The following is a 52,279-nucleotide window of genomic DNA, read 5'->3' as shown; positions in this document are numbered from 1 at the left end:
GCAACGCCGCCAGCGGTCAGAATAACATTGTCCGCATTTTGAATGGTAGAGATATCCAAATCACCACCGGAAGTGATTGTAGTTCCGTCGAGCGAACCAACCGTTCCAGTGAGTGCGACATTGCCTGCAGCATTGAGAATAACAAAGTCATTGCCATTATCACTGCCATCCAATCCACCGCGGACCGAACCGCCGGTGATGTTGTTCGCATCAATTGTGATATCACCAGCGCGCGTATTGGCTTCAATAAAGCTAACATCGCCGGCAATATCAATATCGAAACCGGTACCTGCGGTGATAGCTCCAAAAGCGATATCCCCGGTGGCATCAAAATTGGCAAAGCCGCCTAAACTAATAACGCCATTGCCAGCAACATCACCCGCTGTCGCGTTGAGCGTTAGATTGGTCGCGATATCGCCGTTGTTCAATTTCACAGACGTCCCGTTGACGATTGCCCCAGCGGCTGTGCTGTTAAGCGTATCGACAACAGCAACGCCGCCAGCGGTCAGAATAACATTGTCGGTATTTTGAATGGTAGAGATATCCAAATCACCACCGGAAGTGATTGTTGTCCCATCGAGTGATCCAACCGTTCCAGTGAGCGCGACATTTCCCGCAGCATTCAGTATGATAAAATCATTACCACCGTCACTACCATCTAATCCGCCACGGACCGAACCGCCGGTGATGTTATTCGCATCAATGTTGATATTGCCAGACTGAGTATTCGCTTCAACAAAAGTCACATCGCCGATTGTATCAATATCTATGCCCGTTCCAGCGTTGAACGACTCAATATTGATATTACCGGTTGCATTAAAGTCTGCGAACCCACCTATAGTGACCGTGTCATTGCCAACGCCGTCTATGGCTGTGGCATTGAGGGTCAAGCCCGCGGCAATATCTCCGCTATTTAAAATAACAGAAGGACCGGAGATGGTCACCGATCCAAAGGCAGTGTTGAGCGTATCAACAACAACGGCTCCGCTTGCATTCAAGAAAACAGAATCGGTATTTTGAACGGTTGCGATATCCAAATTGCGGCCAGCAGTGATTGTCGTGTTATCGAGTGAACCAACAGTGTCTGTAAGAGTAATATCTCTTGAAGCATTGAGCAAAATGAAATCATTGCCGCCGTCACTACCGTCTAAGCCGCCTCGGATGATTGCCCCAGTGATATCACCGTCGAGTGTATCAATGGTGATGTTGCCAGACCGCGTGTTGACTGTGGTGAAGTTTACATCTCCAGTTGTGCTGTCAATATCAAACCCGGTGCCAGCGGTGAATGTTTCAAAGGTGATATCACCGGTAGCATTAAAGTCTGCTAGCCCGCCTATTGTGACCGTGTCATTGCCAACGCCGTCTATGGTTGTGGCATTGAGGGTAAGGTTGGCAGCAATATCTCCGTTGTTCAAAATAACGGAAGCACCGTTGATGATTGCACCTTCGGTTGCTGTGTTGAGCGTATCAACAATAGCATTGCCCGTCGCGGTTAGCGTAACACTTTGGGTGTTTTGAATGGTTGCGATATTCAAATCACCGCCAGCAGTAATGGTTGTCCGGTCCAATGATCCGACAGTACCGGTGAGCGCCACGTTGCCAGCGGCACCCACCAAAATAAAATCGTTCCCGTTATCACTACCATCCAGACCACCACGGATAGATCCACCGGCGATGTTGTCAGCAAAAATGCTTATATTACCGGATTGCGTATTCGCTTCAGCAAAAGTGAGATCGGTAGCGGCGTTAATGGTAAAGCCCGTTTGGGCCAATCCGACCCCGAAATTTATATCGGTTTGGGAATCAAGATCAATAAATCCGCCCGCCGTCAAATCGCCTACATCGATTCTGACTGCGTTGATGACGATATTGCCAGGACTGACAATATCCATCCCGTCAACTATTTGCGGTGGATTTAATATACCAAGACTATCCACATCCCGGCTGATAGAAAATTCGCCATCAGTTCTGATGCTCGTGTTTCCACCCACAGAAAATTGATCCAAACCATCGAACGTTATAGCAAAATCGGCGATGCTGGTTAGGGAAAGATCATCAGAAAAATCTAGTGTTCCTGCGCTATTGGTAGCCAGGTCGCCACTTAAAGCTGCTGTGACGGCGGAAGTGAAGCCACCTGCACGGAATTCAATATTGCCGGAATGCGCTTGAACAGGATTGTCGGCGATATCGGGTATCGGTTCTTGCCTGTTATCAACAGTAACATTATACCCGGAACTAAGGACGACATTGCCGTTTTCGATGTTCGCCGAAACCGCTGGTTGGTAACCGATATTACCGCCCACCAACATTGTGAGAGCTGAATTTTTGGGAACAGCAACCATATAGATTGCCTGTGCATCTGTTCTCTCATTGGTACTGGCGGAGCCGGTGGTTGTTCCGCTGTGAACAATTCCATTGGCGTCGGCCGTGCCGCTACCCACGGGGATCGTTATATCGAACAAGCCCTTATCTATGGTTAGATCGGCTTGCTCGCTAGCGACATAGGCGACCGAACCGTTGACATCCACACTTCCGGCTTGTTCCACCCGCGACGCGACCACGGCCAGATAGCTCCCATTATTGACAGCATTTATTTGCGCCCCATTTTGGATCACGACAGCGGGGATGGCATATCCAGGCCCAATATCAGCACCGCGAAACCGAATTTCCCCTCTGTCCCCAAATAAGCCGTCTGTCGTGTCAATATCATTGGTAGTCAGCACAAGACTGCCAACGTCAAAAATACTGGTGGTACCGGCAATAATCCCGCCTGGGCTGTAGAACCAAATATTGCCGCCACGGGCACCATTAATATCACTTGTTACCGTGCCGTCGATCCGCACCGCACTGTCAAAGCCGGGTGTAAAGACGCGATTGAGCACGGTATAATCGGAACCATCTCCGGAGAACCGCAACCGACCACCGGCAGGAAGAAAATCGACTTGTGTACCCGCAGCTCCAGACACATTGGTTGTCCAGTTAATAATCGATTCCGGCGCAAAAACTGTTACCAGATCCTCATTTGCACCTGCCGTAAAATTAATTTTCCTATCATCATAAACAGCGGTTGCGCGGACATTGTTTCCGGCATTGCTGATAAAGGCTTGCGGCCGATCTACAGCCGGTACCGGCGTGCTGACCGAGATGCTATTCTGAATTGGAATTGTCGGCGCTGACATGTGAATATCGTGCGAGGCCAAATCCAAAGCCTGCAATTGCGATTGATTTTTAGCAACCATGGGGCCGCGGGCACTGCCAGGCATATCAATTGGGGAATGGCGAATATTCACACTGGGAGCGCCGACTTGCGCGTAAGCCCAATGCGGCACGCCGGCCAAAATTAGAGCGCATATCGCAGCCGAACCGCTGGCCAAAAGCTTGATCTTGTTGATACTGAAACCAGATTGGCGGATTTCTGGCGCATACGAATGATTTCGAGATCCAACGGTTAATTTTGACGCAGGTGACCGCAACATGGATTCTCCAAACAATGGTGCGGCCCAAAGATTACTATTTCGGAATTGCAATTCCTAAACAACAGAAAAATGGAGTAGCCGGATGAGGTTCCGACTACTCCTGACACCCGCTTGGCGTCACTTTTGACGAAATTAGCACGGGTCGCAGATTGCTAAATTCATCAAAAACCTTGTTCACCGTCAATTGCTTGGCAATCGACTTCTCCTCTCGAATAATCTTCGTTAATCCCCGTCAGATCACTCTAATGTGACCACCGGGCAAACTGTTGATCCTTTAAACATAGCTCACTTTTACACTAGTTTTGCGGCGACGCAGGGCGCTACCAACCAGGCCGAAACCACAGATCATCATTGCCCAACTGATGGGTTCTGGAACGGCGCTAACCTGCAGCGGGCTGAAACTAATGCCCGCTTCTTGTTCAGGTGCTCCAAAAATTGGCAGCAGGGTCGCGACCCGCGTATCGATCTCAATATTGGGATCCATTTCATCGAGGGAGCTTAACAAGGTGAGATCAAAGGTGACCTCGTTAAACTGCAATCCCGCCGTTAATGGCGTCGTGTTTGGTCCCAAATGGACAAAACTATTATCAAGGTTAGTATCGCTTTGGAAGAAAACCGAACTGCCGTTCAAGTTCAAGTTCAGATCGACGTCAACGGTCCGAATTGCAGATTGATCAAGTGCCAAGGCAAAAGTGAAATTCGGCGCAAAGTCATTTAATACAGTCCAGCCATTGCTGCCGGTTGCCGAAAGCGTGTACGTGATCATGTCACCGGCCACGAGATCAATTAATTGCAAATCATCGCTACCGGGCGCCAGCGTTGCCACGCCGCTGTCATCGTAATTTACATTATAGATAAAAGTCGCAGCTTGTGCTGGTGTCACCACAGCTGCGATCGCAACAGCCGAGCATATGGTCGCTAAGCTCTTCTGTATATTCATAGAAAATTCCCCTAAACTTATCATTCGAAAGATACGACCTCAGACGATAAGGCGTGAAAACGCTCAAAAACGGCTCAAAAAATTTAGAATTTTTTAACTATTGAAGATTTCTTCGAATTTCTTTGACCTGTTTTGCCCTAAATTCGCGCCAAGAGAGATGGGCAAAAAAGCCAAAGGCCGGAAAGATTCCAATGAACGAACATCGGACTGAAAATCATGTAAACCGTCCGGAGATGCTTCTCTTGCAGGCTTATTTTGCATCCTATGGTGCGCGGCTAAAATTTTGGTTTAACTTTCTCATTCTCTCGCTCTTGACGACCTCCCAACGACAAGTGTCTAGAAAAACATCGCAATCTGCAATAACGTGGCCAAAATTTGCGGGGTGTAGAATGTCGGGGGCATTAGACCATAAGGCGTTGATGAATGAATGGCAGAGCGGTGATCACCGTGCTGGAAACAAGCTATTTTCCGATCTGCAACAAGAACTCGAGTTAATCGCAGCTGCCAAATTGGCCGGTGAAAATAACTCATCATTGTCGACTGGCGATCTGATCAATGAAGCCGTTATCCGGCTTTCCAAGTTGAAAGAAATCGACCTGCAGAGCAAAGCCCATATCTTGGCTTTGGCATCGCGGATTATGCGCCAAGTGCTGGTCGATCAAGCGCGCAAACGCAATAGCGGAAAACGGGATCATGCCAAAGTTACGTTGGTCACTAATATTGGTGTTTGGGATCGTCCGATTGAACTTCTCACTCTAGATTGGTTGCTTGATGAATTGAAGACGATGGATCAAGAGCGCGCTGAAATTGTGGAAATGCGCTTTTTTGGCGGGATGTCGATCGCCGACATCGCTTTGGTGCTGGAAATGTCTGAGGCAACGGTAAAAAGACGCTGGGTATCTACACGGGCTTGGTTACATGATCGGTTGAAAGATTGAAATATGACAGGCTCTAAACCCTCAGTGGAACTGGCTGCAATGGAGCTGTTCGAACTAGCGATGGAACAAGCGCCCGAAGATCGTAAATCTTTCCTATCCAATTCCACTTCTGACGAGTTGACAAAAAAACGCGCGCTTCAGCTCCTAGAAGCAGATAAAAACTCTCTGATGTCCCTTCGCACCGGCGGCGCCAGCTCTCTGGATGAAGAAGTCGAAAATGCCCCAGAACAAATCGGAGCTTACCGCATATTAAGGCTATTGGGGCGAGGCGGAATGGGCTCTGTCTATATGGGAGAGCGGGTATCAGATGATTTCGATCATATTGTCGCTATTAAACTTATCAAGCCAGGATTACTATCTGATGCACTGGTCGAACGCTTTCGGCGCGAGCGACAAATTTTGGCGCAGCTCAACCATCAGCATATTGCCCATTTGCATGACGGCGGAGAACAGGAAGATGGTTCTCCTTACATTGTGATGGAATATGTCGATGGCATTTCTTTATCTCACTGGATCGAGGCACAAAAGCCTGATCTTGATCGGCGACTAAATCTATTTGCTCAAATTTGTGATGCCGTCGAATTTGCGCACCAAAATCTGGTAATCCATCGTGATCTTACTCCGAGCAATGTGCTGATAACCGAAGGAGATCAAGTCAAGCTGATCGATTTTGGCATTGCCCGACCGAAAGAAGAGGGAGATGATAGTCCAGAGGCCTCCACCTTTAGCGGCCTCAGTCTCACGCCCGGGTTTGGTGCACCGGAACGATCGCAAGGCGCGGAAGCAAATACCTTATCTGACATCTATTCACTCGGTCGTATCTTGCAGGTTCTAATCCGGGAGTTTGGCGAACAGGAACTAAACGCCATAGCGGCCAAAGCGGCCAGCAGCGCGCCGGAGGATCGCTATGCCACGGTTCGGAGTTTGAGTGATGATATCGCCAATTTTCGCAATGGTTTTCCGGTCGGAGCTCTTTCGGGTAGCTCAAAATATCGTTTTCGGAAATTTGTCATGCGCCAAAAATTTGCAGTCGGTGCAACCGCAGCAGTTATTCTGCTGCTTATCGCCGGTATCGGGGGAACGAGTTGGGCATATAGCCAAGCTGAATTTGCCCGGGCCGAAGCGGAAAGAAGATTTACGGAAACCCGATCCATCGCCAAAGTCATGTTATTTGAGGTTTACGATGCGGTCGACGCAGTGCCAGGCTCCACTTCAGCGAGGCGCCTACTGGCCAATACGTCACAACATTATCTGGATGCTTTGACCGCGGATCCCAATTCACCGGACACGGTTAAGCTTGAAGCGGCTACAGGCTATAAGCGACTAGCCGATGTCGTAGGAGGGGTAGGGCCCGGCACGCTTGGATTGCGCGAGCAAGCCTTGGCCAATTACGAACGCGCCGATCACATTCTCACCGCTCTATACGACGCAGACCCGGCCAATGAGGACGTTGCAATAGCGCTTGCTGAGTTGCGCGCTGAGCGCTCCAATACGATGGTTCACTTAACCTCAAAATTTGATCAGGGCCTTGTCTTTGCGCGATCCATTGAACCCATTCTGGATCGTGATTGTTCTGATCGCGACCGCTGTATTACAGCTCGTATAAAAGGTCTCGTAAACGAGGGGCAAAATTTGATGTGGTCGGAACGACAGCCGCCTTCCTTAGTCGCTTATGATCGCGCTCTGGTTGAAATAGACAAGTTAAGCGCTGCGGTTCGCAAGAAGGAAGAAACCGTCTTGATCGAAGCCAATATTTATCGATTAAAATCCAAAAATTATCACTTCCAGGACAAAAAACTCGAAACCGTCAAACAAGCGGATATTGCGCGGAGATTGCTTTCGAAAGCCATGGATGAGGGCAATAGTTCTCTGGCGATAGACCGCGCTTTGGCGGGGGTGGAGTTTATTCGAGGCGGAACGCTGGATGAGATTGGTCAAACGAAGAAAGCGCTGCCAGCGCTCAACACCTCTTACTCGATAATGAAGCGGCTAGTTGAAGCAGACAAGGATGATTTGGGAAGTTTACGTTTGCTAGCCATCGCGGGTGGACAGCGCGCTGTGACGCTTGCTTCGGCAGGAAAATATGAACAAGCGATAGAGGGCGGTAAGGCTGCATTGGCAATTCGCCAGCGCCTTTCGGACGATCATCCCGATCAATCTGGCTATTACCGAGACGTCGCAATTCAACTTAAAGATCTCGGAGAAATCTACAGACGGGCTGGCAGGCGAGGGGAGGCCTGTCATTATTTTCAGGCTTCGGTCACCCAATTTGACACGTTGGATCAGCGCTGGACAATGCGTGAGTTCGATCGAAACAGGCCTTATGCATTTGCAAAAAAATCATCAGAAGGCTGTTGAAAACTGGTTGAGTTAAGACGCGGCTAGTTCTTGAAATACGCGATGCTCTAACCAGGAGCGCAATATATATTGTGACCATCACGCTGCCTCTCCAATGGTCTGAACGGGTGAAACTATCGAAATCACCCATGTGGGTGACTTCCAATCCTACAAAAATCGTGGTTAGCATCTCTTCACCACATTAGAAATAGATACCCTGAAATCGGAAAGGAACATCCTATGCAACTTGGAAATTTCTCAATCAGCCTATCTGTCAAAGATCTGAACGCTTCGGAAGATTTTTATAAAAAACTGGGTTTTACAGTTTTTGGCGGAGACAAAGAGCAAAACTGGCTGATCCTGAAAAATGGCGACACTGTTATCGGATTGTTCCAAGATATGTTTCCCAACAATATGCTGACCTTCAATCCTGGTTGGAACAACGAGGCACAATCGCTGGAGGATTTCACCGATATTCGAGAATTGCAACGCAATCTAAAATCGCAAGGAATCGAATTCCTCAGCGAAGCAGAACCCGAGGGGCAAGGCCCTGCCAGTTTCATGCTCGCTGATCCCGATGGAAATCCAATATTATTTGATCAACATGTGAGTTGAATCATAGGGTTTTGGATCGAAAGAAAAGAGGTTTTTGGGCGCAAATACGGACATTGCGATACCCACCGAATAACTGAACATAAGGATCAGATGAACGACACGTTGCAGCCCTCTGTAGCCGCGCGTTTGAAAGACGTCGCAGATGCGCTCTACAAAGAATTTGTTGCTCCAATACCACCTGTGATCGAAGGCCACCCTTGTTGCAATGACACGCGGTATCGCACGGTCTGATATGCCAATAACGCGATGCTGGCATGCCGATGGTCATCGCGATTTTGGGAAGATGCATCAGCCGGATTAACCGAGCTGGTGCCAATCTTTTCCAACGACCATTAGATTGATCCTCGACGACATTCAATTTGGGAGGAAAGCCGTCGAGGATCCGACGAAATATATTGAGTGCTTTCTTTCGCCTGCCTCCAATAAGCACATTGAAAATTAACCCCGCCAGAAGGGACTAGTAAAATCGTGTTACTAAGATTCACATGAGTAACCATTTTTTCTGCAGGACAGTTTATTGGAATTTCTCTTACGAATGTCCGCTGTCGGGATTAAGCCGCCACATCGCTAATATCCGCTTTGAGCGCACGACCGGATGTGAAAGTGTGATAAACCTATCTGGCCTATATGGCTGGATATTAAGGATTGACTACAGCTATTCCTACCATCACACCCTAATCATGACAAAAATCTCAAGCATTTTCGCTGGCGCAATTTTTCTCTTTTCGGTTCAAAATTTCCAGGCATCAGATGCGAAAGCTCAGGCTGCAATCGAGGCACAACCGATAATATTCGGCCAACAATATCTCATACCATCCAAAATATATGGCGAGCCGAGAGAAGTGAATATTTATGTTCCGGATATCCCGGAGTGGGGCGAAGGTTATTTCGCTCGTCCACTGCCGGTCCTTTATCTCATCGACGGTGGAACAGACCAAGATTTTTATCATATAGCAGGACTGGCGCAATTGCCTTTGGTGAATGCCGAGCGTCAACCGACGATTGTCGTCGGAATCAAGACCCATAACCGTCGTCCTGAAATTAGCTATCCAGCAACCGATCCGCGATATCAGACTGAATTTGCGGAATGGCAAACTGCAAATGGAGATGATTTTCGTCGGCATATCGAAACGGAAGTTATGCCATTCGTTCAAGGAAAATTTGAAACCGGCAGAAAAGTGGTGATGGGAGAATCTCTCGCCGGGCTTTTCGTTATGGAAGTGTTCTTACGTAATCCTGATATGTTTGATGATTATGTCAGTATATCTCCCAGCCTCTGGTGGGATGATCGCTATCTGGCGAAAAATGCCAAAACATTCTTGGAAAAACACGATAGCGCTGACCGCCGTCTTTATGTGACGATGGCTAATGAAGGTGGCACAATGCAAAAGGGTTTGGACGAACTTTTGCTGGCGCTTACGGAAAGCCCGTCAAAGGGTTTGGAAGTGAATTACGTCGATCGCCGGAAAGAGGACAGGCACAGTACAATTTATCATCATAGCGCCAGAGAGGCGCTGAACTGGTTATTTGGTATCGAACCTGCCCCCTATGGTGAAACACCCTGGTATCTAATCGAAGGTGCAAATCCCGCATCTAAGGCAAATTAGCCGCCAATCGTGCAATCTCGAGGGTAGGGGAAGAAAAGTCGGCTTCGTGAATTTGCGCACCTTACTTTTTTTGATCCCAATGCCGTTCGCGGAAGAAGACAGACAATAATTCTTCAAACTGTCAGCCTCCATATTGCCGTCTCCATGAGTAGTCCAACTGCATGCCATTGTGCGTCAGAACAGAGCTCCTATAAGAACATATCAGCACGGGAGAATGATAATATGTCCAAACTCGCAGCGACTTTGATCGGGTTAATCGCGCTTCTGCATCTATATATTGCGTGGTTCGAAATATTTGCCTGGACGTCTCGTGGACCGGAGGTTTTTTCAAACTTTCCTAGGGATTTGTTCGAGCCCACCATCGCTATGGCAGCCAATCAAGGCCTCTATAATGCATTTCTAGCGGCGGGTCTCTTATGGTCTTTATTGATTAAGGACAGGCTCTGGCAACGCAAGGTCGCGACTTGCTTTTTGCTATTTGTGGCGGCGGCCGGCCTGTTTGGTGGGGTAACCGTGACGATGCGCATTGCGATAGTCCAAACTTTGCCGGCGGTCCTTGCATTATTATTCTTATATCTTCAGCCAAAAAAGACAGATTGACCGGAAGAAGGTTGAGCATAGGCTCCCCAAAATATGGGAAGATAAGCCTACAAATCTGAGAATATTGTAAGATTGCAGAAAGCATAGGTGTACCGGTTGCGCCGCAATTTCGGAAAAGCGCTACAAGCGTAATTTAGAAAATGGCTGGCGGACAGGGTGGGATTCGAACCCACGGAGAGCTTGCACCCTCGCCGGTTTTCAAGACCGGTGCATTCGACCACTCTGCCACCTGTCCGCGCGAGCCGAACGCCTCCTAGCGCCCTCAAATTAAAAGCGCAAAGAATTTATCGAATTATCGCAAAGCTGTAAAAAGATTTAAAATTTGGAATATCCGCCGATATGTTGTCTAGCTGCGATATTTAGGGATTCCCCTGCGGCTCGGTTTGTGCGACAACATGCTGAAGAAGGGAAGTTTTTCATGCGTTTCACTACGGTCATTGCTTGCGGCGTTCTCGCGTTTTTCAGTTTGCCATCCACTCCAAATAACAATGCAGCGGTAGCGCAATCGTCCAGCGGTTTTAGCAACTATATGGAGCAGGTTGGACAGAAGGCTCTGCGGCAGGGCGTCAGCCAACGCACATTGGATCGCGTTTTGCCTAGCCTCACCTATAATCCGCGCGTTATTCAACTGGATCAGTCACAACCCGGCGGCAAGCCGAACAGTGCTATACCGCCTTTTGCGCCTTATAAACGACGCCATGTCGATGCTGCGCGGATTAACGGCGGCAAAGCGAAATATCGGCAACTCATCGGCAAACTGGCACAAGTGGAGCGCGATTTTGGCGTGCCTGGCCCCATGATCATGGCCATTTACGGGCATGAAACCAATTACGGTCGGATCACGGGTAATTTTGATATTCCTCGCGCTTTGGCAACCTTGGCTTATGAGGGCAGGCGGCGTTCGCTTTTTGAAGCTGAATTTTTGGCCGTGTTGAAAATGATCGATAACGGCGTGCCGCAATCTGCCATGAAAGGCAGTTGGGCAGGGGCCATGGGCAAACCACAATTTTTGCCTTCGGTCTACCTGCGCCTTGCCAAAGATGGCAATGGCGATGGCTATGCGGACATTTGGAACAGCGAAGCCGATGCGGTAACATCTATTGCCAATTATTTTGTCAATTCCGGTTGGCGGCGCGGAGAACCTTGGGGCGTGGCAGTGCGCGTGCCCAATGGGCTCAATCGCCAAGCGATTAAAAACAAAACAAAAGCAGTGCGCTGCCCACGGGTCCATGAACGCCATAGTCAATGGAAATCTATGGCAGAATGGCGTAGCTTGGGCGTCGCGCCGATCAGCGGACGGCGGCTGAGTAATGACACATTGGCGACATTGCTGGAGCCCGATGGGCCGGGCAAGACCGCATATTTACTAACCGGCAATTATCGTGTGATATTAGACTATAATTGTTCAAATTTTTATGCGTTATCAGTGGGGCTTTTGGCAGATGAAATTCGCAAGTAGAATAGTAAGCGTCAGTGCACTGGCCGCCTTTTTAGGCAGCTGCGGTACAATGGATGGGATAAACGACAATGTAGATGTTCGTGTTCCAACACCGGCGCCATCAGCCAATGCCGCTTATGGAACTGTCTCCGATGGACCGGTCAAAATTGGTGAACCCTATAAAATTGGCGGAAAAACATACACACCGGAAGATGTCGCAAGCTATGATAATGTGGGCTATGCGAGTTGGTATGGCCAAGAATTGGCGGGCAATCCCACCGCCAATGGTGAACGCTTCAATCCTGAAGGGATTAGTGCCGCTCATAAAACATTGCCATTGCCCAGCTATGTTGAAGTCACGGCCCTCGACACTGGACGGACAATCTTGGTGCGCGTGAATGATCGCGGTCCATTTGCCAATGACCGGCTTATCGATTTGTCGCATGGCGCAGCCAAGCAACTGGGCATTGATCAACAAGGCGTCGCAGGCGTCCGCGTGCGTAAGGTCAATCCCAATGAACAAGAACGCGAGGTTCTTCGCAATGGCGGGATAGCGACTGAACGAATTCCAACGCCAGATTCGCTTTTGACCATTTTACGCAAAAATCTCGCCAAATTACCGACTGCCCGGACACCGGTACGGCAAGCGCGCAGTACCAAACCGTCCCCTCCGGTGAACACCAGTGGTGTAGGCGCTTCTTATGTCCCTACTGGCGATTCAGCCCAGAGATCCAGTGGATCGCGCGATGGTCGGTTCATTGTCGAAGAAGCCAATCAACCGAGAAAGACGGTCACACGTCGCCCCGCGAAGCCGGCGACCTCCAGGAGCGGCGATTATGTCGTTCAAGTTGCCGCTTTCGGTGACAAGAACCGGGCCAATATTTTGGCACGAAAAATTGGCGCCAAAGTGATGTCCAACGGCAGCGGAAATATCTGGCGCGTGCGATACGGCCCTTACGCCAGTGAAAATGATGCCAAAGCGGGACTCGCACAAGCGCAAAAGCGCGGTTATAGTAACGCGAGAATCTTACGCGCGGGGAAATAATACCAGGCGGGTGGGAACTATCTAATCTATGATCTGGAACCGGGTATTTAATGAACAAGATTTTATGGGCTTCCCTGCCGCTTTTTGTGTTGTCGCCATCAGTCGCCGCATCTCCGACATTCGAAACCGAAGCACCCATAGCGTATATGACCGACCTGTCTTCCGGCGCGGTTTTGTTCGAAAAAAACGCTGACAAGCGGATACCACCCGCATCGATGGCAAAAATGATGACCGTCTATGTTGCTTTTGATCAGATTGAAAAAGGCAAACTCACCCTCGATCAGAAAGTCAAAATTCAAAGGGCCACCTGGCAGAAATGGACAGGGCAGGGCTCGACCATGTTTCTCAGTGCAACCGACGAACCAACGGTGAAAGACCTTTTGCACGGTGTCATTACGCTTTCAGGCAATGATGCCAGCGTGGTACTCGCAGAAGCTGTCGCCGGCACAGAAGAAAATTTTGCAGATATTATGACTAAAACAGCCCAACGTATCGGCATGGAAAACAGTCAGTTTGGCAACAGCACGGGCTGGCCGGATGAAGGCAAAACCATGGTTACAGCGAGGGATCTCGGGATTCTGGGCGCACGGCTATATGATGATTTTCCAAAGCTCTATAAAGATTTTTTTGGGCTGACCGAGTTTACCTGGGGCAAGACGAGGAGCGGCGAACCGATAACCCAGCCCAATCGTAATCCGTTGCTTGGCAAAATTGACGGTGCAGATGGCTTAAAGACGGGACATACCGAAGAAGCAGGCTTCGGCTTTACCGGATCAGCAGAGCAGAAAGGACGGCGGATCATTTCGGTGCTGGCGGGTCTAGACAGCTATGGTGGACGCAGTAGTGAATCGGTCAAATTTATGAATTGGGGTTTTAATGCATGGGAACCCAAAGCTTTATTTAAAAAAGGCTCTAAAGTGCAGATTGCGGAAGTACAGTTGGGTGATAGTTCATCTGTAGATTTAATTGCTCCCAGAGACTTATTTGCGACTCTTCCTAAAGGATCTGATGAGAAAATAACGATGAAGGTCCGCTATAACGGTCCGTTAAAAGCCCCAATAGCGCAAGGGCAACAGGTGGCAAGCTTGCTGGTAACGGTCAATGGCGGCGGGATTCAGTCTATGCCTTTGATCGCAGCGGAAACCATCGAGGAAGCGGGCTTTTTCGATCGGGTCTGGGCTGGACTCAAATCACTGTTCGGTTTGGCATGAACGGACGGTTTATCAGTCTGGAAGGCGGGGAGGGGACCGGAAAGTCCACGCAAGCAAAAGCATTGTCCGCCGCGCTGCAAGCCAAGGGACTAACGGTCCAATTGACACGCGAACCCGGCGGTACGCCCGGCGCAGAAACCATCCGTGATCTCTTGCTCAGCGGCCGTGATGACAAATGGAATATGCGAACCGAAGCCTTGCTTTTTGCCGCGGCACGCGCGGAACATTGCCAGGAACTAATCCAACCGGCATTGGCGCGCGGAGAATGGATTATCAGCGACCGTTTTATCGATAGCAGCCGCGCCTATCAGAGCATTGATGGTCAATTAAATGATCATGATATCATGGCACTGCATCATGTCGGCAGCGGTAATTTGATGCCCCATCGCACTTTCATTCTTGATCTCCCGGAAGAAATAGCTGCGCGACGGGCGGAAGCCCGGGATCGCGGGGACAGCGACCGTATTGGCGGCAGAAATAGCAGCTATCACCAGGCTGTTATGGCCAAATTCAGGCAATATGCAGAAAATGAGCCCGATCGTGTAAAACTGGTCGATGCTTCACAATCGCCGAATGAAATAACCGAAATTCTGTTGCAAAACTTAGCCGATTTGTTGAACTGACGCTATGACGTCATTTATCGGTCATGACAAAGCCCAACGCATTTTTCGGCAGTCTTTCGACAAAGGCACCTTGCATCACGCCTGGATTTTGGCCGGACCAAAAGGCATTGGTAAAGCCGGTTTTGCAAAGCAAGCCGCTCAATTTCTTCTGGATTCCGGCGATCGATCACCCCCAGCGGGAGAGAATTTCGAACTGAACGAAAATAGCCAGAGCGCCAAGCTTCTCAGTGCACGCAGTCATCCTGACTTCCGGTTGGTTCAACGCGGCGGTAAAACCGACAAGGAAGAGAAGAGAGCAAGAGAAGAAGGCGCGCACGCGCTGGAAGAACATGAATTGAAGCGGAATATTTCCATTCATCAAATTCGCAATTTGCAATCTCTCTTTTCCACTCAAGCGTCAATTTCAACCTATCGTGTTGTGGTTATTGACGCGATTGACGATCTCGAGCGTGGCGGCGCTAACGCGCTGCTGAAAAATCTCGAAGAGCCCCCGAAAAACACAATATTCCTTCTCGTGAGCCATGCACCGGAAAGGTTATTGCCGACGATAAGATCACGGTGCCAATTGCTCCGGTTTGATTCACTCGACGATGAACAGATGCGAACCGTGCTGATGGCCAAAGCACCAAATTTAGACACTGCGGAATTGGAAGCGTTGATTACAGCCGGAGAGGGGGCTCCTGGACGCTCCTTGCAATATATTCATACGGGCCTTGCCGAATTAGAAAAGCTCGCGCGCGCTATCCTGGAAACGGGCGATCCCGACAATAAGGTTAAAAATGAACTGGCCAAAAAATTATCCCTCAAAGCAGCGACGACGCGCTACCAAGCGTTTCTTTCGCGTGCACCCAGCATCATGGCTCAACATATAAAGTCATCCGGAGACAAACGGAGCATCCAAGCTATCCAATTGTGGCAAGAAGCTTCGGAATTGGCGATCATGGCAACACCCAAAGCTTTGGACAACCAAGCCGTGATTTTTAGACTTTGCAGCCTCATGGGATCGCTTGCCCAACAGGACCACCGCGCATAAAGAGGAGCGTGCAGCCAGTGGCTCGATGGGATTCGGGCTGAAACTTTGGGAAAGCCGTTCATGTCCAAACCTTTATACATTACAACAGCGATCAGTTATCCCAACGGCCCCCCGCATATTGGCCATGCTTATGAAGCGATCGCTGCCGATGCCATATCGCGCTTTCATCGGCTATCTGGACGAGATGTCCGGTTTCAAACCGGAACAGATGAGCATGGTTTGAAAATGGCACAAGCGGCCTTGGCAAAAAATATAGCGCCGCAGCAATTGGCTGATGAAATGGCTCAGCAATTTGTTGAGATGTGCGACACACTCAATATTGACTATGACCGTTTCATTCGGACAACCGAAGCCGACCATCACAAGGCTAGCCAAGCAATTTGGAAGGCTCTGGAGGCCAATGGCGACCTCTATCTTGATAAATATGAAGGTTGGTATTCGGTTCGCGACGAAGCTTATTATGATGAAAGCGAATTGATCGAAGCCGTCGGCGAAGACTCGAAAGAGAAATTATCTCCGCAGGGCACGCCGGTTGAGTGGACTGTTGAGGAAAGCTGGTTTTTTAGACTTTCCAAATATCAACAACCTTTACTCGATCTATTCACAAAACATCCTGAGTTTCTCAAGCCGGATAGCCGGCGCAATGAAATGATAAAATTTGTCGAAGGCGGCCTCAACGATTTGTCGATATCGCGAACCAGCTTTGACTGGGGTGTAAAAGTTCCTGGCAGCAGCAATCATGTGATGTATGTCTGGGTCGATGCTTTGACCAACTATCTTACCGGATTGGGATATCCTGAAAAAACCGATCTATATCCCAAATATTGGAATGATGGCGGAGATATTACCCATATAATCGGCAAGGATATTGTTCGGTTCCATAGCGTCTATTGGCCTGCTTTTTTGATGAGTGCCCAACTCCCCTTACCGAAACAGGTGTTCGGCCATGGATTCTTGCTTAACCGTGGTGAGAAAATGTCCAAATCAGTTGGAAATGTGGTCGACCCCATTGATCTCGCTCAAGCTTTCGGTGTTGATCAACTGCGCTATTTTCTACTCTCCGAAGTCATTTTCGGCAAAGATGGCAGCTATTCAGCCGAGATGATAGTGACCAAAACCAACGCCGATCTTGCTAATAATTTCGGCAATCTGGCACAACGTAGTCTGTCGATGATAGCTAAAAATTGCGACGGCAAAGTACCCCTAGCCGGAACAAAAACCGATGCGGAATCGGCGTTAATTGGAGATTTACAAACATGTTTTGCGGAAATCACAAAGCTGATGAACACGGAAGATTATCCCATCCACACCGCAATTGATTTGTTGCGGGAACGGCTCAGCGCAACCAATCAATATTTTGCGGATCAGGCGCCTTGGGCATTGCGAAAAACTGATCCAGCACGGGCAGACACTGTTCTCTATTATACTGCCGAAGCTATCCGACGACTGGCCATCATGTTGCGCTGGGTTATTCCCGAAAGCTGTGACAAAATGCTCGACCTGCTCGCACAAGAACAAAATGCGCGGGATTTTGCTCATTTTGATACCGAGATTAACAGCGGACTGGATCTACCCAAACCCGTCGGTATTTTCCCGCGTCTAGACATGCCAACGCAGCAAGGGGAAGGTTAAACGCCATGCTTGTCGATAGCCACTGCCACCTCAACTATGAAGGATTGATCGAGGAACAGGGGGCTGTGCTCGATCGCGCACGCGCCAGCGGTGTCACCGCGATGCTCAATATCTCGACCCGTGAGAGCGAATGGAAAGATATTGTTGCAACCGCAGAGCGGGAAAGCGACGTATGGTCTAGCATTGGTATTCACCCCCATGAAGCGGACGCTCACCCTGATATCGATCGGGCAAAATTGATAAAAGAAAGCGCCCATGATCGGGTCATCGCCATTGGTGAAACAGGTTTGGATTATTATTATGATCACAGCGACCGCGATCGACAGCGACAAAGCTTTCGCACCCACATTCACGCAGCGCGCGAAACCGGTCTACCAATAATTGTGCATACAAGAGACGCAGAAGATGACACAGCGGCGATTATGGCGGAGGAAATGGAGCAGGGCGTCTATACCGGTGTTATACATTGCTTCACTGCCAGCGAAGATTTTGCACGTAAAGCATTGAATCTAGGTCTTTATATCTCGATTTCCGGAATCGTCACATTCAAAAATGCCAAGGATTTGCAAAGTACCGCAGCCAAACTACCATTGGACCGGCTGCTGGTTGAAACTGATGCTCCCTTTTTAGCACCCGTCCCCCATCGCGGGAAAACAGGTGAACCTGCATTTGTAGCCGACACAGCGCGGTTTCTAGCCGAACTCCGCGATGAGGATTATTCTGAGCTATGCACCAAAACTGCTGAGAATTTTTATAGTTTGTTTAACAAGGCGCAACCCTGAACTTGGCGTTGAAACTGACCATTTTGGGAAGTGGGACATCATCGGGCGTGCCGCGCATTGGTAATGATTGGGGCGATTGTGACCCCAATGAACCGAAAAATCGACGATCCAGAGTGTCGATTATCGTTGAAAGTCCAACCACCCGCATTCTCGTAGATACTTCTCCGGATCTCCGTAGTCAGTTTCTCCAATGTAATATTGCCCAAATAGACAGTGTGATCTGGACCCATGACCATGCAGATCATTGCCACGGCATTGATGATTTGCGTCAGATTTTCCATCAGAAGCGTGAAGCTATTCCATCTTATGCCAGAGCTTTCACACTGGAAAGTCTTCAAAAACGCTTTGCTTATGCCTTTCACGGGCACAAATATTATCCGTCAATATGTGAAGCGCGTAAGTTGGATGATGAAATGATGATCGGCGACATCATGGTCAAAACTGTGGATCAACCGCATGGTAGCATAACCTCAGCTGGATTGCGCTTCGAATTCAATGGCTCGTCCATTTGCTACGCCACCGACTTTGGAGAAGTAACCGAAGAAATGCGGTTAAACTATAGGAATTGCGACATTTTTGTTGTTGATGCTTTGCGAGAGAAACCGCATCCAACGCACGCTCATCTCGATCTGACGCTCGATCTGATTCGCGAAGTCCGACCTCAGCTTGGCCTTCTGACGCACATGGACAAATCCATGGATTATCAAAAACTCTGCGGATATTTGCCGGAAAATATTCGCCCCGCTTATGACGGCTTTATGGTAGAGATTGGCAAATGACCGAAGATCAAAACATCAATTTGATATTTGCCATTGGCGCGCTCATTTTGGTTGCCAGTGCCTTGTTTTCGAGACGGATCGGAATGGGCGAAATCGTTCGTTCGGTTCTCGGATGGGTCGCTATTTTCGCGATTTTCATTGTCATATTCTCTTATCAACGAGAATTAGCCGGTGTTTGGCACCGTGTGACGGGTGAACTTACCGGCGCCAATGACCAAGTCGTGTCCGGAAGCACGCTAAGAATTCGCCAGTCAGCAGATGGGCATTATTGGGCCGACGCGGAAGTTAATGGCATGCCGGTGCGGTTTTTAATTGATAGCGGCGCCACAACTACTGCATTGTCGCTCAGCACAGCGCAAGCCGCCGACGTAGAAATTAATGAAGGCGGTTTCCCGACCTATTTAAACACCGCCAATGGAACCGTCGAAGCGCAGCGCGGAAGAATTTCTTCACTTAAAGTAGGTCCAATGATTGCTAAAGATTTATCCATCGTCGTTTCAGAAGCATTTGGAGACTCAAATGTCATTGGGATGAATTTCTTATCAGAAATGAAGAGTTGGCGCGTAGAAGGGCAAGAGATGGTTCTGGAGCCGCCCGATCGCGCAATACAAGAATAATTTAACATAATATATATTATCAACCTAATTGAAATAAGGATAGATATTCAGTGATTGAGCCCCTTCTCGATATCATGCGTCAATTGCGGGATCCAAAAACCGGATGCGAATGGGACACGGTTCAGACGTTTGAGACCATCGCACCCTACACGGTTGAAGAAGCCTATGAAGTTGCTGATGCTATACAGCGCAAGGACATGACTGATCTCAAAGATGAATTGGGCGATCTGCTGCTACAAGTTGTTTTTCACAGCCAAATTGCAACCGATCAAAATCATTTTGGATTTAAAGATGTTGTCGAAACAATTTGCGATAAAATGGTAAGACGTCATCCCCATATTTTTGGCGATGCAGAAAATTCTCCTGGTTGGGAACAAATCAAAGCCAAAGAACGGGCCGAAACCGGCAAATCCAGCGCTCTGGATGGAGTAGCGATAGCTCTGCCCGCACTTTTGCGCGCTCAAAAAATTCAAAAAAGAGCGGCTCGTGTAGGCTTTGATTGGCCTGATCGTGCGCCGGTGAGGGCCAAACTGCTGGAAGAACTGGATGAAGTCGATCAAGCGCAAACCCCGGATGATATTCATGAAGAGATCGGTGACTTGCTCTTTTCAGCTGTGAATCTGGCGCGTCACTATGGTGTCGACGCGGAACAGGCCTTGACCGATGCGACTCATAAATTCTCTAAAAGATTCAATACGGTAGAAGAAAATATTGCCGGGAATATGAAAGAAATGCCGCTTCAAGAACTCGAAGAAGAATGGCAAAAGGCCAAATTTTCGAACTAAAGGGCGTGGAACCGTCCCCAGTTTCGGCTCGACATTTGCACCGCTAAAATCAAATTGTCATTTTTCTGATCAGATTCCAGCACGCGACCATTTTCGTGAAGCCACGCTAAACGTTTTCCATCGGAGACGGATAAAGTCACTGTTTCGATATCATGGTGGCGAGAAAGATGTGTGGTCACCATTTCGACCAATGCCTTGACCCCTGTCCCGGTCGCAGCTGAAATAGGGCAGACATTATCAGGCATATGGTCAGGCAATTGAATGCTATCCGCGTGGTCCGCATCAATCAGATCAACTTTGTTCCAAGCTTCTATAATCGGCGCGCCCTCGCCTGTTTCCAGTTCGACACCCAGGTCTTGAAGGATTTGTTCAACATCTTGCGCCTGCCCTTCTCGCGACGCGTGCGAAATATCGCGAACATGAATGATCACATCTGCCGCTGTGACTTCTTCCAATGTTGCGCGAAACGCGGCCACCAATTGCGTCGGCAGGTCGGAAACAAACCCAACCGTGTCAGAGATTATGGCTTTATCATATCCCGGTAACGGAAATTGGCGCATTGTCGGGTCCAAAGTGGCAAACAGAAGATCTTCGGCAAACACTTCAGCACCAGTCAACCGATTGAAAAGAGTCGACTTTCCGGCATTTGTATAACCGACCAAAGCGATAACCGGCCATGGCGCTTTTTGTCGTCGTGATCGGTGCAAGCTACGTGTTTTGCGCAAATGAGTAAGTTCCTTGCGCAATTTGGCCATGCGATCGCGGATCATGCGGCGATCAGACTCAATCTGAGTTTCTCCTGGCCCTCCGAGAAACCCAAATCCCCCGCGCTGCCGTTCCAAGTGGGTCCAGCTGCGCACCAGTCGACCAGCCTGATAATCCAGATGCGCCAATTCAACCTGCAAACGCCCTTCAGCGGTGGCGGCACGCGCTCCGAAAATCTCCAATATCAAACCAGTGCGATCGATGACTTTGGCTTTGAGCTCTTCTTCCAAATTCCGTTGCTGAATTGCGCTCAATGTTCCGTCGACAATAACGATATTCGCATCTTCTTGCGCCAAGATCGTCTTAATCTGCTGCACTTGACCTGAGCCAAATAAAGTGCCGGGTTTCGGTGCGCGAACGCTGAAATGGCGCGCGGAACTGGCCTCCAGACCAATAGCCAAAGCCAAGCCAACTGCCTCTTCAAGGCGATATTCTAATGCACTTTGAGACAGCGCACCTAAATCCGGATGAACGATAAGCGCTTTGTCGAGTGTGCCGTCTAGCTTTTCTTTTTCAAATGGAATCAATGGGAACCGTCATCGGTATTGTAATCCGCCAAATTGACGGGCCCACTTGGTTGGATCGTAGAAATGGCGTGTTTATAAACCAATTGCGCTAGCCCTTCCCGCTCCAACAAAATACAAAATAGATCATAGGCAGCGACTTCGCCTTGCAGCATAACCCCATTGACCAAGAACATAGTAACCGGATCATTGCTATCCCGTACGGCGGTTAGGAATACTTCCTGAAGAACACCACTGCGGCCCTTAACCCGGTCCATCAAATCATTAAAAGCCTGCATATCCATATTTTGTGATGGCATGACCGTGGAAATTGCATGCTTGTAGACCAGTTGCGATTGCCCATCGCGGCGCAATAATACGGAGAAATTGTCAAACCAGGTTACGATGCCTTGCAGTTTGACACCTTTGACCAGAAACATGGTCACTGGCATTTTTGATTTGCGGAGAGAGTTTAGGAAAAGATCTTGTAGGTTGTTTGATTTATCGGCCATTTTTGACATCCGGTTTTTGGCGGCACAAGGGCCGCAGATAGGGGTTTCTCAGACGGGTTTACTGAGTTGGGGGCCCGCCTTTAAGACCATATATGGATTAAGATCGGCTGCGACAACCGCAAACCCATAAGAGCGCTTACTCCACGCCCTGTTTCTTTTTCGCGGCCAACCCCAAAATCTTTAATTTGCGATGCAAAGCAGACCGTTCCATGCCAATGAAATTAGCGGTTTTGGATATATTGCCCGAAAATCTCCGGATCTGAACTTTCAAATATTCCCGTTCAAAACTTTCTCGGGCTTCCCGCAAAGGCGATCCCATGAGTGATGCGACCCCTTGATCCAAATCTTCATTATTGCCCAAAATTTCTGGAGGAAGCATTTCTATTTCAATTTTTGCAAAATTATCTTTCGGCGCAAGAATAATGGTGCGTTCGATTACATTGCGAAGCTGACGCACGTTGCCAGGCCAGTCACAGGCCTGCAAAGCCGCCATTGCTTCACCCGAAATTTCCGGAGGATTTAGCCGTTGATCGGCAGCAAAACGCGCAGAATAATGTTCCACCAAGGTCGGAATATCTTCGCGCCTCTGATTGAGCGGAGGCAATTCAACCGGGACAACATTTAACCGATAAAAAAGATCTTCTCGGAAACGCTTCTCATGAATTTCTTTATCCAGATTACGCGACGTTGCAGACACCACGCGGACATCGACCTTAACCCGCTGCGTTCCGCCAAGCCGTACAAAACTTTGCTCGGTCAATACGCGAAGTATTTTCCCCTGCGTATCCAGCGGCATATCCGCCACTTCATCGATAAATAATGTTCCGCCATGCGCTTCTTCCAACAGTCCGATTTTCTCGACCGATCCATTTTTTTCGGTTCCGAAAAGCTCTTCTTCGACGCTTTCAGGAGATAGGCGCGCCGCACTAATCGTAACAAACGGGGCATTGGCGCGCTGACTCCAATTGTGCATCAAACGCGCCGCGACTTCCTTCCCAACGCCCGCAGGTCCGGAAATCAGGAGCCGGCTACCGGTTCCCGCAATGCGTTTCAACGTCGCCCTGACTGTGTTTACAGCCGCACTATTTCCGGTCAGCTCATCGGCAAATCCAACGCGCGCTTTTAATATTTCATTTTCTCGGCGCAGACTTTCCGTCTCCGTTGCGCGCGCAACTAGATGCATGAGATGTTCAGCTTCAAACGGCTTTTCAATAAAATCCACTGCGCCTTGGGAAATAGCGGCAACCGCCGTATCGATATTGCCATGGCCTGAAATCACGATAACTGGCAGTTTTGGATCGATTTTCTTAACTTCGGTCAACAGCTCCAATCCGTCGAGCCGCGAACCGCGCAACCAGACATCGAGCAAGACCAAAGACGGTTTCCGTTCTTTGACCGCAGCCAGTGCAGAATCACTATCTGCAGCCACGCGGGTTTCATAACCATCATCTTCCAGAACACCGGAAATCAGTTCCCGGATATCGGGTTCATCATCAACTATCAGGATATCTAACGCCATTTTTCGACCTCTAAACTGGGGGTAATTTATTCGATTGTGGGAATGTGTTGCCGCTGGCTTTGCTGCCTTCGGTTTCGGTTACATAGGATGAATTGCCATCCTCCGGCGCGGCGCCGAACGCCTCACCCAATCGGAGTAATTTTGCTGGATTTAAGCGAATTACGACCAACGTTCCACCGGATTGTTCGGCGTCGTCGGAGTCCGAAAAAGTTATAATTCCGAAATGCTCTTCGACAATTTTCTTAACGATAGCGAGGCCGAGGCCAGTGCCCTTTTCTCGCGTCGTCATATACGGTTCTACAATGCGTTCGCGCTCTGCTGGCAATCCAATCCCATTGTCATTCAGACGAATTTCAATCTCATCTTCGACCATATCAATTCGCATATTAATGCGGCCATCTTCGAAGGAAAAGTCAGAATTGGCTTCCGCTTTTTGCTCAATTGCTTCCACTGCGTTTTTAACAATATTGGTAAGCGCTTGCCCCAATTGGCGACGATCACAGACCAAAGATATTCGCTGCTGCTGGGTATCAAATTGGAATTGAATGGTCGGATGAGCCACCTCTTGAAGGAACACCGCTTGCTTGACGATATCAACAACATTTTCTTCACGGAAAACCGGTTTCGGCATGCGCGCAAAAGAAGAAAATTCATCCACAATCTTCCGCAAATCGCCCACTTGGCGGACAATTGTGCCGGTCAATTGCGAGAATATCGGCGCCCCTTCTTCGATATTTTTGCCGAAACGCCGCTGCAGACGCTCCGCCGCCAGTTGAATGGGGGTCAGCGGGTTTTTGATTTCGTGAGCAATTCTGCGCGCAACATCCGACCAGGCGGCCCGTCGTTGATCCAATAATTGCTGGGTTATGTCTTCGAACGTTATGACATGGCCCGACGGACCTTGCACAATTTTAACTTCCAGCGTGCGAATTTCATTTCCGGATGAAAATTGAATTATGGTCGTTTCAACGCCCTCTTCAATCAAGGACGCAAATTCCGGAGCGATATCTGAAATTTGCATATCCAAAAGATATTCATTTTGTTTGGCAAGCAAGGACTGGGCACGAGAATTAACCAGACGCACATCCCCATTTTGATCGAGACTGATAATCCCAGCGGTTACGGACTCTAAAACCGTTTCGATAAAGGCCCGGCGATTTCCCAATTGCTCATTGGCTGTCAAAAGCGCAGTTGTCTGGGTTTCCAGTCGCTCGGTCATGCGATTAAAGGCGCGGCCCAGTGTTCCAATTTCATCTTTCTCAACCGGGCTCGGAACACGGGTTGCCAGATCACCTTCAGTAATCCGCTTGGCCGCATAAACCAATTCCCCGACGGGCCGAACCATGCGATCAGCGACGGCCAAGGCAATCCACAAAGCCAGTCCGACAATGAACAAAGACACGACGAACAAAGCAATATTAAACTGCAGCTGCAAGCTTCGAGATCGGGTAAACAAATTGTCGTAATCCGCCAAGACAGATTGCGCCCTCTCCCACTGACTGAGCGCCAGCATATCGGAATCCCGGCCTGCATAAAGAAAGACCTGTGAATCAATATCCAAGGCGGTCACTGCTTCAATTTTATTCGCTTTGGCGGTTACCACATAATTTTGTCCGGCCATGAGCTTTTGGATAACTTCATCCGTGATGCGCGCATCCGTGTCGCTATTGTCCGGATTTACTGCCGCAGCGGTCCTCACCACACCATCTTCACCATATTGAATAATCGCAGATTCGTTCAACTTTCGGGTTAACACTTGGAAGGAGTAGTTTTCGGCAAATTCGGGATGGTCGATCCCCTTCTCATTCAAAAAACTTCGCAAATCGCTCGCCATGGTGATTGTTTCCTCACCTACGTCCCTGCGATTTTGATCATAATAGCCGCGCGCTAAGCTATTCGCGTTTTCGAGCATACCGCGCGCACGATCCGAAAACCAAAATTCCACCCCATATTGAAACAATAATGAGGCAAATATGACCACCAACAGCATCGGTACGCTGGCGACAAGAGAAAATAGAGCAACCAAACGGACATGCAATCGACCGCTGGTACCAACGACCGATTTCGCCGCCCTGCCCTTTGCCATGCGGCGGCCCAGCAATACCAATAAAATTATGGCAGGTATAAGGTTGGCGACGAGCAAAGCCGCGGTCAATGGCGGTGAGATAAAATCAGTCCGGCCAGATTGCGAATTCAATACCAAATAGCTGCCACCCGCCATGATCAGAAACAGCAGGATGACCGCCCATTCGACACGCTTCATCGCTTTGTCATTTTCAGCGAGCAAAGATAGACGCCGCAACCACATCGGTGTTCGTTTCTCAAAAGAGGATTGCGGGGCGTTCATTGTGTTCTTGATACAACAGTTTCGTTGTAAAAACAGCACTATTGACGTATAAATGTCACGGTTTGACGCGCTGACTTATCATTCTATCGTGATTGTGTAGGGTCAATCTCATATTCGGTTAATTTTTTACGCAAAGTGTTGCGGTTTATGCCCAACATTGTTGCTGCTTTAATTTGATTGCCGCTGGCTTTACGCAATATTTCTTCCAAAAGCGGCCGCTCGAATTTTTCCAATGCCCGGTTATAGAGAGAGTTTCCTTGGTTTTTTTCTAGCAATAAATCGCCGACAACCGACTTGACCCGGTCGGAAAACTCAAACTCACCATTATTGTCTTTTTCATCGCCTTGCTGAGACTGTAGAATTTGTCGAATAGCGGTCTCTGAAAGCTCCTCTTCACGCGCGGTTACGACAAGTCGGTAGATTAGATTTTTCAATTCTCGTACATTTCCGCGCCAATTATGCCGAGACAGCAAATCCATGCCATCTTCGGTGAGAATTTTTTGCGGCAAGCCTTCTGTAATCGCGAGATTAAGGAAATGATTGGCTAAAGCTGGGACATCGCTCGCGCGATCTCGCAATGGCGGCAATTTAATGGGTACAACATTGATCCGATAATAGAGGTCTTCCCGAAATTTACCTTCCTCGATCAGATTCAAGAAATCTTGATTGGTTGCTGCCACGATCCGAACATCCAGTTTGATGAGCCCTTTACCGCCGACCCGGTTTATCTCGCCCGATTGCAAAGCCCGCAAAAGACGCGTCTGGGCATGCATGGGCATGTCACCAATTTCATCGAGAAATAAGGTTCCCCCCTGCGCCTGTTCAAACTTACCAGCAGCGCTGCTGACGGCACCAGTAAACGCACCCTTTTCATGACCAAAAAGCTCTGCCTCGATCAGATCCGTAGGAATAGCCGCCATGTTGACTGCGATAAAAGGCCCAGCCTTGCGGTGGCCCAAATTGTGAATAGCCTCTGCTACCAGTTCTTTACCGGTTCCGGATTCTCCTAAAATCAGCACAGACAGGTCGTTACGCAACAAGCGCGCGATCATTCGGTAAACTTCCTGCATGGCTGGGCTGCGCCCCACAAGCGGAAGATTATCGTCCTCCAAAACATCTGCCGGCAATCCCTCAGCCCTTGGTTTCATGGCCTGCTGCACAACTTCGACTAGCTCATCGAGATCAAATGGCTTTGGAAAATATTCAAATGCCCCGGTTTCTGAGGCTCTCACCGCAGTATTCAGGGTATTTTGAGCGGAAATGACAATTATTGGCAAGTCTGGATCACGCGCTTTAACCGCATCGAGCGTGACGATGCCATCTTCTTCACCCAGCCCGACATCGGTGATCAATAAATCATATTTTCCGCTCGCCAAGAGCGCGTCACGGTCCGACACGGTTTTACAGCTGTCTACCGCCATTCCTTCGGCCTTTAGAGCGGTCGAAATAATATGACTGACCGATGGGTCATCTTCTACTAGTAATACGGTTTGCTTAGCCATTACTTACCCCTGCCCTGCTATTGGCAAAAATAGGACAAATTGCGTGTAGTGGGATCCACTTGATCGCTCGTACCGAACACGTCCGTTCATATCATTCATCAATTTCCGAACGAGAGCCAGCCCCAACCCCTGCCCTTCCCTTTTGGTCGATACAAAGGGCGAAAATATCTCCCGTTCCAACTCCGCTGGTACTCCGGGCCCATTATCTCGAACGATGATTTCAACTGGCAACCGCACCATCGTGTCTGAACCATGGACAGACAAGGATGCGCCGAAGCTATAGCGTGTAATCAGACGGATATCTGGGGCGTCCATAGTTTTTGTTGCATCAACCGCATTCACCAATAAATTGGTCAAAACTTGCATTAGCGCATCCGGATCAACCAGCACTTCGGGCAAAGAAGGGTCAAATTCATCGCGAATTTTCAAATCTCCTTTGCTGGCTGTCTCCACTGATTGCCGAGCGCGATCGATCAGCGAATGAACATTAACAGGTTCAACGCTGGCGGGCTGATTGGTTGAAAGACTTTGCATCCGATCCAGCAGATTGGCGATACGCGCCACTTCTTCCTTAATCATATGCGTCAATGGCTTTTTCTCGTCATCAAGAGATCGGTCGAGCAATTGCGCAGCGCCCTTAATGGCTGCAAGCGGATTTTTGATTTCGTGCCCCAATATGTCCGGAGCACGCACCGAAAACTGATCTTGTTCGCCTTGGCGCTGTTCCACAACGGGGCCATCGGCCGGCAATGGTGCAATGGAGACGATCCGCCATTGTTGATCAGCCGGAACCGTGTGAATATCAAAATTGACCAATCCGACCACCTCACCTTTTACCGAGGCAACTACGCGCCGTGCCGCGACATTGGCGTCTTTGTCGACCAAAGCGCGTTCAAGACGGCCATCTTCAAATTGTAGCTGATTGCCAATATGATCGCCGATGAGATGCTTCGCACTTTGTCCAAAAAAATTCTCTGCAACTGGGTTTACTTTGGCGATTGCGTGATTGTGATCGATGATCAGCAATGCATCCGGAAGACCGGCAAAAATTTGTTCTGCCGAAGGCAAGTTCGTCATCAAGCTGCCGCTTTTTCCAACCAAGGTTCATAAAAATTCTGGAGCATTTCCAAAACTTTAGAGGCGTTCATTTCCTTATTAGCTTGATTTCGGAATTCAGCAGAACCGGGCAGTCCTTTTGTATACCACCCGATATGTTTACGGGCGACTTTGACGCCAATATCTTCGCCATAAAGATCGAGCATGGCGCGGTAATGCTCTTCTAGAACTGCATATTGTGTTTGCAGATCAGGATCCGGAAGCACCGTGCCTTGATCAAACCAATGCATTACTTGGCCTAAGAGCCAAGGCTTTCCGTAGGCGCCGCGTCCAATCATCAGTCCATCTGCTCCACTTTCCGCAAGCGCGCGTTCGCAATCATCGAGGGTGCAAATGTCGCCATTAACAATCACCGGCACAGAAACAGCTTCTTTTACCTTTTTAACAAAGGTCCAATCCGCACTGCCTTTGTACATTTGGCAACGGGTGCGGCCGTGAACGGTGATCATTTTGGCACCGAGGTCTTCGGCTATATGGGCGAGTTCCGGCGCATTTAGGCTGTTATGATCCCAGCCCATTCGCATTTTTACAGTAACCGGAACATTCACAGCTTTTACCGTTTCTTTGATCAATGCAGCCGCCAAGGGAAGATCGCGCATCAAGGCAGAACCGGCGTCACCATTAACCACTTTCTTGACCGGACAGCCCATATTAATATCGATAATCTGGGCCCCGCGATCTTCATTTAATTTCGCGGCTTCTGCCATTGCCTCCGGAGAACAGCCTGCCAATTGCATTGAAACCGGTTCTTCAATTGGATCCCAAGCGCATTTTTGCAGGGATTGCCGGGTTTCCCGGATCATTGCCTGGCTGGCGATCATTTCTGTGACGTTAAGACCCGATCCAAAGCGCCGCACGAGTTTGCGAAAGGGCAAGTCCGTCACACCAGTCATCGGAGCCAGCAATACAGGGCTGTCTATCGTTATATTGTCGATTGAAATGGGGTTTAACGTCATGTCATCTGCCTAAAATTTAAGCAGGCTTTATCGCCAAACTGGCTGGTAGGCAAGAAAGGACTGAGCTAGATCATCCGCAATGAATGATTCTGACAAAATGAAAACATCCAATCATGCACTCCTTGTAGCAGCAGGATCAGGATCCCGCTCCGGATTGTCTGTTCCAAAGCAATTTGCGCTTTTGCATGGTAAAGCGATGGTCCGCCACAGCGCTGAGAGTTTTCTCGATCATCCTGACATTTCCCATCTATGGATTGTTATCGCTTCTGGTCAGGAACAGTCCATGGAGCATGCGTTGGACAAGCTTTCCGGATTCACGCTCGTTACCGGAGGAGCGACCCGGTTTGATAGCGTTCGCAACGGTTTAGATGCGATTGCCAGTGCCGGCGGCGCCGACAATATCTTAATCCATGATGCCGCCAGACCATTTTTATCCGCCGCTGTCATCGATCGATTGCTAATTAAACTGCTAACCGAACAATCAGCTATTCCGGTTTTACCGACAATTGATACGACGATAAAATCCACCCGAGGCTATGTGCAAGAAGCTGTTGATCGGAAACAACTATGGCGCGTGCAAACGCCGCAGGCATTTCATTTTGAGAAACTATTGGCCGCTCATAAGCAATGGCCGGCAGATAAAAAGGCCACAGATGATGCCCAGATTTTCAATGCAGCCGGTCATAAGGTTGCAACAATTAACGGTGACGAGAACCTCAATAAATACACAAATGCTGCTGATTTTGCCAAACATTCGGAACAAATTATGACGGAAACACGGACGGGCATGGGCTATGATGTTCATCAATTGGTTGCCAATGAGGAATTGTGGATCGGCGGCTTGAAAATAGAATATGACAAAGGATTAGCCGGTCATAGTGATGCCGATGTTTTGCTTCACGCACTTACCGATGCGCTATTGGGTGCTGTCGGAGCAGGTGATATTGGTGATCACTTCCCCCCTTCTGACCCGCAATGGCGTGGGGCATCGTCCGATAAATTTGTCGAATTTGCCGCATCGGTCATCAAAGAGAAAGGTGGCCGCATCAATAATGTGGATATGACTGTGATCTGCGAGGCCCCTAAAATAAAGCCGCATCGCGAATTGATGCGCATGAATATCGCAAATTTGCTGAATATTAATCCTGATCAGGTCAATGTGAAAGCAACGACCACCGAAAAATTGGGCTTTACTGGTCGCAAGGAAGGAATCGCAGCCCAAGCCGTTGCGACAATAACTATGGAGTAAACCCATGCGTAAAAAAATAACCTATGTTTCAGCCATTTTTGTGATGTTGAATGCGACCGCGGCACAAGCACAACAGAACCAAAAATGTATTTCGCCGGAGACCGCGCAGTCCTTTATCACCTATGTTTTGCCTGGTGCACTTGATGCGGTGAGAAAACAATGCGCCAACAATCTACCTGCAGACGCGGCCATCTTACAATTGGATTCGCCGCAATTGGAAAAATATCAAACCGATTCTGAAAAAGCTTGGCCCAAGGCCAGTGTCGCTATTCGATCGATGATTGGAGATCGATTGCCTGCTGAAATGGACATGGATGCCTTTCGTCCATTTGTCGATGCCATGGTGCCGGCATTTCTTTCACAGGAAATCAAAACCAGCGACTGCCCAACAATAAATAAAGTTTATCGCTTGCTCGAACCTTTACCGACCGTGAATTTGGCTAGCCTTACCGTGATGTTGGCCCAACTGGGTGGCAAGGACGAGGAAAATTCCAGTGACAAATCACCTTTCAACATTTGCAAAACACCCTCGGAATAGGCTAGCGGGCCCGCATGCAAAATCTCCTGCCCGAACAGCTCGTCAATTTGGCGGAAAAGGTCATTGACGCCAATCGTGCCGCTGGACGCCGTGTCACTGTCGCGGAAAGTTGTACCGGCGGATTGGTCGCTGCCGCATTGACCGAAATTGCTGGAAGCAGTGATGTTTTCGAATGCGGTTACAATACCTATTCCAATAGCGCGAAGCAAAAAATGCTCGATGTTAGCGACGATATGCTGGAAACATTTGGCGCTGTATCTATCGCCGTCGCATGGGGCATGGCTCGCGGCGCACTTGAGAAATCAGGATGTGACGTGTCTGTGGCCATTACCGGCGTCGCTGGCCCGGGCGGAGGTACAGTGAAAAAGCCGGTTGGAACGGTAGTCTTTGCCAAAGCTGAAAAAGGAAAAAGCATCGATGATGTCGTAGCCGATCGGCACAATTTCGGGAATGAAAAAAGCAGAGCCGATATCAGACTTCAAGCGGCGCTTGTTGCGCTCGAGCTATTGCTGCCGGATAGGTCTGAATAGTTGCTGCCATAAATTTCCTTAGCCCGATCCACAAAAGCGCTAGTCATTTTGTGCAAGGCTTTAGCAAACATTTGCCCGGCCATTTTTTCGAACATTCTGTTTTTGAAAGTAAAATCAACATAAAAATCAACGTAGCTGCCGCCCCCTTCCCGATCCCGGAACGTCCATTCATTGTGTAATTTCTTTAAAGGACCATCGAGATAGTCGACTTCAATCGTCTTCTTCTCAGCATTTTTGACCACCCGAGAAGTAAATTGCTCGCGCAGGCCTTTGAATCCGACAATCACATCAGCCACCATCTCCGTATCGCTATCCGATCGAATTCGGGTACCAACCACCCAAGGCAGAAATTCCGCATAGCGCCCAACATCGGCAACCAGCGCGTACATTTGCGCGGCGCTATGCGGTAATTCTCTTGTTTCTCTATGCGCCGGCACGAGCCAGTTTTTCCTCACGCGCTTGCCGCATCTTCGCGAAATCATCGCCGGCATGATAGCTGGAACGCGTTAGCGGACTAGAGGCAACCAATAGAAAGCCCTTGGCCCGCGCGATGGAAGCATAGGCATCAAAGGCCTGCGGATTAATAAATTCATCAACTTTGACATGTTTTGGTGTGGGTTGCAGATATTGCCCCATGGTCAGAAAGTCGATGTCGGCTGATCGCATATCATCCATCACCTGATGAACTTCGAGCCTTTGTTCACTTAGCCCCAACATTATACCGGATTTAGTGAAGATGGAGGGATCCAGACGCTTCACTTGCTCCAACAGACGCAATGATGCGTAATAGCGCGCGCCGGGGCGAATATTTGGATAAAGCCGCGGAACAGTTTCGAGATTATGGTTATAAACGTCGGGTCGAGCTTCAACAATTGTCTCAACCGCCTGATCCGCCTTATTCCGAAAGTCGGGAGTTAAAATTTCAATCGTGGTACCGGGTGTCGTGCGGCGCAAAGCTTCGATGACTTTTACAAATTGACTGGCCCCACCATCTGGTAAATCATCCCGGTCAACCGAAGTGATCACAATATGCTCCAACCCCAATTTTGCCGCTGCATCCGCAGTGTGCTGGGGTTCTAACGGATCAACCGCCATTGGCATTCCGGTTTTGACGTTACAAAAGGCGCATGCCCGAGTGCAGACATCTCCCAAAATCATCACGGTTGCGTGTTTCTTGGTCCAGCATTCGCCAATATTCGGACAAGCAGCTTCTTCACAGACCGTGTTCAACTTGTGCTCGCGCATCAATTTCCGCGTTTCTTCAAAGCCTTTGCCCATTGGCGCTTTGACTCGAATCCAGTCTGGTTTGCGTTGGCGAACAGGCTTGCCCGAAGGCGCCGGTATTTTAGTGATCTCGTTCATTCCTGTTAGATAGCGACGAGAGGGCTGCTTGCCAACCACGATCAGGCTGTTGATCCCAGGGCAACTATATTTGATAGTCAGCATCGATGATAGTCGACACGCTGACCTCTCCAGTTATTTTTTCATTCTTGGTTTCTTTGCGGCCTGTATTCGGTCCAATCTTTCTATTTCCGAGGCTTTTACCAAAGGTTGAAAGTGGATGAGTATGGCATCAGCGATAGCAGGTCGTGTTTAATGCACGAAATACTGTCCAATGTTCGGTGATTTTGTTGCTTGGCGCCTTCATCATTGGTTTCATCGCCGGCAATGATGGATTTGCCGCAATCGCGAAGTTTCTGGGGTAAACTATGATTACAACAGTACAACGCAGACTAAGCCAACCAGTTGACGAATGCGCTGGCGCCATTACTGGATAGTCACAGTTTATTATTGACCATCGCGAACGTCGAGGTCATCCGAGGGAAACGCTTCTAATGCAAGATTTTGGTGCACTTATTGACGGATATAAACGGTTTCGAACCGATGATTATCCTAAACAAAAAGCCCACTTCGAGACTTTGGCAAAAGAAGGGCAAGCGCCGCCATTCATGGTGATCTCCTGCTGCGACAGCCGTGTTGATCCGGCCACTATTTTTGACACCGGACCAGGCGAAATATTTACGCTTCGCAATGTTGCCAACCTCGTTCCTCCGTTTGATGAAACAGGCGGCCTGCATGGCGCCTCCGCCGCGATTGAATTTGGTGTGACCGGCCTAAATGTGGAGCATATAGTAGTGCTGGGACATGGACAATGTGGAGGGATTGGAGCGGCGTTGAAGGGGGCTTCATTAAGCACAACGGGTCATAACAACTTTGTCGATGAATGGATGTCGATCATCGATGATGCACGCGACATGGTTATCGATGCCAATTTTGCCGATCCGCAACGCGAACTGGAACTGGCCGCTATCAAGGTCAGTTTGGAAAATCTGCGCAGTTTTCCGTATATTGCAGAACGGGAAAAGCACGGAGAGATCAAGTTACATGGGGCGTGGTATGCTATCGGAGAGGCTGCATTATTTACTCTCGATGAGGCCAGTGGAAAATTCGAAGCGATCGAATGAATACGGAAGAAAAACATCTATTTCTTGATGATCTATCAGCATCTTTTGAGGAATCTTGGAAACTGTTATTTGATGCGGCCAACAATCGAAAATCACCGATGCACACATTGGCGGTGGCCACAATTTCTCAAGATGGCGGGCCGAGCCAGCGCATCATGGTCTTGCGGGACACCAATAAAAATAGTCGAGCACTGCGCTTTCATACTGATAGTCGCGCGCTAAAAACATCAGAAGTAGCTCAACAGAATCTGGCTTCCATTTTAGCTTATCACAGCGACGCGAAAGTCCAGTTGCGTCTGAAAGGCACAGCCCGAATTGAAACTGATACCGAGGATTGTGAAGCAGCCTGGCAAGAAGCGAGCTTATACGGAAAACGGTGCTATCTCGCTGACCCGGCTCCTGGAACGGAGGTGGATCATCCGACATCCGGGCTTGATCCAGACATGGAGGGCCGAAAGCCGGATATCGATGACGTCATACCGGCACGCGAGAATTTCGCGATAATGTTGATTGAGGTAGAACATATTGAATGGCTCTATCTCGCGCATACAGGGCATCGGCGGGCCCTATTCTCTTGGGATGCAAACCAGAAATTGTGGGATAAAAAATGGTTGGTTCCCTGACAGCGTGCGAACCAATATCTACAAGACTAAGATCAAACCGTGTCCGCCGCATTTTAAGCGCCCATTTCCCGCGATTGCACCCTTGCTTTTATTTTCTGCTTGAAGCTTGATCCTCTCAAGTTCATCACCCTCTTCATGACGCAATTACATAATGATAATGTCGCCCTGCTCATCGATGCAGATAATGCTAGTCATGTCGGCTTGGACCCTGTTTTGACCGCCCTCGCGGAACTTGGCACCGTCAATATTAGACGCGCTTATGGAAATTGGCGTAAACAATCCCTCAAAGGCTGGATTGAGATATTGCACAGATATGGCATCGAACCGCAGCAACAATTTGATATCACCAAAGGCAAAAACGCCACCGATATGAAAATGACTATTGATGCAATGGATCTCTTGTTTCGTGGTAATATTGGCGGATTCGGGATCATGAGCAGCGATAGTGACTTCATGCCGCTGGCGATGCGGATCCGCCAAGAAGGCATCCCGGTTTACGGATTTGGCAGCGCAAAAACGCCCGACGGCTTCAAACAGGCTTGCAGCCGCTTCATCGATGTAGATGCGCTCATTAAAGCCGACAAACGCGCCCGTTCCGGAGAGGATGTGCCCGCATCAAAACCATCTGATACCGAAGAAGAATTTAATGGTCCGGGCAAGGTGGATGAGCAATTGTTGAAGCTGCTGATTGATGCCTATCAAGCGAGCAAACGGGACCTGGAAGGCTTTGCCAGCCTATCCGAAGTCGGTAAAATTGCAGGCAATCGCTCCAGCTTTGACGTTCGCAATCACGGATTTACACGGCTTTCGGAAATGTTCGAAGCTGTTCCTAACTTTGAGACGAAACGCAATGAAAAGAATCAACTTTTGGTTAAAAGACTGCGATAGATACAGATGGAAACCAGTACTTTAGCCGCGCTTACGCTTTATTTCGTCGTGATGCTTGCGATTGGCATTTATGCTTGGCGCAAATCCACCAATAATAGCGAAGGCTATCTATTGGGCGGTCGTCAGCTCAGTCCGGCTGTGGCGGCGCTTTCCGCTGGCGCGTCGGATATGTCCGGTTGGCTCCTTCTGGGATTACCCGGCGCGCTTTATGTGACCGGGTTGGTTGAAGCCTGGATTGGTATCGGGCTGTTTATCGGCGCCTTGTTCAATTGGATCATTGTTGCCCCCCGCCTGCGGCAACAAACCGAGAAACTGGGCAATGCCCTTACAATTCCTGAATTTCTAGCCAATCGATTCCCTGATAAAGCCTTAGCTCTGCGCCTTGTTTCCGCAATCGTCATTGTCTTGTTTTTTGCCGTTTATACCGCTGCTGGCCTAGTTGGCGGAGGAAAATTATTTGAAACCAGCTTTGCCGGATTATTCGGTGACATCGGGATTAGCGACTATATGCTAGGCATTTGGCTGACAGCAGGTATTGTTCTTGCCTATACAATGTTTGGCGGTTTTCTTGCCGTTAGCCTGACGGACTTTGTCCAAGGATGCATCATGGTGATTGCATTGATCCTGATGCCGTTAGTGATTGTCGCCGATGATTGGAGTACAGTTTCGGCCCTTACTCAAATTGATGCGGCAGAACCAGGCTATCTGAGCCTTACCAACGGCCTCACGTTTATCGGATTTCTTTCAGCCGTAACCTGGGGGCTGGGATATTTTGGGCAACCCCATATTATCGTGCGGTTCATGGCCATCCGATCTGTTTCAGACGTCCCGGTCGCGCGCAATATTGCGATGACTTGGATGGGAATAGCCCTGCTGGGTGCCATTGGTATAGGCATATTGGGGCGCGCCTATGTAGAGAAAAATGGTGTAACCCTCGATGATCCCGAGACAATCTTCATTCTTCTTGCACAGGTCCTGTTTCATCCGCTTATCACTGGTTTTCTGTTGGCGGCCCTATTGGCAGCAATAATGAGCACAATCAGTTCGCAGCTTCTGGTGTCATCCAGCTCACTCACCGAAGATTTCTATCGCCTCTTCCTGCGCAAACAGGCAAGCGAACGCGAAGCCGTGAACATCGGCAGGTTGTTCGTTGGGCTGGTTGCATTATGCGCTCTGGGACTGGCCGGAAATCCTGATAGCCAGGTCCTTGGCCTGGTGAGCAATGCTTGGGCGGGATTTGGCGCTGCATTTGGCCCGCTCATCTTGCTCGCTTTGACTTGGAAACCGATGACCGCATCCGGCGCGCTTGCCGGATTGGTGACCGGTGCAGCGGTGGTCATCCTGTGGATCGCTTTGGGGTGGAATAGCAGCTTTATGGGCGGTCCCGGTATTTATGAGATAATACCCGGATTTGTGGCAGCCTTTTTGGCAATAATAGGAATATCGGCATTAACAGGCGCACGGAAACAGCCGATTTGATGCCAAAACTAAACTTAGGCGTTCAACCGACACCTACTTCCACTTTATCAATGTCAATCCAGTCAACATGCCATTGGCTTCGCGCGCATCCCGGATTTCGGTAAAGTCTGGCTTACCCTGCAATGCGCCCATGTTAATTTTCATATCCAACAGGACGGTTTCATTTTCGGCCAGCGTAAGCGCATGCGTAACGGCAGCAGATTTGCTTCCGCTCGACATTTGTGCGGTTACTTCATGATCACCCGCGTCGACTTCCGCCATCAAAAAATATTTACTTCTGATTTGGCTGTTTAGATCACCATTTATGGTGATATTCATGCCTTGCTGTCCGCCGACAAAGCCTTTGCGCATGACATATATGCGAGCCTTGCCATTTGTGGGTATCATTTTCATTGCTTCCGCCGTTTCTCCAGCATCCGCTTTTTCACCTGATTTGTTACGCAGCAATATAACGGCAACAAAAATAATCAACGGAACAATCAGCCAGGCAAAACCAGAAAATTGCAGGCCGAGAATAAGGCCAATTATTATTGCGCCGACAAAAAGAGCAATATTTGCTGGTGTCATTTTCATTATGTTCAATCCTATGCTTTGGCCATGTAAAGACGCTGATTAACGGGTTAGTTTCTTGTAAGCGACCCGTGTCGGGCGATCAGCAGCATCACCCAAACGGCGGCGCTTATCTTCTTCATAGCTTTCAAAATTGCCCTCAAACCATTCCACATGGCTGTCGCCTTCAAAAGCCAGAATATGCGTTGCCAAGCGATCGAGGAAGAAGCGGTCATGCGAAATAACCACGGCGCATCCGGCGAAAGTTTCCAAAGCATCTTCCAGCGCGCGCAATGTTTCAACATCAAGGTCATTTGTCGGCTCATCGAGCAGCAAGACATTGCCCCCCTCTTTCAGCATTTTAGCGAGATGTACACGGTTGCGTTCACCGCCTGACAATTGCCCGACCTTCTTTTGCTGGTCCGTACCTTTAAAATTAAATGCCCCCACATAAGCCCGTGTTTGCACCTCATTTTTCCCAAAGGTGAAGAAATCATGGCCACCGGAAATTTCTTCCCAGATATTCTTGGATGCATCCAACGTATCCCGGCTTTGATCAACATAGCCCAATTGCACGGTATCGCCGAGTTCCAGCGATCCGCTGTCGGGGGTCTCCTGCCCGGTTATGATTCGAAAGAGAGTGGTTTTACCCGCACCATTCGCGCCGATTATGCCGACAATTCCGCCGGGTGGTAATGAAAATTCGAGGTTCTCAAACAAGAGCTTATCGCCATAAGCCTTGGTGAGCCCCTTGGCTTCGATAACTTTAGATCCCAAACGTTCAGGAGTCTGGATAAGAATTTGCGCTTTTCCCACTTGCCGGGTTTCTTGCGCCGCAACCAGATCATCAAAAGACTTGATCCGGGCTTTTGATTTGGTTTGGCGCGCTTTGGGAGATTGGCGCATCCATTGCAATTCGCTTTCAATCGCTTTTTGACGGCTTTTGTCTTCGCGCTCTTCTTGCTCCATCCGCTTGGCTTTAGCGTCCAACCAATTGGAATAATTTCCTTCAAACGGAATCCCGCGACCACGATCAATCTCAAGCACCCAATTCACGACATTATCCAAGAAATAGCGATCGTGGGTCACCAATATGACATTGCCGGGATAGTCGATCAAATGCTTTTCGAGCCAGGCAACGCTTTCCGCATCGAGATGGTTTGTTGGCTCATCGAGCATAAGAATTTCGGGTTTGTCGAGAAGCAACCGACACAGAGCGACCCTGCGTTTTTCACCACCGGAAAGATCAGTTACGGGGCTGTCTCCTGGCGGACAACGCAAAGCTTCCATGGCAATTTCCAGCTGATTGTCCAATGTCCAGCCATCCACTGCGTCAATTTTTTCCTGCAATGCCCCCATTTCTTCCATCAAAGCATCAAAATCGGCATCTTCAGGTGGATCTCCCATGATCGTGGAAATTTCGTTGAACCGTTCCACTAGATCTGCGACCGGGCGTACGCCATCCATGACATTTTCTTTGACGGTTTTGCTATCATCCAGTTCTGGTTCCTGCGCCAGATATCCCACACGAATGCCTTCACCTGCCCAAGCTTCGCCTTGATATTCTTCATCCTGACCAGCCATGATTTTCATCAATGTCGATTTACCGGCACCATTTTTACCAATGATGGCAATTTTCGTTCCAGGCAGAAACTGGAGGTGGATATTATCAAGTACGGGCTTAGCGGCACCGGGGAAGGTCTTGGTGAGACCTTTCATTACATAGCTATATTGGACGGCCATCTGGCGGTATCCTTTGATTTCAATGGGATTAGAATTGCGCATCGCCTAGCGAAATGAACGCGAACTCGCAAGAGAGCATTGGCAAACTGCAAAAGGCAAGTTAGGCAGGGCTTCATGACCAAAGCTAATTTCCCAAGCGCGCTCCTCGGAACCGCAATTTCAACCCTGATATTTTCAACAAGTGCTTTCGCGGAAACACAAGATGTTAGGGAGATCCAAGCCAAGGCTTTAGAGGATAATCTCGCATTTGAAATTACCGAAGGGTTGACGACGGAAATCGGTCCGCGTCAGGGCGGAACAGAAGCCGAAACAAGGGCCCGCCAATGGGCTGTGAACAAGCTTACCGATCTGGGCTTTGGAAAGGTCCGGATCGAACAATTCATGATGCCGACTTGGGTGCGTGGCGAGGAAACGGCTGAAATTATAGCACCTTTTCCGCAGAAGTTGGCCATAACAGCGCTAGGCAATTCAGGCAGCACAGGTGCAAATGGTCTAGAAGCGGAAGTGGTTTTCTTTCCCACAGTAGCCGCATTGGCTGCTGTCCCTGACGGCAGCCTCAATGGTAAAATAGCCTTTGTCAGCCATCAAATGCGCCGAAGCCAGGATGGATCCAGCTACGGCGCGTTCGGAGCCGTGCGGTTTTTCGGACCCAATATTGCAGCGCAAAAAGGCGCATCCGCTATGGTTATTCGATCTGTCGGCACTGATTATCGTCGCAATCCGCATACTGGCAACACCAATTTCTCAGATCGCGTAGCGCCTATTCCTGCCGCTGCATTGTCGATCCCTGATGCCGAGAATTTGCGGCGCATGATCGAGCGTTCAGAAGAGCCGGTCAAAATGAAGCTCGTCCTTACACCGCAGAATATCGGACAGCAGGAATCAGGTAATGTTATCGCCGAAGTCGCTGGTACTGATCCATCTCTTTCGATGGTGCTAATCGCCTGTCACCTCGACAGTTGGGATCTCGGCACAGGCGCCATTGATGATGGTGCTGGTTGCGGCATTATCACGGCGGCTGCAAAGCTGATCATGGAAAGCGAAATCAAGCCCAAGCGCACAATACGCTTGCTTTGGGCCGGTGCTGAAGAAGTCGGCGTATGGGGCGGCAAGGACTATGCGGTTGTCCACAAAGACACACCCCATGCATTGGCGATGGAATCAGATTTTGGGGCGGATCGCGTCTGGCGAGTGGAGTTTAACTTACCGGAGTCCGCAAAGGAAACGCAAGACAAGATTATTTCCAGCCTTGGCCCACTTGGTATAGGCCATAATCCATCGATTGTAGCCGGCGGCGGTGCGGATGTGAGACCAATTATCGGGGCACAGAATCTCGCGATTATCGATCTCCAGCAAGATGGTACGCGCTATTTTGACTTGCATCACACACCGGATGATACTTTGGACAAGATTGATCCGAAACAATTGCGTCAAAATGTTGCGGCTTGGACCACCGTTTTATCGATCATTGCCAATAGCGAAATCGACTTCACATTGCCGCCCAAAGAATAATGACTGATAAGCGCACTTTCCTTCTGAGTTTCCTGCTTTTGCTTGGATGTTCTGAGACACCCATAGAAGAACAGGATGATGCGGCAGCGGCGGAAATTGAAAAGCAAATAGAAGGTGATGCCAAATCACTCGAGGAAGCGGCAGCAGAAGCTGTCAACGTCTTGGAAACGGAAATTGAAGATGATCTGATTTCTGCGGGCTATGGGATTGACACGGCCCAAGAGGAAGAGACCGATCCGGCGGAATAACGGTTCTTAAGGCCAATGCTCTTCTGTGCTCATGGTTAAAACTTCGTCCTCTCGATTAACCATATCTCGCTATCTGACTTTAGCCCAGCTCCTCTATTTTGACTAAATCGGCCATTTTTCAGAAACCAATTATGCAGCGAATTGGAAGCGCAAAACGGGGAGAATACCAGATGATTTACGGTGATTCATTGCATATTGACGCACAGGTGAAGCAAAGCAATTCATCCAATATCCCTTGTATTGTGACAACAATTTCCGACACAATCATCAAAATTGAATGTGCCGCTCAGCTTAATCCTGAAATGGGCCTCACGCTGAAAATACCCAGCATGAACGTACTAACCGCCAGTCTTTTGTGGAAAAAGCACGACGAATATGGCTGTCAGATTGATTATACTTTTCATCCTGCGGTAATCAAAAATATGATGGAGCGGCTGGACCGCAAAAGGGCTGTTGCGCACGCCTACTAGTCCCGCGGTCAAGTCGCATAATTGGCCGTAGCCTAACGATCCCTGCGCCGTCTGGCTTTGCGTTCCTTGCGAAAGATCATAACACCGACAACGCAAATGACCGCGATAGCGGCAATCATTGCATAGCCTATGATCAAATTTGTCGGCATCGTTGGTCTCCAAAACGCGACCTCAAACCCATTTATATCCAAAATAGATGTATCTTCGCGTAAATTCATTATAGAATGTGATATGCGTAAGATATCTGGGGCATCGCATAAGGATCAAACCCAATTCACGGCACTGCCATAATGATGCCGGTTTGATGACTCGACTGGCTTTACACTGCAGCTGCATTGTGCGAGCTTCTTTCCAAATAAGGAGCATCTCATGGAAATGAAGCAGAAAACCCTCACCGCCCTCGCCTTGACCGTTTCGGGATTGGCTTTCTTTCCCTCCTCTTCCCACGCAACATTCACCGAACCGCGTGCACAAGATCAAGATATTATCGTCACCGGTAAAATAACAACGAAGGACGCCATTGCAGAGTTTGTTCAAGCAACCATCGCTACCCCCAAAGGTGGTCGATATGAAGGCCAATATGCCCGCTTTTCAAACGCCGTTTGTCCCAAGGTGGTTGGATTATCAGCAAGCAACAAGCAGCAAGTTGAAAAACGGATGCGCGGGATTGCGTTGGCGGCCGACATGCAGGTTGCGAGAGAAAAATGTACACCCAATATCTTCGTGATTGTCGTGGCTGATGGCAATGAAGCGATAAATTTGATACGCAAAAAGAAATCCCGACTCTTTGGAGGTATCGCCCCTCATCAACGCGACCAAATCGCTAGAAGCGGGGGACCAACTTATGCTTGGAAACGCATTCAAACCGGTTCAGCGGAAAGTGGAGCGCTCCAGAATTCCGACGAAACAGATATTTTGCCGTCGGATGAGATTGACAAGACTGAAGTGGCCACAATGCAATCCAACGTTAAATCGAACATCAAACGGACAACCAAACAAGCCATGACCCATTCTTTTTTGTTAATGGAAAGGGACGCATTGATCAATCTGACAACCGTTCAGATCGCTGACTATGCTGCTATGCGGTCCTATATTGATACGAGGAACAGCAAAACCCGGAAAGCACCCCGTTATTCCATCCTTTCCCTCTTCGATCAAAAGGGATCGGATGAAAATATCCCTGCGTCAGCAAGCGAAATGGATCTGGTCTTGCTCAGCTCCTTGTATAATTCACCGTCGGATGTCTCCGCATCTATGCAAAGCGCCGCGATGCTACACCGGATTGAGAAAGAACTGACGGCCGGCAAGGCCAAATAAACCCAACGCTCGAGATGGATTGTGGACAGGACTTCATCCTATGCGGTTCTGCACTTTTTCAGTCCGAATAATAACCATTTCGAAAAATGGTCGGGGAGACAGGATTCGAACCTGCGACCCCCTGGTCCCAAACCAGGTGCGCTACCAGCCTGCGCCACTCCCCGACGCGCGCTTCCCCTAGCCGTGATTTAGGGAAAAGCAAAGAGTTTTTACGTCTATTCTCAACCTTAGTTGAAAAGGACAAGCCTAGTCCCATTGGAACAAAGGTTGGTGGGCCCGGAGGGACTCGAACCCCCGACCTAGCCGTTATGAGCGGCCAGCTCTAACCAACTGAGCTACAGGCCCCAGAATAACGGCGCTTCAATGAATTGCCGCTGTTCAAGGCTCGCTCCGATAGCGGATCGGCGACCAATTTGGCAAGCGGCTAAAATAATTAATTCCACACTGTTTAAACCCGAGACAGGAATATCAGCTTTTTTCCGGATCCAGACCAGAAGCGGCAAGCAATTGCGTAATGCTAATCGGCGAAACGCCGCGATCAATCAAATGGTCAATGACCAAGCGCCACCAGTCGTAAAATTTGTCTAGATCCGCACTGCTCTGCACATAAGGCGTGTGTCCGGCTGAAAGCGATGGGGAATGAAAGGAAAATACCAGCAATTGCAATTGATCATCCAGCGCGACATCAATTGCCTCTTTTGCTTCACGCGCTGTGACACCCTCCGGAGTCAGAGGAATACGCTCAAACATTTTCGACTTGGATAATAAGGTTTCAGCCATTTTCGAACGGTTAAACAAGGGCGAAAGAAAATCAGCTTGCTGTCTGAACGGCCCGGAAAAAACCGTGGTTAGCGGAAGTTCGAACAGACTTTTCTCTGCGTCCAACCAAAACGGTTTCGGTCCAATATGCGCAAAGTCAGGCCCCGATTGTGCTCGATAATCAAACCGAGAACGCACACTGCTATCAATTAAAAACCCATGTTTTGCGAGGATATCTATACTATTCGGTCCAACCCCATACCGTCCGGCGCGATAGATTATGGGCGTCTCACCAATTTTTTCGGAAATGGCTTCGCGCAATGCGAGTATTTTTTGTTCTTCCAATTCTTTCGGAAGATTCCCCGCATAACTGTTGTAATTATTGGTCTCTTCTTCAAAGGGCGGATTGATCCAAGGGTGCAAATGCACGCCAATTGAGGCGCGTTTTTCCGTCGCTACCAATTTCAAAAAGGCCGCTGCCTCCGGATGTTCAATGATGGAATAATCGACAAAATAGACCGGATCGATTTCATATTTTTCCACAAATGCCTGGAAGCGCTCTAATTTGCTCACTGAAACATTGGTGTGACCATCTCTTTCAAATGGCCCATTCCAATCAAATTCCTCTTCCGTATCAACGCTGACAAGGAAGCGGCAGCCAAAATCGTCGGACCATTGCACATTATCGCGCTGGTCAAAAACTTCAGCAGCTGGATTTGCCCTCGAAGTCATTGCGGCTCCGTTTGATCGGAAATGTTGGGTATAATTCCATACCCAGCCTCTATTCCAATTCTGTTTCTCTCACACCAATTTCGCTAGTCGCGGCAGCTGGCAGGGTCAAGCCAATCTTGTCATCAGAAATGGTCAGCATGCCATTGGCCGATTTTGCCAAATTCCGCACCAAGCGGAGGGAAAAACCTAGCCCCAAAAGCGGAGCATCGCCTGCATCCCCTTCTATTCCATGCGATGGATCCAGCAATTCCTCTTCAGAAATACCTTTAATCCGGGACGGACGGGAAAGAGAGAAATGATTGACGGGTTGCGATCCTATTCTGGTTCTCAAATTGCCGTTCAATTCTTCACCATTTTCACATGCGATAATCGCAGCAGACAGCAATCGCGCGAAAATCCGTTCAACCGATTCGCTGTCTAATGCAAAGGATCTGACCGGTTCCGCTTTACTGATATGCAATTCAACAGACTTGCTTTCCGTCAAACTTTGCAACCGCTGGGACAACCGATCCAATAACCAATCCGGTTCGGTCAATCCCGACTGACTAGCCACCTGCCCGGCATCAATTTTTGCGGCAATATCCAGATCTTCAAATCCGGTCAGCAACCGTTGTGCTTCGTCCACAATATTGCGAGACAATGTGCGATATTCAAAGGAAGCCGGACCAAATAATTGCTGCTCAATTATCTCGCTAAACCCAATAATGGCGTTAAGTGGCGTTCTAAGCTCATGGATAAGCTGTTGTAACTGTTCCCGGCGTTCCACGTCGAGATCATTATGACCGGCATCTTCGGCTGCATTTGGACGGCGCATGACACCGCGATATCCTTTAAAACGACCGGTTTCCTCGCCAAAATAGGGTATGGCTGACATTCGCCAGTCACCGGCAACAATCGGGGCCCCGCACAGGCGCATACGTGCATTTTCAAGCGGCATTCTCTGGCGAAACGCAGCGGCTCCATAAGCATCTGGCCCCGGGCCATCATCGAAAGTCGGTTCGGCAATTGTTACCCCGACAATCGCGCCTTTAGGCGGACCTTCGGCCCAGATGATTGTTCCACTGTCATCAGTTTCGAAATTAATCGCATCAATGGCTTCAACAAAATAGCTGCGATGATCCCGTTCAGGAGATAGCGGCGTCGAAACGTCATTAGCCCGATTTTTTTGATAATCCGCAATTTTTGCAACCAATGTGCTGATTTGCGAAGATTCTTCTGTTGGCTCCATCACCGAATTATCATTTGTTTCGGTAAATTCGTCTTCTTTCACCAAGGTCAATGGCTCGGTGGGTTCCGAATTTGCGGGAGCATCCATTTGCAGCGCCTGTCTGGCCAGAACTCCCAGGTCCTTACGGCCCGACAATAGGGTTTGAGCCCGGCTGGATAATTGCGGAATGACATCTGCCCAGATCTCGTCTGGCAGATCCGCCGCTTCAAGGGCGGCATCACAAATCACATCATTATCCGCGCACAGATAAACCAGCAATGGCGCGGATCTCAGACGTCCGTCCAGAGCCGTCACAGCAGACAGTCGCTCGCTTTCCCCAACCCGTTCGTGCAAGTCGCGCAAACGGGTTAAACCAGACTGGACATCATCATTAACAAGTCGCCCCGGTTTTTGAGCCAAAAGGTCGGCAACTTGCCGCCATTGCATTGCAGCGGCATTGCCCTCTGGAAGGCGACCCTTTAAAACAGTGGTGAGGCGATCATCGTAGCGCAAATATCGTTCCGGCAATAAGATTTTGTCAATTCGTTAACAAATCGATAACCGCAATATTTCAAAATCGTAAGCCCTGAAAACATCGCGTCACAATGTGGGACAAGTGAGCGGCTGTTGCTTGGGGCGCTAATTATATTATAACGATATCATGATTCGCGAACGGAAATTGCACATATATGGCTGATGTAAATTTGGACGAGATTGACCTGCAAATTTTGGAGCGTCTCCAAAACGAAGGTCGCATAACAAATGTTGAACTCGCACAAAGCGTAGGATTGACAGCTCCCCCCTGTTTACGGCGAATGCGAGCCTTAGAAGATAGCGGGATTATTACAGCATATCATGCGGCCGTCGATCCCGCCAAAATGGGTTTTACAATCACAGTATTTGCCATGGTGAGCTTAAAAAGCCAGGCTGAATCTGATCTCAAAGCCTTTGAAGACCATGTCGATCAATTGCCCGAAGTTAGAGAATGCTACATGCTCAACGGGGAAATAGACTTCATGTTGAAAGTGGTGGCGAAAGATTTGCAAGAATTTCAAAGTTTTCTCACCAGCAAACTGACATCCGCGCCCAATGTCGCTAGCGTCAAAACATCGCTGACCATTCGATCTGCAAAAAATCTACCCGGCGTGCCCATTGGTGATTAAATAAAAAGGGCGCCAGAAGCGCCCTTTTCTATCCATTATTATCTGACCATTTAGGTTGCAGACGGAGCCAATTCAGGCGCCGGAGCAGGCGCACTGGTCTGCGCAGCTTTCTGGTCGATCCACAATTCCCAGAAATCCGCTATGCTCTTGCGCGAACCGGTCACGCCAGAAAAGGCTTGTTTCGCGCCCGCCCAATCATTTTTACCAACATTCGCAATGCCAAGTCCCATTTGCGCGCGGGGAACATCCACACCGCCTTTGGTGATAGCCGACTGATATAGAGCAGCAGCCTTCGCATAATCTTCATAACCAAGCATGGCATCTGCGGTTGCCAGCGCAATTTTACCATTGGCCGAACGATTGGCATCGCGCTCAGATGCTGGCAAACTGGCTTTATCTGCCGCGACAGCACCGCGTGCAGCAGCCAAAGTTTCTTTCACATAAGAACTGGACGATGGCACATCGCCTTTCGCTAGCCCTTCTTCCAACAGCGAAACCACTTCACCAGGCAAACGGCGCGGATCCGCCGCATCGGCATATTCGAAATAATCGCGTTCGCTTTCCATAGCATCCGCTTTGCGCATCAACCGCATCAATTCGAGGTTTTCCTGATTGGACAATTTGGGATTGGCCGAATCACGATAAACGGAAAGAGCCGCACGCCAGTTTTCACCCGAAGGATAAGCTTCAACAAGCTTATATGTCCACTTTCCTGCTGCGCCATTGACGTTGTTTTTCATCGCCATACCGGCACCGCGGCGATACCAATCTTCCGGCGCTTTATTTCCCGCCGTTTGTTGTGCGGTCAGAGCATTATCCAATGCAACCAAGCCTTCCTGGATCTTATTTTCCTTGAAATAGGCTTCAGCAATCAAAGCGCCGATATTATTATCACGATAGCCGGCTGCATATGCTTGCTCAAATCGTTGTTGAGCCTCAGGATAGCGACCCGCTGAATAAGCGAAATTGCCAGAGAAGAATAGGAATGCGGGCAATTGTTCCGCGCTTGTCCGTCCACTGGCAAGTGAAGCATTAATGCCCTTTTCTTGCAAGCCTGTTTCTTTCAGCTTGGAGCCCAGTTGAATGGCCAATTGTCCGGCAACAAATTGATCGTCGCCAGTCAATGGCTCTGCCAAAAGCGATTCCACTAATGGTTTGGCTGTCTCAGGCGTCTCGCTTGCAATGGCTTGCTGAATAGCGGCCACTTTGGGACGCACTTCTTTGCTCATTTCAATCTTGTCGCCTTTATCTTTTTTCTTTTTCTTAGCATGCGCCTCTTGCGGTACCGCAGAAATGGCGAGTGTTCCGGCAGCAGCCAGAGCAACAGCCATAGAAAAATGAGATAGAAAACGCATAAAATTCCTCCGAATAAAAACTTTGTTATTTCCGAACTAATGTAGGTGACCGAATATGGTTGCACCTTAAACTGTCTTGGCTTTAATACCAAGTTTCAGATGCTTTTATAGGGTGAATCCGCTGAATAGACGTTGAACGGGCACTCCCTAAGCCGCAGTTATCCGATGCATGTATGTATATGGGTGTAAAATCCCCAAACTAAGAGGTTAAATTTCCGTGATTGCAATTATTTCTCCCGCCAAATCTCTTGATTTTGAAAGCAGCTTACCGGCGCACAAACTCAGCGAAAACCGATTTCCCGAAGAAACGGCGAAATTGGCTGGTGCCATCTCCAATCTAACGAAAAAGAAACTCAAAACCATCATGCCGGTTTCTGACAATCTTATCGCGCTCAACCAAGGTCGATATAGTGCGTTTTTCGATCAACCGGAGCGTGCGGCTATTTTTGCGTATAGCGGCGATGTTTATACTGGATTTGAAGCCCAAAGCCTCTCTCCGGAAGGGCTGAACTACGCCAAAAGTCATTTGCGCATCCTCTCTGGCCTCTATGGCTTGCTTCGCCCTTTTGATCCGATACGTCCCCATCGCTTGGAAATGGGTACGAAATGGGCGCCGCGATACAAGAAATTGACAGATTTCTGGAAAGATAAAATCGCCTTGGAATTGGCGAAAGACCTGGATGAGGCCGGTGAGCGTATCATTATTAATTTGGCCAGCAACGAATATTGGGCATCGGTCAAGCCGCATATTGGCAAATTGGATGCACGGATCGTCGAAGTGGATTTCCGCAAAAATGGACCGGATGGGCCTAAATTTATCAGTTTTGAAGCAAAGCGCGCCCGCGGCATTATGGCCCGCTATATTTGCGAAAATCATCTCAGTGATGTCGATTCGCTTAAAAGTTTCGACAGTGACGGTTATCAGTTTGATCACGAGAATAGTGCAGAAGACCGCCTCCTTTTCGTCCGGTCATGAGCCGCCTAACCGCGGTTGTTTTCGGCGCCAATGGCGGTATCGGCAAGGCCATGGCCGATATGTTGGAACAAGAGGATGAATTTGACGATATTGTCAGATTCTCCCGCACAGCAGATAGTCCGGTGCCCGTGGATCTTGGTTCAGAGGATTCGATTGTTGCTGCGGCAAAATGGATAAAGGATCAACGAAAAAGCCCAAACCTGATTTTTATTGCAACGGGATTGCTGCATAAAGACGATCAAAGTCCTGAAAAATCCATGCGGGATCTCGACGCGCAATGGATGCAAGAAAATTACCAAATCAATGCAATTGGGCCAGCTCTTATTGCCAAACATTTCCTGCCATTAATGCCCAAAGATAATATCATAAAATTCGCCGCTCTCTCGGCACGCGTGGGGAGCGTTTCTGACAACCGTCTGGGCGGATGGTATGGCTATCGAGCGGCCAAGGCGGCGCTCAATATGATCATCCGCAACCTTTCGATTGAGTGGCACCGCAAAAATAAGCGTGCGATTATTGTGGGGCTCCATCCTGGCACTGTGGACACTGATTTGAGCAAACCGTTTCAAGCCAATGTACCACCTGGTAAATTGTTCGATTCCGAACGCGCAGCATTACAGTTATTGGACGTTTTAGATGGACTGAAACCGGCAGATAACGGCAAGATTTTCGCTTGGGATGGCGAAGAAATTAAACCGTGAAAAATGATCATAAATTTTAACGTAAAACCAGCCTGAAAAGCTAGCTTTTATAACTGGTCTGCCCTAAAAGGGTTGCAACTTCAAAAGCTAAGAAAAAGGCCTGTTTGTGAACGAACAAACCACCGCACCAGAACCATCTGACATTGAACCGATTGATATCGTCGATGAAATGAAATCCAGCTATATGGATTACGCGATGTCCGTCATCGTGAGTCGCGCCCTGCCCGATGTTCGCGATGGTTTAAAACCAGTGCACCGGCGGATTTTATTCTCGTCCCAAGAAGGCGGTTTTGTTGCCGGGCGGCCCTATCGCAAATGCGCCAAAATTGTCGGCGATGTGATGGGCAATTATCACCCGCATGGCGATAGCGCTATTTACATGGCCCTCGCCCGCATGACTCAAGATTGGTCGATGCGCGTTCCGCTGATTGATGGTCAGGGCAATTTCGGATCGATGGATCCAGATATGCCAGCCTCCATGCGCTATACCGAGGCACGCCTCAATAAGGTCTCGAACAGCCTGTTAAATGACCTCGACAAGGACACGGTCGATTTTATCGACAACTATGATGGCAGCCGGCAAGAACCTGCAGTGTTGCCAGCTCGCTTCCCGAATCTGCTGGTCAACGGTGCTGGCGGTATTGCCGTGGGCATGGCGACCAATATTCCGCCCCATAATTTGGGCGAAGTGATCAACGCTTGCCTGGCCTATATGGACAATTCAGCCATTACCGTTGATGAAATTATCGACATTATCCCCGGACCAGACTTTCCGACTGCACCGTTGATCTTGGGTCAATCCGGCGCCAAAGCGGCTTATCGCGATGGCCGTGGTTCGATCATGATGCGCGCGCGCCATGAGATTGAAGAAGGCCGCGGAGACAAGCGGTCCATTGTGCTGACGTCTATTCCGTTCCAAGTCGGAAAATCCGGTCTTGTCGAAAAAATAGCGGAAGCCGCCAAAGACAAGAGAATTGAAGGCGTGTCGGACATTCGCGACGAATCAAGCCGCGCCGGCGTTCGCGTTGTTATTGACCTTAAACGAGATGCCACCGCTGACGTGGTACTCAATCAAATTTGGCGGTTCACCCCGGCCCAATCGAGCTTCCCAGCCAATATGCTAGCTATCCGTGGTGGTCGGCCAGAAGTTCTTAACTTGCGCGATATTGTCGAGGCCTTTGTTAAATTTCGTGAAGAGGTCATCACCCGGCGCACCAAATTTGAGTTAAACAAAGCCCGTGAACGCGCGCATGTATTACTAGGGTTGGTTGTTGCGGTCACCAATATGGACGAAGTGGTGCGCATCATTCGCGGATCATCAACGCCCCTCGAAGCCCGCGAATCCTTGCTGGCGCGCGAATGGCCAATTGATGAAATTGCCGGTTATATCAAATTGGTTGAAGCCACAGAAACCGAGATAGAAGGCGATATTTACAAATTATCCGCAATCCAAGTGAAGGCCATATTGGATTTGCGCCTGCAGAAATTGACAGCATTGGGCCGGGAAGAAATTGGAGATGAGTTAAAAGAACTTGCCGCTGCAATTGAAGAATATCTCTCCATCTTGGCTGATCGCGTCAAATTATATGCGGTAATGCGTGAGGAACTGGAAGCAGTGCGTGACGAATTTGCTACCCCTCGGATTAGCGAGATTACCGCGGCATGGGACGGCCTGGAGGACGAAGATCTAATGGAGCGGTCCGAAATGGTCGTGACCGTTACCCATGGCGGCTATATTAAACGCACTCCATTGGACACGTTTCGTGCACAGCGTCGCGGCGGCAAAGGGCGCGCCGGAATGGCAACAAAAGACGAAGATGCCATTACCGAATTGTTCGTCACCTCTACCCATACGCCGGTCTTATTCTTCTCCACCCATGGCAAAGTCTATCGCTTGAAAGTCTGGAAACTCCCTGAAGGTGCACCACAAACCAAAGGGCGTCCAATGGTCAATCTTCTGCCATTGGCAGATGGGGAAACGATTTCAACCGTGCTTCCTTTGCCAGAAGATGAGGATGAATGGGGAAAACTGCACGTCATGTTCGCAACCGCCAAAGGCGGCGTGCGCAGAAACAGCATGGACAGCTTCACCAATGT

Annotated in this window: 46 protein-coding genes, 3 tRNA genes and 1 pseudogene (1 of these 50 cut by a window edge); 31 read left to right on the top strand and 19 right to left on the bottom strand. The window is 49.1% G+C overall.

Annotated features, from left to right (window positions below):
* Both ABJU74_RS04010 and ABJU74_RS04005 read right to left on the bottom strand, forming a co-directional pair.
* A pseudogene (locus ABJU74_RS04010) lies at window positions 1-3,476 on the bottom strand (hypothetical protein); the annotation flags it as partial.
* A gap of 274 nt (window positions 3,477-3,750) precedes the next feature.
* Complete coding sequence (locus ABJU74_RS04005; protein WP_348382825.1) at window positions 3,751-4,416, bottom strand: PEPxxWA-CTERM sorting domain-containing protein; 666 nt, start codon at window positions 4,414-4,416, stop codon at window positions 3,751-3,753.
* A gap of 389 nt (window positions 4,417-4,805) precedes the next feature.
* Here ABJU74_RS04005 and ABJU74_RS04000 point away from each other — a divergent pair, with 389 nt between their 5' ends.
* The 6 genes from ABJU74_RS04000 to ABJU74_RS03975 all read left to right on the top strand — a co-directional run bounded on the left by ABJU74_RS04000 (window position 4,806) and on the right by ABJU74_RS03975 (window position 10,513).
* The gene (locus tag ABJU74_RS04000; RefSeq protein ID WP_348382824.1) at window positions 4,806-5,354 is read left to right on the top strand and encodes an ECF-type sigma factor; all 549 of its coding nucleotides are present in this window, start codon (window positions 4,806-4,808) and stop codon (window positions 5,352-5,354) included.
* Between the two features lie 3 nt (window positions 5,355-5,357).
* Window positions 5,358-7,712 (top strand): protein kinase, encoded by a 2,355-nt coding sequence (locus ABJU74_RS03995; RefSeq protein WP_348382823.1) that lies wholly within the window; start codon window positions 5,358-5,360, stop codon window positions 7,710-7,712.
* 219 nt (window positions 7,713-7,931) lie between these two features.
* Entirely contained in the window at window positions 7,932-8,306 is a 375-nt protein-coding gene (locus ABJU74_RS03990; RefSeq protein ID WP_348382822.1) for a VOC family protein, read from the top strand.
* Between the two features lie 90 nt (window positions 8,307-8,396).
* Window positions 8,397-8,537, top strand: a complete 141-nt coding sequence (locus ABJU74_RS03985) for a hypothetical protein (RefSeq protein ID WP_348382821.1) — start codon at window positions 8,397-8,399, stop codon at window positions 8,535-8,537.
* A 254-nt stretch (window positions 8,538-8,791) separates the two neighbouring features.
* On the top strand, window positions 8,792-9,913 hold the full coding sequence (locus ABJU74_RS03980; protein ID WP_348382820.1) for an alpha/beta hydrolase-fold protein: 1,122 nt from the start codon (window positions 8,792-8,794) through the stop codon (window positions 9,911-9,913).
* A 222-nt stretch (window positions 9,914-10,135) separates the two neighbouring features.
* Window positions 10,136-10,513 carry a DUF1304 domain-containing protein gene (locus tag ABJU74_RS03975; RefSeq protein WP_348382819.1) on the top strand — a complete coding sequence of 126 codons (378 nt, stop codon included), beginning with the start codon at window positions 10,136-10,138 and terminating at the stop codon, window positions 10,511-10,513.
* A 145-nt stretch (window positions 10,514-10,658) separates the two neighbouring features.
* Here the strand turns inward: ABJU74_RS03975 and ABJU74_RS03970 are convergent.
* Window positions 10,659-10,748 (bottom strand) — tRNA-Ser (locus tag ABJU74_RS03970).
* Window positions 10,749-10,931: 183 nt separating this feature from the next.
* Here ABJU74_RS03970 and ABJU74_RS03965 point away from each other — a divergent pair.
* From ABJU74_RS03965 to mazG, 10 genes are read left to right on the top strand one after another with little or no spacing between them, the layout of a single operon-like run.
* Entirely contained in the window at window positions 10,932-11,972 is a 1,041-nt protein-coding gene (locus tag ABJU74_RS03965) for a lytic murein transglycosylase (protein WP_348382818.1), read from the top strand.
* Window positions 11,956-12,996: a septal ring lytic transglycosylase RlpA family protein gene (locus ABJU74_RS03960; protein ID WP_348382817.1), complete on the top strand. Its 1,041-nt coding sequence runs from the start codon at window positions 11,956-11,958 to the stop codon at window positions 12,994-12,996. The genes ABJU74_RS03965 and ABJU74_RS03960 overlap by 17 nt, the downstream gene beginning before the upstream one ends.
* Window positions 12,997-13,046: 50 nt before the next feature.
* Complete coding sequence (locus tag ABJU74_RS03955; protein WP_348382816.1) at window positions 13,047-14,207, top strand: D-alanyl-D-alanine carboxypeptidase family protein; 1,161 nt, start codon at window positions 13,047-13,049, stop codon at window positions 14,205-14,207.
* A complete protein-coding gene (tmk, locus tag ABJU74_RS03950) occupies window positions 14,204-14,830 on the top strand; it encodes a dTMP kinase (protein ID WP_348382815.1) in 627 nt (208 codons plus the stop codon). Before ABJU74_RS03955 ends, tmk begins: the two co-directional genes overlap by 4 nt.
* A gap of 4 nt (window positions 14,831-14,834) precedes the next feature.
* On the top strand, window positions 14,835-15,863 hold the full coding sequence (locus tag ABJU74_RS03945; RefSeq protein WP_348382814.1) for an AAA family ATPase: 1,029 nt from the start codon (window positions 14,835-14,837) through the stop codon (window positions 15,861-15,863).
* A gap of 60 nt (window positions 15,864-15,923) precedes the next feature.
* Window positions 15,924-17,495, top strand: coding sequence for a methionine--tRNA ligase (gene metG, locus ABJU74_RS03940; protein ID WP_348382813.1), 1,572 nt, complete (start codon window positions 15,924-15,926; stop codon window positions 17,493-17,495).
* Window positions 17,496-17,500: 5 nt separating this feature from the next.
* Window positions 17,501-18,277, top strand: a complete 777-nt coding sequence (locus tag ABJU74_RS03935; RefSeq protein ID WP_348382812.1) for a TatD family hydrolase — start codon at window positions 17,501-17,503, stop codon at window positions 18,275-18,277.
* A 2-nt stretch (window positions 18,278-18,279) separates the two neighbouring features.
* Window positions 18,280-19,056, top strand: a complete 777-nt coding sequence (locus ABJU74_RS03930; RefSeq protein ID WP_348382811.1) for an MBL fold metallo-hydrolase — start codon at window positions 18,280-18,282, stop codon at window positions 19,054-19,056.
* Window positions 19,053-19,673, top strand: coding sequence for a TIGR02281 family clan AA aspartic protease (locus ABJU74_RS03925; protein WP_348382810.1), 621 nt, complete (start codon window positions 19,053-19,055; stop codon window positions 19,671-19,673). The genes ABJU74_RS03930 and ABJU74_RS03925 overlap by 4 nt, the downstream gene beginning before the upstream one ends.
* Before the next feature lie 50 nt (window positions 19,674-19,723).
* Entirely contained in the window at window positions 19,724-20,458 is a 735-nt protein-coding gene (gene mazG / locus ABJU74_RS03920) for a nucleoside triphosphate pyrophosphohydrolase (protein ID WP_348382809.1), read from the top strand.
* On the opposite strand, the gene hflX is transcribed toward mazG, so the two are convergent.
* The 7 genes from hflX to dusB all read right to left on the bottom strand — a co-directional run bounded on the left by hflX (window position 20,455) and on the right by dusB (window position 29,678).
* Window positions 20,455-21,699, bottom strand: coding sequence for a GTPase HflX (gene hflX / locus ABJU74_RS03915; RefSeq protein ID WP_348382839.1), 1,245 nt, complete (start codon window positions 21,697-21,699; stop codon window positions 20,455-20,457). The genes mazG and hflX overlap by 4 nt on opposite strands.
* A gap of 47 nt (window positions 21,700-21,746) precedes the next feature.
* Window positions 21,747-22,277 carry an RNA chaperone Hfq gene (gene hfq / locus ABJU74_RS03910; RefSeq protein ID WP_348382838.1) on the bottom strand — a complete coding sequence of 177 codons (531 nt, stop codon included), beginning with the start codon at window positions 22,275-22,277 and terminating at the stop codon, window positions 21,747-21,749.
* A 97-nt stretch (window positions 22,278-22,374) separates the two neighbouring features.
* Complete coding sequence (locus tag ABJU74_RS03905) at window positions 22,375-23,757, bottom strand: sigma-54 dependent transcriptional regulator (RefSeq protein ID WP_348382808.1); 1,383 nt, start codon at window positions 23,755-23,757, stop codon at window positions 22,375-22,377.
* A 10-nt stretch (window positions 23,758-23,767) separates the two neighbouring features.
* Window positions 23,768-26,104 (bottom strand): ATP-binding protein, encoded by a 2,337-nt coding sequence (locus ABJU74_RS03900; protein ID WP_348382807.1) that lies wholly within the window; start codon window positions 26,102-26,104, stop codon window positions 23,768-23,770.
* Window positions 26,105-26,187: 83 nt separating this feature from the next.
* A complete protein-coding gene (gene ntrC / locus ABJU74_RS03895; protein WP_348382806.1) occupies window positions 26,188-27,606 on the bottom strand; it encodes a nitrogen regulation protein NR(I) in 1,419 nt (472 codons plus the stop codon).
* 3 nt (window positions 27,607-27,609) lie between these two features.
* Window positions 27,610-28,683: an ATP-binding protein gene (locus ABJU74_RS03890; RefSeq protein ID WP_348382805.1), complete on the bottom strand. Its 1,074-nt coding sequence runs from the start codon at window positions 28,681-28,683 to the stop codon at window positions 27,610-27,612.
* Window positions 28,683-29,678: a tRNA dihydrouridine synthase DusB gene (gene dusB, locus ABJU74_RS03885; RefSeq protein ID WP_348382804.1), complete on the bottom strand. Its 996-nt coding sequence runs from the start codon at window positions 29,676-29,678 to the stop codon at window positions 28,683-28,685. Before dusB ends, ABJU74_RS03890 begins: the two co-directional genes overlap by 1 nt.
* 97 nt (window positions 29,679-29,775) lie before the next feature.
* Between dusB and ABJU74_RS03880 the strand changes: the two genes are divergently transcribed.
* Genes ABJU74_RS03880 through ABJU74_RS03870 form a run of 3 tightly spaced genes read left to right on the top strand, consistent with a single transcriptional unit; the run spans window position 29,776 to window position 31,995 of the window.
* On the top strand, window positions 29,776-30,927 hold the full coding sequence (locus tag ABJU74_RS03880) for a bifunctional 2-C-methyl-D-erythritol 4-phosphate cytidylyltransferase/2-C-methyl-D-erythritol 2,4-cyclodiphosphate synthase (protein ID WP_348422608.1): 1,152 nt from the start codon (window positions 29,776-29,778) through the stop codon (window positions 30,925-30,927).
* A gap of 4 nt (window positions 30,928-30,931) precedes the next feature.
* Window positions 30,932-31,465, top strand: coding sequence for a hypothetical protein (locus tag ABJU74_RS03875; RefSeq protein ID WP_348382801.1), 534 nt, complete (start codon window positions 30,932-30,934; stop codon window positions 31,463-31,465).
* A gap of 14 nt (window positions 31,466-31,479) precedes the next feature.
* Window positions 31,480-31,995 (top strand): CinA family protein, encoded by a 516-nt coding sequence (locus tag ABJU74_RS03870; protein ID WP_348382800.1) that lies wholly within the window; start codon window positions 31,480-31,482, stop codon window positions 31,993-31,995.
* Here the strand turns inward: ABJU74_RS03870 and ABJU74_RS03865 are convergent.
* Window positions 31,944-32,432 (bottom strand): type II toxin-antitoxin system RatA family toxin, encoded by a 489-nt coding sequence (locus ABJU74_RS03865; protein ID WP_348382799.1) that lies wholly within the window; start codon window positions 32,430-32,432, stop codon window positions 31,944-31,946. The genes ABJU74_RS03870 and ABJU74_RS03865 overlap by 52 nt on opposite strands.
* Window positions 32,419-33,357 (bottom strand): lipoyl synthase, encoded by a 939-nt coding sequence (lipA, locus tag ABJU74_RS03860; protein WP_348382798.1) that lies wholly within the window; start codon window positions 33,355-33,357, stop codon window positions 32,419-32,421. Before lipA ends, ABJU74_RS03865 begins: the two co-directional genes overlap by 14 nt.
* A gap of 473 nt (window positions 33,358-33,830) precedes the next feature.
* Between lipA and ABJU74_RS03855 the strand changes: the two genes are divergently transcribed.
* The 4 genes from ABJU74_RS03855 to putP all read left to right on the top strand — a co-directional run bounded on the left by ABJU74_RS03855 (window position 33,831) and on the right by putP (window position 37,450).
* A complete protein-coding gene (locus tag ABJU74_RS03855; RefSeq protein ID WP_348382797.1) occupies window positions 33,831-34,460 on the top strand; it encodes a carbonic anhydrase in 630 nt (209 codons plus the stop codon).
* Window positions 34,457-35,083, top strand: a complete 627-nt coding sequence (locus tag ABJU74_RS03850) for a pyridoxamine 5'-phosphate oxidase family protein (protein WP_348382796.1) — start codon at window positions 34,457-34,459, stop codon at window positions 35,081-35,083. The genes ABJU74_RS03855 and ABJU74_RS03850 overlap by 4 nt, the downstream gene beginning before the upstream one ends.
* Before the next feature lie 135 nt (window positions 35,084-35,218).
* Window positions 35,219-35,971, top strand: a complete 753-nt coding sequence (locus ABJU74_RS03845; protein WP_348382795.1) for an NYN domain-containing protein — start codon at window positions 35,219-35,221, stop codon at window positions 35,969-35,971.
* 6 nt (window positions 35,972-35,977) lie between these two features.
* The gene (putP, locus tag ABJU74_RS03840; protein WP_348382794.1) at window positions 35,978-37,450 is read left to right on the top strand and encodes a sodium/proline symporter PutP; all 1,473 of its coding nucleotides are present in this window, start codon (window positions 35,978-35,980) and stop codon (window positions 37,448-37,450) included.
* Window positions 37,451-37,483: 33 nt separating this feature from the next.
* Here the strand turns inward: putP and ABJU74_RS03835 are convergent, their stop codons facing one another.
* Window positions 37,484-38,023 (bottom strand): hypothetical protein, encoded by a 540-nt coding sequence (locus ABJU74_RS03835; protein WP_348382793.1) that lies wholly within the window; start codon window positions 38,021-38,023, stop codon window positions 37,484-37,486.
* Between the two features lie 39 nt (window positions 38,024-38,062).
* Complete coding sequence (ettA, locus tag ABJU74_RS03830; protein ID WP_348382792.1) at window positions 38,063-39,742, bottom strand: energy-dependent translational throttle protein EttA; 1,680 nt, start codon at window positions 39,740-39,742, stop codon at window positions 38,063-38,065.
* 114 nt (window positions 39,743-39,856) lie between these two features.
* On the opposite strand from ettA, the gene ABJU74_RS03825 reads away from it, so the two are divergent.
* From ABJU74_RS03825 to ABJU74_RS03810, 4 genes are all read left to right on the top strand, one after another.
* The gene (locus ABJU74_RS03825) at window positions 39,857-41,254 is read left to right on the top strand and encodes a M28 family peptidase (protein WP_348382791.1); all 1,398 of its coding nucleotides are present in this window, start codon (window positions 39,857-39,859) and stop codon (window positions 41,252-41,254) included.
* Window positions 41,254-41,502, top strand: coding sequence for a hypothetical protein (locus tag ABJU74_RS03820; protein ID WP_348382790.1), 249 nt, complete (start codon window positions 41,254-41,256; stop codon window positions 41,500-41,502). The genes ABJU74_RS03825 and ABJU74_RS03820 overlap by 1 nt, the downstream gene beginning before the upstream one ends.
* 170 nt (window positions 41,503-41,672) lie before the next feature.
* Window positions 41,673-41,972, top strand: a complete 300-nt coding sequence (locus ABJU74_RS03815) for a hypothetical protein (RefSeq protein ID WP_348382789.1) — start codon at window positions 41,673-41,675, stop codon at window positions 41,970-41,972.
* Between the two features lie 375 nt (window positions 41,973-42,347).
* Complete coding sequence (locus ABJU74_RS03810) at window positions 42,348-43,289, top strand: hypothetical protein (protein WP_348382788.1); 942 nt, start codon at window positions 42,348-42,350, stop codon at window positions 43,287-43,289.
* 87 nt (window positions 43,290-43,376) lie between these two features.
* Here ABJU74_RS03810 and ABJU74_RS03805 read toward each other — a convergent pair.
* The 4 genes from ABJU74_RS03805 to ABJU74_RS03790 form a co-directional block, all read right to left on the bottom strand.
* Window positions 43,377-43,453: transfer RNA gene (locus ABJU74_RS03805), tRNA-Pro, on the bottom strand.
* Window positions 43,454-43,557: 104 nt separating this feature from the next.
* Window positions 43,558-43,634 (bottom strand) — tRNA-Ile (locus tag ABJU74_RS03800).
* A 123-nt stretch (window positions 43,635-43,757) separates the two neighbouring features.
* Entirely contained in the window at window positions 43,758-44,780 is a 1,023-nt protein-coding gene (locus tag ABJU74_RS03795; protein WP_348382787.1) for a polysaccharide deacetylase family protein, read from the bottom strand.
* 49 nt (window positions 44,781-44,829) lie between these two features.
* A complete protein-coding gene (locus tag ABJU74_RS03790; RefSeq protein WP_348382786.1) occupies window positions 44,830-46,500 on the bottom strand; it encodes a HAMP domain-containing sensor histidine kinase in 1,671 nt (556 codons plus the stop codon).
* A gap of 176 nt (window positions 46,501-46,676) precedes the next feature.
* Here ABJU74_RS03790 and ABJU74_RS03785 point away from each other — a divergent pair, with 176 nt between their 5' ends.
* Window positions 46,677-47,150 carry an Lrp/AsnC family transcriptional regulator gene (locus ABJU74_RS03785; protein ID WP_348382785.1) on the top strand — a complete coding sequence of 158 codons (474 nt, stop codon included), beginning with the start codon at window positions 46,677-46,679 and terminating at the stop codon, window positions 47,148-47,150.
* Window positions 47,151-47,200: 50 nt separating this feature from the next.
* Here the strand turns inward: ABJU74_RS03785 and ABJU74_RS03780 are convergent, their stop codons facing one another.
* Complete coding sequence (locus tag ABJU74_RS03780; protein ID WP_348382784.1) at window positions 47,201-48,505, bottom strand: hypothetical protein; 1,305 nt, start codon at window positions 48,503-48,505, stop codon at window positions 47,201-47,203.
* Between the two features lie 217 nt (window positions 48,506-48,722).
* Here ABJU74_RS03780 and ABJU74_RS03775 point away from each other — a divergent pair, with 217 nt between their 5' ends.
* The 3 genes from ABJU74_RS03775 to gyrA all read left to right on the top strand — a co-directional run.
* Window positions 48,723-49,481, top strand: a complete 759-nt coding sequence (locus ABJU74_RS03775; protein WP_348382783.1) for a YaaA family protein — start codon at window positions 48,723-48,725, stop codon at window positions 49,479-49,481.
* Window positions 49,478-50,182: an SDR family NAD(P)-dependent oxidoreductase gene (locus tag ABJU74_RS03770; RefSeq protein ID WP_348382782.1), complete on the top strand. Its 705-nt coding sequence runs from the start codon at window positions 49,478-49,480 to the stop codon at window positions 50,180-50,182. Before ABJU74_RS03775 ends, ABJU74_RS03770 begins: the two co-directional genes overlap by 4 nt.
* A 106-nt stretch (window positions 50,183-50,288) precedes the next feature.
* Window positions 50,289-52,279, top strand: partial view of a DNA gyrase subunit A gene (gyrA, locus tag ABJU74_RS03765; protein WP_348382781.1) — the 5' portion only. Its footprint extends 769 nt past the window's final position; 1,991 of the gene's 2,760 nt are visible here — the first part of the coding sequence; its start codon is at window positions 50,289-50,291; the stop codon falls past the right edge of the window.

Source organism: Parasphingorhabdus sp., from assembly GCF_039982415.1.
Lineage (GTDB): Bacteria > Pseudomonadota > Alphaproteobacteria > Sphingomonadales > Sphingomonadaceae > Parasphingorhabdus.
This window is presented reverse-complemented; position numbering and strand designations above follow the sequence as displayed.

What these genes read in the sequence shown, in the direction of transcription:
- ABJU74_RS04005 (WP_348382825.1), bottom strand. Translation starts at nt 4,416, where the DNA reads ATGAATATACAGAAGAGCTTAGCGACCATATGCTCGGCTGTTGCGATC.
- ABJU74_RS04000 (WP_348382824.1), top strand. Translation starts at nt 4,806, where the DNA reads ATGTCGGGGGCATTAGACCATAAGGCGTTGATGAATGAATGGCAGAGC.
- ABJU74_RS03995 (WP_348382823.1), top strand. Translation starts at nt 5,358, where the DNA reads ATGACAGGCTCTAAACCCTCAGTGGAACTGGCTGCAATGGAGCTGTTC.
- ABJU74_RS03990 (WP_348382822.1), top strand. Translation starts at nt 7,932, where the DNA reads ATGCAACTTGGAAATTTCTCAATCAGCCTATCTGTCAAAGATCTGAAC.
- ABJU74_RS03985 (WP_348382821.1), top strand. Translation starts at nt 8,397, where the DNA reads ATGAACGACACGTTGCAGCCCTCTGTAGCCGCGCGTTTGAAAGACGTC.
- ABJU74_RS03980 (WP_348382820.1), top strand. Translation starts at nt 8,792, where the DNA reads ATGAGTAACCATTTTTTCTGCAGGACAGTTTATTGGAATTTCTCTTAC.
- ABJU74_RS03975 (WP_348382819.1), top strand. Translation starts at nt 10,136, where the DNA reads ATGTCCAAACTCGCAGCGACTTTGATCGGGTTAATCGCGCTTCTGCAT.
- ABJU74_RS03965 (WP_348382818.1), top strand. Translation starts at nt 10,932, where the DNA reads ATGCGTTTCACTACGGTCATTGCTTGCGGCGTTCTCGCGTTTTTCAGT.
- ABJU74_RS03960 (WP_348382817.1), top strand. Translation starts at nt 11,956, where the DNA reads ATGAAATTCGCAAGTAGAATAGTAAGCGTCAGTGCACTGGCCGCCTTT.
- ABJU74_RS03955 (WP_348382816.1), top strand. Translation starts at nt 13,047, where the DNA reads ATGAACAAGATTTTATGGGCTTCCCTGCCGCTTTTTGTGTTGTCGCCA.
- tmk (WP_348382815.1), top strand. Translation starts at nt 14,204, where the DNA reads ATGAACGGACGGTTTATCAGTCTGGAAGGCGGGGAGGGGACCGGAAAG.
- ABJU74_RS03945 (WP_348382814.1), top strand. Translation starts at nt 14,835, where the DNA reads ATGACGTCATTTATCGGTCATGACAAAGCCCAACGCATTTTTCGGCAG.
- metG (WP_348382813.1), top strand. Translation starts at nt 15,924, where the DNA reads ATGTCCAAACCTTTATACATTACAACAGCGATCAGTTATCCCAACGGC.
- ABJU74_RS03935 (WP_348382812.1), top strand. Translation starts at nt 17,501, where the DNA reads ATGCTTGTCGATAGCCACTGCCACCTCAACTATGAAGGATTGATCGAG.
- ABJU74_RS03925 (WP_348382810.1), top strand. Translation starts at nt 19,053, where the DNA reads ATGACCGAAGATCAAAACATCAATTTGATATTTGCCATTGGCGCGCTC.
- ABJU74_RS03905 (WP_348382808.1), bottom strand. Translation starts at nt 23,757, where the DNA reads ATGGCGTTAGATATCCTGATAGTTGATGATGAACCCGATATCCGGGAA.
- ABJU74_RS03900 (WP_348382807.1), bottom strand. Translation starts at nt 26,104, where the DNA reads ATGAACGCCCCGCAATCCTCTTTTGAGAAACGAACACCGATGTGGTTG.
- ntrC (WP_348382806.1), bottom strand. Translation starts at nt 27,606, where the DNA reads ATGGCTAAGCAAACCGTATTACTAGTAGAAGATGACCCATCGGTCAGT.
- ABJU74_RS03890 (WP_348382805.1), bottom strand. Translation starts at nt 28,683, where the DNA reads ATGACGAACTTGCCTTCGGCAGAACAAATTTTTGCCGGTCTTCCGGAT.
- dusB (WP_348382804.1), bottom strand. Translation starts at nt 29,678, where the DNA reads ATGACGTTAAACCCCATTTCAATCGACAATATAACGATAGACAGCCCT.
- ABJU74_RS03880 (WP_348422608.1), top strand. Translation starts at nt 29,776, where the DNA reads ATGAAAACATCCAATCATGCACTCCTTGTAGCAGCAGGATCAGGATCC.
- ABJU74_RS03875 (WP_348382801.1), top strand. Translation starts at nt 30,932, where the DNA reads ATGCGTAAAAAAATAACCTATGTTTCAGCCATTTTTGTGATGTTGAAT.
- ABJU74_RS03870 (WP_348382800.1), top strand. Translation starts at nt 31,480, where the DNA reads ATGCAAAATCTCCTGCCCGAACAGCTCGTCAATTTGGCGGAAAAGGTC.
- lipA (WP_348382798.1), bottom strand. Translation starts at nt 33,357, where the DNA reads ATGAACGAGATCACTAAAATACCGGCGCCTTCGGGCAAGCCTGTTCGC.
- ABJU74_RS03855 (WP_348382797.1), top strand. Translation starts at nt 33,831, where the DNA reads ATGCAAGATTTTGGTGCACTTATTGACGGATATAAACGGTTTCGAACC.
- ABJU74_RS03850 (WP_348382796.1), top strand. Translation starts at nt 34,457, where the DNA reads ATGAATACGGAAGAAAAACATCTATTTCTTGATGATCTATCAGCATCT.
- ABJU74_RS03845 (WP_348382795.1), top strand. Translation starts at nt 35,219, where the DNA reads ATGACGCAATTACATAATGATAATGTCGCCCTGCTCATCGATGCAGAT.
- putP (WP_348382794.1), top strand. Translation starts at nt 35,978, where the DNA reads ATGGAAACCAGTACTTTAGCCGCGCTTACGCTTTATTTCGTCGTGATG.
- ABJU74_RS03835 (WP_348382793.1), bottom strand. Translation starts at nt 38,023, where the DNA reads ATGAAAATGACACCAGCAAATATTGCTCTTTTTGTCGGCGCAATAATA.
- ettA (WP_348382792.1), bottom strand. Translation starts at nt 39,742, where the DNA reads ATGGCCGTCCAATATAGCTATGTAATGAAAGGTCTCACCAAGACCTTC.
- ABJU74_RS03825 (WP_348382791.1), top strand. Translation starts at nt 39,857, where the DNA reads ATGACCAAAGCTAATTTCCCAAGCGCGCTCCTCGGAACCGCAATTTCA.
- ABJU74_RS03820 (WP_348382790.1), top strand. Translation starts at nt 41,254, where the DNA reads ATGACTGATAAGCGCACTTTCCTTCTGAGTTTCCTGCTTTTGCTTGGA.
- ABJU74_RS03815 (WP_348382789.1), top strand. Translation starts at nt 41,673, where the DNA reads ATGATTTACGGTGATTCATTGCATATTGACGCACAGGTGAAGCAAAGC.
- ABJU74_RS03810 (WP_348382788.1), top strand. Translation starts at nt 42,348, where the DNA reads ATGAAGCAGAAAACCCTCACCGCCCTCGCCTTGACCGTTTCGGGATTG.
- ABJU74_RS03795 (WP_348382787.1), bottom strand. Translation starts at nt 44,780, where the DNA reads ATGACTTCGAGGGCAAATCCAGCTGCTGAAGTTTTTGACCAGCGCGAT.
- ABJU74_RS03785 (WP_348382785.1), top strand. Translation starts at nt 46,677, where the DNA reads ATGGCTGATGTAAATTTGGACGAGATTGACCTGCAAATTTTGGAGCGT.
- ABJU74_RS03780 (WP_348382784.1), bottom strand. Translation starts at nt 48,505, where the DNA reads ATGCGTTTTCTATCTCATTTTTCTATGGCTGTTGCTCTGGCTGCTGCC.
- ABJU74_RS03770 (WP_348382782.1), top strand. Translation starts at nt 49,478, where the DNA reads ATGAGCCGCCTAACCGCGGTTGTTTTCGGCGCCAATGGCGGTATCGGC.